Consider the following 46,660-nt stretch of genomic DNA (forward strand, 5'->3'; position numbering starts at 1 on the left):
TGCACACCTTCGCAGCGATCGCGGGGGCTGAACACACGGCGCCGTCGACGCCTGGTGACGTCCTGTTCCACATCGGGTCGCAGCGCACCGACGTTTGCTTCGAACTCGGCTACCGGCTGATCGAGCAGCTGCGCGACCACGTCGATGTCGTGGACGAGGTGCACGGCTTCAAGTTCTTCGACGAGCGGGATCTGCTGGGGTTCGTGGACGGCACGGAGAACCCGGTCGGCGACGAGGCGGCAGGGACAGTGCTGATCGCCGAGGGAGACCACGCAGGTGGTAGCTATGTGATCGTCCAGAAGTATCTCCACGACCTCGACGGGTGGAACGCGCTGACCGTCGAGCAGCAGGAGGCCGCGATTGGGCGGCACAAGTTGAGCGACATCGAGATCCCCGACGACGAGAAGGCCTCCAACTCGCACGTCACGCTCAACTCGATCACCGACGCCGCCGGCAACGACCGCAAGATCGTGCGCGAGAACATGCCGTTCGGGCAGATCGGCGCCGCCGAGTTCGGCACCTATTTCATCGGGTACGCCGCAGATCCGGACGTGACCGAGACGATGCTGCGGCGGATGTTCATCGGCGAGCCGGCGGGCAACCACGACCGGGTGCTGGACTTCTCGACGCCGCACACGGGGTGCCTGTTCTTCGTGCCGCCGGTCGGCTTCCTGGAGGACCCGTAGACCTGATCAGCCCCGTGGCGGGGGTGTTCGGAGCCCGGCGGCGAACAGCGCGGTGAGATCGTCGGCGAGGTACGTGGGGCGCTCGTGCTCCTGCGCGGAGCTCAGGTCTTCCAGCGTGGCGGCACCGGACAGGACCAGCAGGGAGTCGAGCCCCGCCGCGTTGGCGCCGGCGATGTCGGTGTCCAGGCGATCGCCGATGACCAGGGTGTCCTGAGCGCGGGTCCCGAGCCGTGTCCGGGCCAGGTCGAAGAGGTCGGATCCCGGTTTGCCGGTCACGTGGGGCTCCGCGGTGGTGGCGGCACGGACGACCCGGACCAGAGCGCCGTTGCCCGGCGCAGAGCCGCGTGCTGTCGGCAGGCTGAGGTCGAGGTTGGTCGCGACCCACGGCACGCCCTGGCGTGCCTGGTGGGCGATCTCGTCGAGCTCGCGCCAGCAGACGTCAACGCCGAGCCCTTGGACCACCGCCTGCACCGGGCGCTCGTCGAGATCCGCCAACCGGACGGGTGTGAGACCGGTGGCACGCAGCGCCGCGCTGACGCCCGGGCCACCGACGGCCAGCACCCGCGCCCCGGGGGAGAGCAGGGCGGCCAGATGTGCCCCGGCCGCCTCGGAGCTGGTGACCACGGACCACTCGCCCGGTGGCAGGCCCAGGTCGACCAGGTGGGCAGTCACGTCCTCCGGCGGGCGGGAGGCGTTGTTGGTGGCGAACGCGATCCCGACACCCGCGGCGGCGAGCACGTCGAGGGTCGCGATTGCTCCGGGTACCGCCTCCGGGCCGCGGTAGACGACGCCGTCGAGGTCACAGATGACTCCGCGGTAGCGGGTGGCCAGTGAGCCGATGGGTAGGTCCGTATGGCGTTCCGGGGACGTGCTGGTCACGGGGGGCTCCTCGGGCAGGTGGTGGACGCGACGCTAACCACCTCGCGGGTCGGCGGGACTCACCCGCAGGGTGGGAGCAGCGGGTGAGTGGCGGCGTACCCACAGCCGGCCCACCCCTCCTGTCACCCCTCGGGTGGATGCCCGGCAGGGGGCGCGCTGGTCTGCTCGATGCAGGCCCCGCACACCGCCGGCCGGCCACCGTCCCCTGAGGAGGACATGATGCTGACCGAACGCACCACGCTGACCCAGTTCCTCATCGAGGAGCGCCGCCGCCACCCGGGGTCGAGCGGCGACCTGAACTCCCTCATCCTCGACGTCGCCCTGGCGTGCAAGGCGATCTCGAAGCGCATCGCCACGGGCGCGCTCACCGGTGTCATCGGCAAGGCCGGTGCCGTCAACGTCCAGGGCGAGCAGCAGCAGAAGCTCGACGTTGTCGCCAACGACATCTTCCTGTCCGCCAACGAGTGGACCGGGAACGTGGCCGGGATGGCGTCCGAGGAGCTCGACGATCCCTACCAGATTCCGGGGGAGTACCCGCGCGGCAAGTACCTCCTCACCTTCGACCCGCTCGACGGATCGTCGAACATCGACGTCAACGTGTCGGTGGGCAGCATCTTCTCGATCCTGCGCGCGCCCGTCGCCGGCGAGGACCCGGCGGTGGAGGACTTCCTGCAGCACGGCACGGAGCAGATCGCCGCCGGGTACGCCGTCTACGGGCCGGCCACAGTTCTCGTCATCACCGTCGGGAGGGGCGTGCACGCCTTCACCCTGGACCCGGTGCTCGGCGAGTTCTTCCTCACCGAGCAGGGCGTCACCGTGCCGCAGTCGACGTCGGAGTATGCCGTCAACAGCTCCAACCGGCGCTTCTGGGAGCCGGCGGTGCTGCGCTACGTCGACGAGTGCCTGCAGGGGGTCAACGGCCCGCGTGGACGGGACTTCAACATGCGTTGGGTCGCGTCCCTGGTCGCCGAGACACATCGGATCCTCACCCGCGGCGGCGTCTTCCTGTATCCCCGCGACTCGAAGGACCCCAGCAAGGCGGGGCGGCTGCGCCTTCTCTACGAGGCCAACCCGATCGCCATGTTGATCGAGCAGGCCGGTGGCCGCGCCACGACCGGCTACGACCGGGTCCTGGACGTCCAGCCGACGGACCTGCACCAGCGCATCGGCTTCATCTTCGGCAGCTGCGAGGAGGTGGAGCGCATCGAGCGCTACCACGCCGAGCCCACCGAGGAACCGGTCGAAGCCCACCCGTTCTACGGCATCCGCGGCCTGTTCCGCGCCAACACCTGAGGAGGGCCCCGTGTCCGCCAAGCACCCAGTCGTTGCCATCACCGGTTCGTCCGGCGCTGGCACCACCTCCGTCATGCGCATCTTCGAGCAGATATTCCGCCGTGAGCAGCTCACTGCCGCCTTCATCGAGGGCGACAGCTTCCACCGGTTCGACCGGATGGCGATGAAGGGGGAGATGACGCGCGCCGTGGCCGACGGCGACCACTCCTTCAGCCACTTCGGGCCCGAGGCCAACCTCTTCGACGAGCTCGAGGACCTGTTTCGCGTGTACGGCGAAACGGGCACCGGCAAGGTGCGCAAGTACCTCCACGACGACGAGGAGGCGGCGCCGTACCAGCAGGAGCCCGGCACGTTCACGCCCTGGGAGGAGCTCCCCGTCGGCACCGACCTGCTCTTCTACGAGGGCCTGCACGGCGCGGTGGCCACCGAGACCGTCAACGTCGCGCAGTACGCCGACCTGCTGATCGGCGTGGTCCCGGTCATCAACCTCGAGTGGACCCAGAAGCTGCACCGTGACAAGGCCAAGCGCGGCTACTCCACGGAGGCGGTCACCGAGACGATCCTGCGCCGGATGGAGGACTACGTGAACTACATGTGCCCGCAGTTCTCCCGCACGCACGTGAACTTCCAGCGCGTCCCGATCGTGGACACGTCCAACCCCTTCATCGCCCGGACCATCCCGAGCCAGGACGAGTCGATGCTCGTGATCAGGTTCGCCAACCCGAAGGGGATCGACTTCCCCTACCTGCTGTCCATGCTGCACGACTCGTTCATGTCGCGGCCCAACACCATCGTGTGCCCCGGCGGAAAGATGGACCTGGCGATGCAGCTGATCTTCACGCCCATGCTCTGGCGGCTCATCGAGCGCCGGGACAAGGCACGCTGAGCCAGTGCACTCCATCGTCCCCAGGAGGACCTCGTGACCATTCGTGTCGGTATCAACGGCTTCGGCCGCATCGGCCGCAACTTCTTCCGTGCAGTCCGCGCGCTCGACGCGTCGGGGCAGGCCGACATCGAGATCGTCGGCGTCAACGACCTGACCGACAACGCCGTGCTTGCGCACCTGCTCAAGTACGACTCGATCCTGGGTCGCCTCGATGTGGATGTCTCGGCGGAGGCAATGTCGATCAAGGTGGGCGACCGGACCATCGCGGCGTTCGCGGAACGGGATCCGGCCAACCTGCCGTGGGGTGAATTGGGAGTCGACATCGTCATCGAGTCGACCGGCTTCTTCACCGATGCCACCAAGGCGAGGGCGCACCTCGAGGCGGGAGCCAGGAAGGTGATCATCTCCGCGCCCGCCACCCACGAGGACATCACCATCGTGATGGGCGTCAACGACGGCCTCTACGACCCGGCGAAGCACGACGTCATCTCCAACGCGTCGTGCACGACGAACTGCCTGGCGCCGATGGCCAAGGCGCTCAACGACGAGTTCACCATCGTCAAGGGCTTGATGACCACGATCCACGCCTACACCGCCGACCAGAACCTCCAGGACAACATCCACAAGGACGTACGCCGGGCGCGCGCGGCGGCGTTGAACATCGTGCCGACCTCGACGGGGGCGGCGAAGGCGATCGGCCTGGTGCTGCCGGAGCTCAAGGGCAGGCTGGACGGTTTCGCGTTGCGGGTGCCGGTGCCTACCGGCTCGGCCACCGACCTCACCTTCGAAGCCGGCCGCGAGACGTCGATCGAGGAGGTCAACGCCGCGATCGAGAAGGCAGCGGACGGCAAGTACCTGAGGTACTCCACGGATCCGATCGTCTCCTCCGACATCGTCACCGATCCGGCGTCCTGCATCTTCGACTCGCCCCTGACCAAGGTGATCGGCAACCAGGTCAAGGTCATCGGCTGGTACGACAACGAGTGGGGCTACTCCAACCGGCTGGCGGACCTCGTGTCCCTGGTGGGTGACGCGCTGTGAGCAGTGCCGGCGTCGAAAGACTGGCGCGTGAGCTCGGGGGGCTCCGCGGCCGGACGGTGCTGGTGCGCTCGGACCTCAACGTGCCGCTCGACGGCACGGTCATCACCGACGACGGCCGCGTCCGCGCGAGCGTCCCGACCATCAAGCAGTTGTCCGAGGCCGGGGCCCGCGTGGTCGTGATGGCCCACCTCGGCCGCCCGACTGGCGCGCCGGACCCGGCATTCACCCTGGCCCACGTCGCCAAGCGGCTTAGCGACCTGCTCGGTAGGTACGTCGCCTTCGCGACCGACACGGTCGGTGACTCGGCTCGAGCGACCGTGGAGGTGTTGGGGGACGGCGACGTCGCACTGCTGGAGAACGTGCGCTTCAACGCAGGCGAGACCAGCAAGGTCGATGCCGAGCGGGCGGACTTCGCCCGGATGTTGGCGCTTCTGGGCGACGGGTTCGTCTCGGACGGGTTCGGTGTCGTGCACCGCAAGCAGGCAAGTGTCTACGACCTGGCACAGCGACTGCCGTCCGTCATGGGTGGCCTGGTCGCGGGCGAGGTCGAGGTCCTGCAGCGGCTGACCCAGTCCCCGGAGCGTCCCTACGTGGTCGTGCTCGGCGGATCCAAGGTCTCCGACAAACTCGCCGTCATCGACAACCTGCTTGAGAAGGCCGACAAGCTGCTCATCGGCGGTGGCATGGTGTTCACCTTCCTGGTCGCTCAGGGCCACGAGGTGGGGTCCTCCCTGCTGGAACCCGACCAGATCGCGACCTGCCTGGCCTACCTCGAACGGGCCGCTGCCGCCGGCGTGGAGATCCTGCTGCCCACCGACATCGTGGTCGCACCCACTTTCGCCGCGGATGCGCCGGGCACCGTTGCCGCGGCGGACGCCATGCCGTCCGACCAGATGGGCCTGGACATCGGCCCCGCCTCGGCAGCTGTCTTCGCAGACGCGATCAGGAGTGCGCGGACGGTGTTCTGGAACGGCCCGATGGGCGTCTTCGAGTTCCCTGCCTTCGCCGACGGCACCCGGGCGGTCGCCCAGGCCCTCACGGAGGTCGACGGACTCTCGGTCGTCGGCGGAGGCGACTCGGCCGCCGCCGTACGAGCACTCGGCTTCGCCGACGACGCCTTCGGCCACATCTCCACCGGGGGCGGTGCGAGCCTGGAGTTCCTCGAGGGCAAGGTGCTCCCCGGCCTCGACGTCCTCAGTTGAGCCGTCCTGCTAGCGGGCCAGTACTTCCGCCAGCGCACCGAGCACCAGGGTGACCGCGTCCGGACGGGCATTCGGGCCCATCAGGCCGATCCGCCACACGGATCCGGCGAACTCGCCGACGCCGGCGCCGATCTCGATGTCGTAGCGCTCCAGCATCGTACGGCGCACCGCTGCCGAGTCGACCCCGTCGGGCACCTTCACGGTGGTCAGGTCGGGGAGCCGGGAGCCCTTCTCCGCAAAGAGCTCGAGGCCCATCGCCTCCAGCCCGTCCTGGAGCGCCTGGCCGGCGGCGGCGTGCCGGGCCCACACGTTGTCCAGCCCCTCGTCGAGGACTCGGCCGAGGCCGGCGTGCAGGGAGCTGATCATGGCGACCGGCGCGGTGTGGTGATAGGTCCGGCCGCCGCCCTTGGCACCGGCCTCGCCGACGTACCCGCCGAGGAGGCCGAGATCGAGGTACCAGGACTGCGGACGCTCGACGCGACGGGCGAACGCTCGGTCGTTGATGGTGAACGGAGCCAGGCCGGGCGCGACGCCCAGGCACTTCTGGGTGCCGGCGTAGCCCACGTCGATGCCCCAGTCGTCGGCCCGCAGCTCGAGGCCGCCGATCGATGTCACTGCGTCGACGACCAGAAGCGCGTCACCGGCCGCGTGCACGGCTGCACCCAGCGCCGCAATGTCGGAGCGGACGCCGGTCGACGTCTCGGCGTGTACGGCGGCGACGACCCTCGGCGAGGGGTGCGCGGCCACCACCCGCTCGGGATCGACGGGGGTGCCCCACCGGTGCTCGACCGGGATCACCTCTGCGCCGCAACGGCGCGCGACCTCGCACATCCGCTGACCGAACAAGCCGTTGACGGCGACGACCACCACGTCTCCGGGAGTCACGGTGTTGACGAAGGCCGCCTCCATGCCCGCCGACCCGGTCGCCGACAACGGCAGGGTCCGTGCGTTGGTGGTGCCCCACGCCTCGCGGAGGCGATCACAGGTCTCGTCCATGATCGCGATGAAGGCCGGATCGAGGTGACCGAGCAGCGGTCGCGCCAGGCCCTCCGTCGCCTCGGGGTAGGGGTTGGTCGGGCCGGGGCCGAACAGGTGGCGTCGGACGATGGGTGTCATGTCTCTCCTCGTTGGGACTACAGGACCGCGCCCGGGTTGAGGATGCCGTCGGGATCGAGGGCGTCCTTGATGCATTGCGTCAGTGCCATCACATCGGCACCGAGCTGTTCGGGCAGTGCGGACTTCTTCGCGCGTCCGACACCGTGCTCTCCGTTGATGGTGCCGCCGAGCGCGATCGCCAGCGCCATCACCTCGTCGAACGCCTGACGCGCCCGCTCCGCTGCGCCGGGATCGGCGGCGTCATACACGATGATCGGATGGGTGTTGCCGTCGCCGGCGTGGGCCACCACGGCGATCTCAACGGCACAGCGCTTCGCGATGCCGGCCACTCCGCCGACGAGGTCGGGCAGTAGCGGCACCGGGACGCCGACGTCCTCGAAGAGGACACTGCCGCGCTGCTCGAGGGCCAGGAACGCGTTGCGACGGGCCGCGACGAACAGCTGGGCCTCGTCGGCGTCGGTGGTCGTGAAGACGTCGGACGCACCTTCATGCTCGCAGCACTCGCGGATCAGATCGATCTCCGCCTCGCACGACCTTCCGGACGCATCCGACTGCGCGAGCAGCAGGGCGCCGGTCGATCGGTCGAGCCCGTGGGAGCGCCAGTCCTCGACGGCGTTGATGGTCGTGTTGTCCATCAGCTCCAGCATCGAACAGCGCACGCGACTGCGGATGGCCACCACCGCACGCGACGCGGAGGTCATGGTCGGGAAGGCGCTGACCAGGGTCGCACCCGCGGTCTGGGCGGGGATCAACCGCAGCGTCGCCCGGCTGATGACTCCGAGGGTGCCCTCGCTGCCGACGAAGAGCTTCAGCAGCGACAGCCCGGCGACATCCTTGATCTGCTTGCCGCCCAGCGTGACGAGCGTGCCGTCGGCCAGCACGACGTCCATCCCGAGGACGTAGTCGGTCGTCACGCCGTACTTCACGCAGCACAGGCCGCCGGCGTTGGTGGCGAGGTTGCCGCCGATCGAGCAGATCTCGTACGACGACGGGTCGGGCGGGTACCACAGGCCGTGCTCGGCGGCGGCCCGTTTGACGTCGGCGTTCAACGCGCCCGGCTCTACGATCGCGACCTGGCAGGCAGGATCGATCTCGATCAGTCGCATCCGGTCCAGCGAGATCGTGGTCCCGCCGTCGACGGCCGAGGACCCGCCCGACAGGCCCGTGCCCGCGCCACGCGGGACAACGGGCACCCGGTGCGCGGCCGCCCAGCGCACTGCCTGCTGCACCTGGCCGGCATTGTCGGCGCGCACGACGGCGATCGGCATCCCGGCCGACCCGTCCCGCGCGAAGTCTTCGCGGTACTTGTCCATCTCGTCGGCGCCGGTCACCACCACCCCGTCGGGGAGCGAGCCGACCAGCTCGGCGACTGCGTCGGCGACAACACTGTCCACCTGCATGGTCATGAGTGTGCCAGCCATCACGCCGGGCGGACGGTCGCCCGAAGCCGGTCGCGGAACCACGCCGTGAACGCCGGGTCCGCGGCGTCGGGTGTCACCAGCGTCGCTGCGGACAGGTCGTCGTCACGGGTGTAGGTGTTGTAGGTGGCCACGCAGACCAGGCCTGCGGCAGTGGCCGCCCGCACGCCGTTCGCGGAGTCCTCGACTGCCACGACACCCTCGGGTCCGGTTCCGAGCCGGTGCAGGACCTCGAGGTACACCGCGGGGCTGGGCTTCAGGTCTGGCACCTCGGTCCCGGTCACGACGACGCCGAAGCGGTCGCCGAAGACCCGGTCGAGCAACGGCTCCACCCAGGCCCGGGTGCCGGTGGTGGCGACGTGCATCGGCACCCCGTGGTTATCGAGCTCGTCGATCAGCCGGTGGATGCCCGGCCGGGCCCGGATGTGCCCCTCCTCGACGAGCACTCGCATGATCGCGGTCTTGCGCTCGTGGAGCACGGCGGCCAGCTCGCGCGCCTCGTCAGCGGGGCGGCCTGCGCGCTCCAGCCAGCGCGCCAGCCGCTTGCCGCCGCCGGCGGTGCTGAGCAGTCCGCCGTAGGTCGTGACGTCCCACCGGTCGGGCAGCCCCGCCTCCTCGAAGGCCGCGTTGAACGCCACCCGGTGACCGTCGCGCTCGCTGTCCACGAGCGTGCCGTCGACGTCGAAGATGACGGCCTCCAGCCCGGTCATCGCCTCGTGGCGAGGTGTTCGCGGATCTTCGCCACCACGTTGTCGACGGTGAAGCCGTGGAAGGCGAGGACGTCCTCGCCCGGACCGCTGGCACCGAAGTCGTCGATGCCGATGGCGACGTCGGCGATGCCGGACCACGCCGACGTGCTGCCGGCCTCGATGCTGACCCGGGTCGCCGAGGGGTCCGGGGTGTACCGGGAGCGGTCGAACGGGGACACCACGCGGACGCCGTACCCCTCCCCGCGGAAGACCTCGGCCACCGCCGCGGCCAGGGCCACCTCCGAACCGGTGGCGACGATCTCCAGGGTGACTGGGCTGTCGCTCTCGAACGTCGCGCGGTCCAGCTGGGGCAGCGACTGGCGCGAGAGCACCAGTGCGGTGGGCCCGTCGGTGCGCTCGAGGGCCAGCTGCCAGGCCCTCGCGGTCTCCGCGTCGTCGGCCGGGCGGAGGACCTGGAGGCCGGGGATGATCCGCAGGGACTCGATGTGCGTGATCGGCTGGTGCGTCGGGCCGTCCTCGCCGACCGCGATCGAGTCGTGCGTGAACACGTAGACGACCGGCTGCTTCATCAGCGCCGAGAGACGCAGGGCCGGGCGCAGGTAGTCGGCGAACACCAGGAAAGTGCTGCCGAAGACCCGGAAGCCGCCGTGCAGGCTGATGCCGTTCATGAACGTCGCCATGCCGAACTCACGGATGCCGAAGCCGATCGCCCTCCGCCCGAAGTCGTCGCGGGTGATCACGTCGCCGAACGACGTGCCGGTCGAGCCGGCGAGGTCTGCGGAGCCGCCGACCAGCTCGGGCAGCGCGTCCCGCAGGGCGTTGAGGCACGCCTGCGACGACTGCCGGGTGGCCCGCGGAGCGTCGCCGACAGCACCGCCCAGGACCTCCTCGAGGTCAGCGGGCAGCGCGCGCCCGAGGGCCCGGGTGAACTGCGCGGCCACCTCGGGCTCTGCGTCGGCGAAGGCCGCGAACGTCTTGTCCCACTCGGCGTGTGCGCGGGCGCCATCGGCCGCGAGTGCCGCGCAGGCGGCCCGGACCGGCTCCGGCACCGTGAAGGCTTCGTGGTCCCAGCCGGCCAGCCGCTTCGTCTCGGCCAGCAGCTCCTCCCCGAGTGGCGAGCCGTGCGCCTTCGACGTCCCCTCGACCCCGGGGGCGCCCTGGCCGATCACCGTGCGGACCGCGATGAAGCTCGGGCGCGGGTCTGCCTCGGCGCGCGTGATCGCCTCGTGGATCGCCTCGACGTCGGTGCCGTCCAGCACCTGCTCGGTGTGCCAGCCGTAGGCCGCGAAGCGGGCCAGCTGGTCGTCGCTGCAGGATCGATCGACGGCACCGTCGATGGTGATCGAGTTGTCGTCCCAGAGCACGACGAGTCCGCCCAGCCCGAGGTGTCCGGCGAAGGAGCCGGCCTCGTGGCTGACGCCCTCCATCAGGCAGCCGTCGCCGACGATCGCGTAGGTGCGGTGGTCGGTGACCCGGGGGAAACGCGCCGCGCTCATGCGCTCGGCCAGCGCCATGCCGACGGCCATGGCCAACCCCTGGCCGAGCGGCCCGGTGGTGCACTCGACCCCGGGGGTGTGTCCGAACTCCGGGTGCCCCGGTGTGCGTGAGCCGAGCTGGCGGAATGCCCGCAGCTCCTCGGTCGGCAGGTCGTAACCGAAGATGTGCAGGAGGCCGTAGAGCAGTGCCGAGCCGTGGCCGGCCGAGAGCACGAAACGGTCGCGGTCGGCCCACGCCGGGTCGGCCGGGTCGTGGCGCAGGTGGCGGCTCCAGAGCGCCCAGGCCATCGGTGCCGCTCCCATGGGCATGCCGGGGTGCCCGCTGTTGGCGGCCTGGACCATGTCGGCGGCGAGGAAGCGCAGCGTGTCGACGGCGAGTCGGTCGGTCTCGACGGTCGTGTGCTCGGTCTGCAGGACGTCGGTCATGACGGACCTCCTTGGGTCATGTTCTCGGCCGCGATCTCGCGGAGCCGGGTGACGGCGGCTGCCTTGCCGGCCGGGTAGGCGTACATCCAGGAACCCGAGATGAACACGTCCGCACCGGCCGCGGCCGCCTCGCTGACGGTCGCCTCGGTGATGCCGCCGTCGACCTCGAGCTCGATGTCGAGGCCGGACTCGTCGATCATCCGGCGCAGCCGGGCGACCTTGGGCTCGACCGCGGAGATGTAGGCCTGCCCGCCGAAGCCCGGGTTGACGGTCATGGCGAGGACCAGGTCGGTCTCCTCCATCACGTGGCCGAAGACCTCGGCCGGCGTGTGCGGGTTGAGCGCGACCCCGCTGCGGGCGCCGAGCTCGCGGATGCGGGCCAGGGTGCGGTGCAGGTGGGTGCAGGCCTCGGCGTGCACGATGACGAGCTCACAGCCCGCGTCGACGTACCTCCCCAGGAGCTCGTCGGGATTGACGACCATGAGGTGGGCCTCGAAGCCGACCGTGCTGTGCGGACGCGCTGCCGCGATCACGTCGGGACCGAAGGTGAGGTTGGGGACGAACACGCCGTCCATCACGTCCCACTGGATGCGGTCGACGCCAGCCTCGCAGAGCTCGCGGACCTCGTCACCGATGCGGGCGAAGTCGGCGGGCAGCACCGACGGCACGATGAGGGGCTCGCGGGTGCGGGTGGCGGCGGACGGAGCCATGGTCTGCGTCATCGGGATCGCCCCTTCCTGGTCTGGTGCCTCCATGGGACCGCGCACGGCGCCGTACGGCACTCACCCACGTGGGTGGAGGTGAGGGTGAGATGCCCGGAGAGGGACCTGTCGGACCGGTGTGGGTGGCTAGCCTTGGGCCATGCCGGAGACCGCCACGACCCCACTGCGCCTCGTGCTCGTGGACGACCACGAGATGGTGCTGCAGGGGCTCGGCGCGATGTTGGGCCACTTCCCGGACGAGGTGCAGATCGTCGGCCAGTCGACCACCGCAGCCGGCGCCCTCGCGCTGATCGCCGAGCTGAACCCGGACGTGGCCTTGTGCGACGTGCGCATTGGCAGGGAGAGCGGCCTGGACCTGTGCCGGCAGGTCACCTCCCAGCACCCGGGGACCAAGGTCGTGCTGCTGACGGTGTACGACGACGAGCACTACCTCTACCAGGCGCTGCGTGTCGGTGCCTCGGGCTACATCCTCAAGCGCATCGACGGTCAGGAGCTGGTCCACCACCTGCGCCTGGTTCGCGAGGGCGAGATCGTCGTGGACCCCGCCCTGGCCGGACGGGTGGCGCTGTCGGCCGCGAGGCTCAGTGCAGGGGAGTTCTGGTCGGGGGCCCACCTCGGTCTCACCCAGCGCGAGTCCGAGGTCCTCGAGCTGCTCGTCTCCGGTCACTCGAACAAGGGTGTCGCCGGCAAGCTCGTGGTCAGCGAGGACACCGTCAAGACCCACATCCGTGGCCTCTACCGCAAGCTCGGGGTCTCCGACCGCAGCGGAGCGATCTCCGTCGCGCTCCGGGAAGGCCTGTTCCATTGAAGCCCGCAGGTGACGAGGTGCCCGACGCCCGACAGCTCGCGGACCTGCTGGATGCCGAGGGCGTGCTCGTCTACGCGATCGACGGCCAGGACCTCAGCATCGTCGACATGCATCCGACGCACCCTTCGGCGGCGGCGCTCAAGCTCCAGGTCGGCTTCGGCGTCACCGGGCTGGTGGCACGCACCCGGAAGGCGGTGCTGCTGGAGGCCGACTCCCCGCGCAACGCCCTCCACCGGCAGCTGCTCGGCCTCGCCCCCCACCAGACCGTGGCCCGGATGTGCCTGCCGCTCCCCGGCGTCGACGGCAGGGTGATCGGTGTGCTCGCCGTGCACCGCAGCCCGCGCAGGCCCTTCGGTGACGCGGACCTTGCGGCCGCGGAGTCGGTGGTTTCGCTGCTCGGGTTGCACGTCCATGCCGAGCAGCTCTTCCGTGCCGCCAGCCGTCATCGCACCGAACGGGACCAGTTGATCAAGCAGGCGGTCCAGGCCCAGGAGGCTGAGCGCCGCCGACTGGCGTTCGACCTGCACGACGGCGTGACCACAGCCCTGGCCTCGATGTCGTTCCACCTCTCGGCCGCAGACCTCACCGTCTCCCAGCTCGCCGCGAGCGACGAGTCGGACCTGCCGACCCGGGTCAAGGAGCTCTACCGCGCGCGAGACGAGATCTCCAACGCCCGCGCGCTCGCGGACATGGCCTACAACCAGACCCGCGCGGCGATCACCGGCCTGCACAGTCTGGTCCTGGACGACCTCGGGCTGGTCGCGGCGATCGAGTCGCTGGTGCAGACGGCGCGACGAGACGACGGGCCGGAGATCCGTCTCGTCGTTGACCCCGAGGCGGGCGTCGACACGATTCCGGACCACGCGGCCGCATCGCTCTACCGGATCGCCCAGGAGGCGCTCGCCAACGCGGTCAAGCACGCTGATGCCGAGCAGATCACGCTCTCGCTGCGTCGCGTCGGCGACTCCATGGTGCTGGGCTGCACCGACGACGGCCTGGGCTTCGACGTTGCGGAGACCCGGACGTCCCGGGCGGGGGACGCTGATGGCAGCCAGCACTTCGGGCTGAGCTCCGTCGCCGAGCGATGCGCCGTGATCGAGGCGTCGTTGCGGGTCGAGTCGGTGCCTGGTCGCGGGACCACGGTGCTGGTCGAGCTGCCCCTGTAGGTCGGGCACTCGTCCGTGCGGTGAGGTCAGGCAGTGGCGTCGGCGGCCTGGCGGCAGTTGTCGAGAAGCCGTTCCTGCGCGGCGTCGACGTTGGCCGGGGCTCCGCCCCAGGTGCTCAGTGCCGCGCTCACCAGGGCTCGCCCGAAGGAGAACGTCACGTCCCAGGGTCGCTCCGGGATCGCGCTGAGCTCCTTGAGGAAGGCGCACACGTCGTCGGTCGGGTGCCCGCCGGAGAGGAACGCGATGCCGGGGACCGCTGCGGGCACGGTGGAACGAAGGATCTCGAACGTCGCAGCGGCCACCGCGGCCGCACTGACCTTCGGCGCCTCCAGGCCGGGCGTGACGAAGTTGGGCTTGAGCACGATGCCCCTCAGATCGACGCCCGCATCCTCGAGCTCGTTGAACACCACAGCGAGCGCGAGTCGGGTGGTGTCGGCGCACGCGACGATGTCGTGGTCACCGGAGCAGAGCACCTCGGGTTCCACGATGGGAACGATGCCGTGCTCCTGGCACAGGGCCGCATACCGGGCCAGGGCGTGCCCGTTGGCGCGCGCCGTCTGCTCGGTGGTCGTGGCGATGTCGATGACCGCGCGCCACTTGGCGAAGGCGGCTCCGCGTTCGGCGTACGACGACAGGCGCGCGCCGAGGCCGTCGAGCCCCTCGGTGATCAGGGCGCCGCCAGCACCGGGAAGTGGGGTGGTGCCGGTGTCGACCTTGATGCCGGGCAGGACTCCGAGCTCGCGGGCCGCAACCGGAAAGGGGCGCCCGTCGCTGAGCTCCTGGCCGAACGTCTCGTCGGCCAGGATGATGCCACTGACGGTCGCGGAGAGTCCGGGCGCAGTGAGCAGGAGCTCGCGGTAGTCCCGACGCGCGGTTTCGCCGGCAGTGATGCCCTCCGCCTCGAGGCGGGCGGACATCGTCTTGATGGATTCGTCGGCGGCCAGGATGCCGCGGCCGCCGTGGGTCAGCTCACGGGCTGTGCTGTGGAGGATGCTCATCCCCGCAGCATGCGCAGGCTGCCGCGACGAAGGACTCACCCCTTCGGGCGATCCCGGGTGTGAAACCCGGCTTCCCCCACGCTCTCCTGGTTGCTGACGTGCCGTACGAACAACCGCGTCGCCGACGTCGGCTCGGCGCTGGTGCAGAGGTGCCAGGGGCGGTCCAGGGGCGTGCCGGCGAGCGGGTAGGTGGTGAGCTCCCCGCTGGCGACCTGGCCACGCACGGCCTCCTCGTGCACGAGGGTCACTCCCAGCCCCTGCCGCGCAGCGGCCACGACCGCTCCGGAGGTGCCCAGCGTGAGGAGCGGGGGCGCCGCCTGGAGCCGGTTGAGGAGGGACAGCGTCGTGTCCCGGGTGCCGGAGCCGACCGCCGTGAGCAGCCACGGAGTGGTCAACGGGTCGCCCTCGAGTCCGGGGCGTCCGACCAGCAGGAGCCTGTTGGGGCGGCGGGCTCGGGTGATCAGCCCCGACCCTCGTGGGGGGCGGCCGGCCAGCACCACGTCGACGTGGTGATCGGCGGCCAGTGCGAAAAGCTCGTCTCGTGGCAGCACCGACAGCGACAGCTCGACGTGGGGGTGCTCACGGGCGAAGGACGCGATCAGGGGAGGAAGGACGTATTCGCTCGCGGTCGCGACGGCCCCGATGCGGACGCGGCCGCGATCGGCGTCGTGCACGGCTCCGGAGGCCTCGACCAGCAGGCCCAGCAGCTTGTGGACGTAGGACGCGAAGATGTCGCCCGCGTCGGTGGGCACGATGCCGCGACCCGCCTTGGTGAAGAGGGGTACGCCGAGCGCCGACTCCAGCGCCGAGATGGCGGCGGAGACGGCAGGCGGCGTCACGTGGAGCGACTCGGCGGCGACCCGGACGCTGCCGCCGTCGTAGACGGCGATGAAGGTCTGCAGGCGAGCCCAGGTGGCGGCTGCCGGCAGGTCCGTGGGGTTGGCCATGGATAACTCATCCCTTAATGATCAGCGGTGAAGAGTCAATTGTAGTTGATCAGTTGCCCCCACAGACTGGTGCTCCCGCAGGCAACCGGAAAGGAAACCGCGATGACAACCATCGAAGAGAGCACGGAGATCAAGGAGCGTTGGGACCCAGGCGTCCAGAGCTATGCAGGCATGGGCTACTGGAACCCCGACTACGAACCGAAGGAGACCGACATCCTCGCGGTCTTCCGGATGACTCCACAGGACGGTGTGGACAAGATCGAGGCCGCCGCGGCCGTGGCGGGCGAGTCGTCGACCGCGACCTGGACGGTGGTCTGGACGGACCGGCTGACCGCCAACTCGCACTACCAGGCCAAGGCCTACAAGGTCGATGACGTGCCGGGCCGACCCGGGGAGTACTTCGCCTATATCGCCTACGACATCGACCTCTTCGAGGAGGGATCGATCGCCAACCTGACCTCCTCGATCATCGGCAACGTCTTCGGGTTCAAGCCGCTGAAGGCGCTGCGCCTGGAGGACATGCGGATCCCGGTCGCCTACAAGAAGACCTTCCAGGGGCCCGCGCACGGCATCGTCATGGAGCGGGAGTTCCTCAACAAGTACGGTCGCCCACTGCTCGGCGCCACGATCAAGCCGAAGCTCGGCCTGTCGGCTCGCAACTACGGCCGTGTCGTCTACGAGGCCTGCAAGGGTGGCCTCGACTTCACCAAGGACGACGAGAACATCAACTCCCAGCCGTTCATGCGGTGGCGCGACCGGTTCCTCTTCGGCATGGAGGGTGTCAACAAGGCGATGGCCGAGACCGGTGAGCTGAAGGGTCACTACTTCAACATCACCGCCGGCACCATGGAGGAGATGTATCGCCGGGCGGAGTTCGCCAAGGAGATCGGCAGCGTCATCGTGATGATCGACCTCACCATCGGCTACACGGCGATCCAGTCGATGGCGAACTGGTGCCGCGAGAACGGCCTGCTGCTCCACCTGCACCGCGCCGGCCACTCGACGTACACCCGACAGAAGACGCACGGCGTCAGCTTCCGGGTGATCTCCCAGTGGTGTCGCCTGATGGGTGTCGACCACCTGCACGCCGGCACGGTCGTCGGCAAGCTCGAGGGCGACCCGGCCACCACGCGCGGCTTCTACGACACGCTGCGCGAGGACAAGGTCGCGACCAACCTGGAGAACGGCATCTTCTTCGACCAGGACTGGGCCTCGATGCCGGGCGTCATGCCCGTCGCCTCGGGAGGCATCCACGCCGGGCAGATGCACCAGCTGCTGGACCTCTTCCAGGACGACGTGATCCTGCAGTTCGGTGGCGGCACGATCGGGCACCCCTACGGCATCGCCGCGGGCGCCGAGGCCAACCGGGTCGCGCTCGAGGCGATGGTCAAGGCCCGCAACGAGGGCAAGGACCTGCTGCGCGAGGGTGCTGACGTGCTCCGCAACGCGGCCAAGACCTGCCAGCCGCTGGAGGCAGCACTGTCCACCTGGGGTGACGTCACCTTCGACTACACCAGCACCGACGCTCCGGACTTCGTCCCCACCGCGACGCCGTCCTGACGACAACCCACCGAGAGGAGCACACCATGAGCAAGATCCACTACGGCACCTTCTCCTACCTGCCAGATCTCACCGACGAGGAGATCGCGGCCCAGGTGAAGTACGCGCTCGACCACGAGTGGCCGGTGTCCATCGAGTACACCGACGACCCGCACCCACGCAACATCTACTGGGAGATGTGGGGCCTGCCGATGTTCGACCTGGTCGAGCCCGACGGCGTCATCAGGCAGATCAACGAGTGTCGAGCGGCCCAGCCGGAGCACTACATCCGCGTGCTCGCCTACGACGCCAGGCTCGGCAAGCAGACGACCGCCATGTCGTTCCTGGTCCAACGGCCGACCAACGAGCCCGGCCTGCTGCTCGAGCGCCAGGACGCCCATGACCGGGTCCAGCGGTACTCGGTGAGGTCGTATGCCACCGATCGCCCGGCCGGAACGCGCTACGCGAGGGAGTGAACATCATGGCGTCCCAGGGATTCGGGTATCCACCACCGGCCGCCGCCGGCGGGGGAGCGACCGACACGACCGGCGAGGACACGGCCCAGGCCGTCATCCTCGCGGACGACGCCGAGCTGGACCTCTCCGCGGACGAGGCCGCAGCCAGGGTCGAGGAGACCCTGGCTGCACTCGACGCGGAGCTGGTCGGGCTGGCATCGGTCAAGCGCAGGGTCCGGGAGATCGCCTCGCTGCTCCAGGTCGACCGGGCCCGCAGCCAGTTCGGCCTGTCATCGTCGAAGCCCACCCTCCACATGAGCTTCACGGGAGGACCGGGCACCGGCAAGACCACCGTGGCCATGCGGATGGCGGCGATCCTGCACGCGCTCGGCTACATCCGGGCGCCGCGGGTCCACGTCGTCACTCGCGACGACCTCGTCGGTCAGTTCATCGGCCACACCGCGCCGAAGACGAAGGAGGCGATCGCCAAGGCAGCAGGGGGGATCCTCTTCATCGACGAGGCCTACTACCTGTTCCGCCCCGAGAACGAGAGGGACTACGGACAGGAGGTCATCGAGATCCTGCTCACCGAGATGGAGAACGACCGAGGAAACCTCGTGGTCATCTTCGCCGGCTATCCCGACCGGATGGCGACGTTCTTCTCGGCGAACCCCGGGCTCAGCTCCCGGGTCCCGCACCACATCGAGTTCGAGGACTACGACCACGGCGAGCTGATGCAGATCGCCGAGCTGATGGTCGCGGAGGAGAACTTCCGGTTCGACGAGCAGGCACGCGAGGTCTTCTCGGACTACCTCACTCTTCGGATGCCACGGCCGAACTTCTCCAACGCACGCAGTGTCCGCAACGCGATCGAGCGTTGTCGGCTGCGTCAGGCACGGCGACTGGTCGGGCTCGACCGTCCCTTGGGGAAGCAGGACCTGATCCTGCTCACCGCAGAGGACATCCGTGGCAGCAGCCTCTTCAGCGACCAGCCCGAAGACGAGACCGCCGGTTGAGAGCCGAATCGGGTCGGCGCCGTGCTCACCAGGAGCGCGGCGCCGACCCGATTTCGTCGAGCCTGCCCGGTCGGGTCAGGCGTCGTCGGTCCGTCCTGCGAGGCGGCCGGCCAGCTCGGTGACCGTGCGGTTGGCCGCGGCCACCGACACGGCACCTCCGCCACGCTGAGCGGCGGCGTAGCCGACCAGGAAGGCGGTCAGAGGAGCAGCAGGGCGGGCGATGTCGTGGGCGACCACGCGCGTCATCTCGAGCAGCCCGTCGACGTCGATGTCGAGGTCCACCCCCAACGCGACCTTCGCCTCGTCCAGCCAGTCGTGCATCGAGCTCATCCGGCTCTCCTCTCGGGTGCTACTCAGCCGCCGATGGCGGACATCGGGCGCTCGGGCTGACGGAAGTCGATGCTGTTGATCAGATGGCCGGGGCCCTTGGCCGCCACGCTGGCCCGCCACGCGGTCTCGATGTCGGCGTCGTCGGCGCCAGTGCGGAGGAGTCCGCGCAGATCCGTCTCCTGGCTGGCGAACAGGCAGTTGCGCAACTGCCCGTCCGCAGTCAACCGAACTCGGTCGCACCCTCCGCAGAACGACCGGGTGACGCTGGCGATCACGCCTACGACGGCGTCGGTCCCGGCGATCCGCCACTCCTCGGCGGGCGCGTTGCCGTCGCGGGGCACCGGGGTGAGCTCGAAACGCTGCTCCAGCCGCTCCAGGATCTCCGCGGCCGGGATCATGCTGGCCCGGTCCCAGGCCCCCTGAGCGTCCAGTGGCATCGACTCGATGAACCTCATCCGGTAGCCCTGCTCAACCGCGAACTGGGCGAGGTCGGCGATCTCGTCGTCGTTGACACCGCGGACCGGGACGGCGTTGACCTTGACCGGAGCCAGACCCGCTTCCTGGGCGGCACGCAGGCCGTCGAACACGTCGGTGATCCGGTCCCGGCGGGTGATCGCCAGGTAGCGCTCCGGGCGGAGGGTGTCGAGGCTGACGTTGACCCGGCGCAGGCCCGCCGCGTGCAGTGCGGCAGCCTGTCTGGCCAGGCCGACCCCGTTGGTGGTCATGCTCAGCTCGAGTCCCGGGGTCTCCGCTGCCAGGAGGCCGACGAGCCCCGGCAGACCGCGGCGCAGCAGTGGCTCGCCACCGGTGAGGCGTACGGTCCGGATGCCCAGTCGGGTGGTGGCGATGCGCACCAGCCGAGCCACCTCGTCGTCGGTGAGGTGATCCTGCCGGGGGAGCCAGGCCAGGCCCTCCTCGGGCATGCAGTAGGTGCACCGCAGGTTGCAGCGGTCGGTCAGCGACACACGCAGGTCCGTGTGCACCCGGCCGAACGTGTCGACCAGGGCGTCAGGGACTGCGGGGTTTGCTGTGGCCACAGGCCCCACGGTCGTGGCTCCCTGCGACCACGTCAACGTGCTGTTCGCGATCGGTCGATCACTCCTTGTAATAAGAGGTGGTGGCTATCGACCCATCCAAATGATCGCTTTGACTTATCATGACGTCCGGCTGAATTCTGGATGTCATGGACATCACCACGGACCCCGATGACCACTTGAAGGTCACACCTCCGAAGTCGTACGCCGCCGGCGTACCGGCCGTGGTCCATGCGCTGGAGTACTCCCTCTCGCAGAACTCGGTGCGGCGTACCGCCCTGACGTTGCTCAACATCAACCAGGTCAAGGGCTTCGACTGCCCGGGATGTGCCTGGCCGGAGGGCAAGCACCGCCCGAAGAACGAGTATTGCGAGAACGGCGCCAAGCACATCAACGACGAGGCGACGACCAAGCGCGTCACCGAGGAGCTCTTCGCCGAGAACTCGATCACGGAGCTGGACGGCAAGTCGGACTGGTGGCTCAACCAGCAGGGCCGGCTGACCGCACCCATGGTGAAGCGACCCGGTGCGGACCACTACGAGCGCATCGAGTGGGACGAGGCGTTCGACCTGATCGCCGGTGAGCTGAACGCGCTGGGGTCGCCGGACGAGGCCATGTTCTACACCTCCGGGCGGCTCAACAACGAGGCTGCCTTCCTGCTCCAGCTGTTCTCCCGCGCCTACGGGACCAACAACCTGCCGGACTGCTCCAACATGTGTCATGAGTCGAGCGGCTCGGCTCTGGGGGAGACGCTCGGCATCGGCAAGGGCAGTGTGAGCCTGGACGACATCTACGAGTCGGATCTGATCTTCGTCGTGGGCCAGAACCCGGGCACCAACCACCCGCGCATGCTCTCGGCTCTCGAGGAGACGAAGCGCAACGGCGGGAAGATCGTCGCGGTCAACACGCTGCCCGAAGCCGGTCTCATCCGATTCAAGAACCCGCAGAAGGCGCGCGGTGTCATCGGCCGGGGCACGACCATCGCCGACCAGTTCGTGCTGATACGCCCTGGTGGCGACCTCGCGCTGTTCCAGATGCTCAACCGGCTCCTGCTGGAGGCCGAGGACGCCGCTCCCGGAACGGTGCTCGACCACGAGTTCATCCGGCGCCACACCACTGGGTTCGAGGCGTTCTCCGAGCACGCACGAACGGTCTCGTGGGACGACGTTCTGCTCGCCACCGGACTGGCGCGAACAGAGATCGAGGAGCTGTTCGCCCGCGTCCTCGAGAGCAACAAGACCATCGTGTGCTGGGCCATGGGTCTCACGCAGCAGAAGCACGGCGTGCCGACCATCCGCGAGGTGGTCAACTTCCTGCTCCTGCGCGGCAACCTCGGCAAGCCCGGCGCGGGCGTGTGCCCCGTCCGTGGCCACAGCAACGTCCAGGGCGACCGGACCATGGGCATCTGGGAGCAGATGCCCCAGTCGTTCCTCGACGCACTCGAGGCCGAGTTCGGTTTCGCTCCGCCGACAAGGCACGGCTACGACTCGGTCGATGGGGTCCGGGCGATGCGCGACGGCGCGGCGAGCGTCTTCATCGGCGTGGCCGGAAACTTCGTCCGCGCGATGTCGGACAGCGATGTCACGGAGGCGGCACTGCGCAACTGTCGCCTCACCGTGCAGATCTCCACCAAGCTGAACCGCTCGCACACCGTGTGCGGCGAGACCGCGCTGATCCTGCCGACCCTCGGGCGTAGCGACCGCGACATCCAGGCCACCGGGGAGCAATTCGTCACCGTCGAGGACTCGATGAGCGAGGTGCACTCCTCACGTGGGCGCCTCGAGCCCGCCTCGCCACACCTGCTGAGCGAGGTCGCGATCCTGGCGCAGCTCGCCCGACGCACCCTGGGCGACGGGTTCGACATCCCGTGGGAGGAGTTCGAGGCCGACTACGGCACCATCCGCGACCGGATCGCCCGGGTCGTGCCCGACTTCGAGAACTTCAACGAGCGAGTCGCCCAGCCCGGCGGCTTCCGGCTGCCCAACCCGGTCAACGAGCACGTCTACCCGACGCCGAGTGGCAAGGCCGTCTTCTCCTGCAACGAGTTCACGTGGCTCGAGGCGCCTCCCGGTCACCTGGTGCTGCAGTCGCTGCGGTCCCACGACCAGTGGAACACCATCCCCTACGCGATGAATGACCGCTACCGCGGCATCCACGACGCCCGCCGGGTGGTGATGGTCAACCCGGACGACGTCGCGGGCCTTGGCCTCGTCGACGGTCAGCTCGTGGATCTCGTGAGCGTATGGCGCGACGGCACCGAGCGCCGGGCGCCGGCGTTCCGGGTGGTGGCCTACCCCGCCTCGCGCGGCTCCGCGGCGGCGTACTACCCGGAGACAAACGTGCTGGTGCCGCTGGACAGCGTCGCCGACGTCAGCAACACCCCGACGTCCAAGGGCATCATCGTGCGTCTGGAACCCGCACCCGCATCGGCAGGCTGACGTGTTCGGGCCAGCGCGCGCCTGGACGCCGGTGGCCGCGACGCTGGTGCTCGGCGGCTGGGGCGCCAACCAGTTCACCCCGCTCTCGGTCGTCTATCGCAGTGCCGAGGGGTGGACCACCCTGACGGTGATCGCGATGTTCACCGTCTACCTCATCGGCCTGGTGCCCGGACTGTTGCTGGGTGATCGGGCCGCGGACCGGTTCGGTCGGCGCCGGGTCGTTCGACTCGCACTGGCCCTCACCGTCGTGTCCAGCCTGCTCCTCGCAGCCGCGGTTGTGTCGCCCGGAGCCGTCTACATGAGTCGATTGCTGACGGGCGTCGGCGTCGGCATCATCGTCTCCGCTGGCGGAGTTTGGTTGCAGGGCGTCGCCGGCGGGATCGGGGTCGATCGCGCGGTCCGGCTGGCCGTGTACGCCGTCGGCGCGGGCTTCGCCTTCGGTCCGCTCGCCGCCGGTGCGATGGCCGAGTGGCTGCCCGCCCCGATGGTGCTGCCCTGCCTGGTGCACGGCGGGCTGTCCCTGCTCGTGCTCGTCGCCACCCGCGGCGTCCCCGACATCGCGCCACGGCGTGGGCCGATCGGGTCGGCGACGGGTGGCAGGCGCGACGCCGATCGCTGGTCGGTGGTGCGGCATCCGCGGTTCGTCGGAGTGGTCCTGCCCGCGAGTCCGGCGATCTTCGCGGCCGTCACAGTCTCCTACGTCGTGCTGCCGCCGCTGGTGATCGATCGGGTGCACGGCTACGAGCCATTGTTCAGCGGACTGGTCGCCGCGGTGACGCTCAGCGTCGGCCTCGCGGTGCAACCGCTGGCCGTGCGGATCGACCGCCCCGGCACCGCCCGGGCCACCCTGCTCGCGATGTCGACGGTTGTGGTCGGTCTCCTGGTGGGGGCGATCGCCGTCGAGCTGGTCTCGCCGCTGCTCGTTCTGGCGGCGGCGGTCGTCCTGGGTGCCGGCTACGGGCTCACGCTCGAGTCCGGGTTGACCGAGATCGAGCGGCTGGCGAGCCCCGGCGCACGGCCCACGGCATCGGCGCTCTTCCAGGGGGTCGCACACAGTGGCTTCCTGGCGCCCCTGCTGCTGGCGATCAGCGCCACCTCGCTGTCCTACCCGACGCTCCTCGCCGGCCTGGCCGCTGTGGGCCTGGTCTGCCTGGCGATCGCGGCCACGTTCAGCTACCGACACGACACTGCGATGAGAGGAGCCCAGCCATGGGCCGAGTGACAGTACGCCGACGGGTGCTCCGACTACGTGACGGTGTGGCCAGTCATCGACCGGACACTCTGGCGGCCGAGGAGCCGATGGAGATCCGCGTGAACGGCCGGGCCCTGACGGTCACCATGCGCACGCCCGGCAACGACTTCGACCTCGCCGTGGGCTTCCTGGTCAGCGAGGGTGTCATCCACCACGCCGAGGAGGTCGCCGCCGTGCGCTACTGCGCCGGGGCGACGGCCGACGGGAGCAACACCTACAACGTGGTCGACGTCCGTCTCGCGCCCGGTGTCGCCGCGCCCGATCCCTCGCTGGAGCGGAACTTCTACACGACCTCCTCGTGCGGACTCTGCGGCAAGGCCAGCCTCGACGCGGTCCGCACCCAGGCGGCCTGGTCCGTTGCGGACGACCCGCTCGTCGTCGAACCGGCGGTCCTCGCAGTCCTTCCCGACAGGCTCCGTGAAGCCCAGCGCGTGTTCGACACCACGGGTGGCTTGCATGCCGCCGGGCTGTTCTCCGCCGATGGGGACATGGTGGTGATGCGAGAGGACGTCGGGCGGCACAACGCGGTCGACAAGGTGATCGGACATGCGCTCCTGCAGGGCATGGTGCCTCTGCGTGGGACGGTCTTGATGGTGAGCGGGCGCGCCTCCTTCGAGCTGGTCCAGAAGGCGGTGATGGGAGGCATCCCGGCGCTCGCGGCGGTGTCGGCCCCCTCCTCGCTGGCAGTCGAGCTCGCCGAGGAGAGCGGACTGACGCTCGTCGGCTTCCTTCGGGGAACGTCGATGAACGTCTATTCCGGCGCCGACCGCCTCAGCCCGGTGTCCGTGTCCTAGTCCCCGAGGGATGTCACGACCCGGCTCACCAGCGGGTCGCAGTCCGCGCCGGCCGAGGTGGCGAGCTCGAGCAGCTGGGCGCGCATGCGCGGGTCCCAGAACATCCGGATGTGGTTGGCGACGGTGTCGACCGCCTGGTCGTCGGGCAGGTGCCGGAACTGGGCCAGGATGTCGCCGGCCAGCCGGAGCGCCGGGGCGGTGATCATCGCGCCGCCCGTGCGGCGAGCTCGACGTCGGTGTCGTGCAGGCCGGTGCCCACCGTGACCTGGACGGCGGTCACCTTGTACTCAGGGCAGTTCGTCGCCCAGTCGGAGTTGTCCGTGGTGACGACGTTGGCGCCGCTGAGCGGGTAGTGGAAGGTCGTGTAGACCACCCCGGGCGGCATTCGATCCGAGATCACCGCGCGCAGCACGGTCTCGCCCGTCCTGCTGGTGATGGTCACCTCGTCGCCGTCGTGGATGCCCCGCATCTCGGCGTCGCTGGCATGGATCTCCAAGATGTCCTCGGCGTGCCACATCACGTTCGGCGTCCGCCGGGTCTGGGCGCCGACGTTGTACTGGCTCAGGATCCGGCCGGTGGTCAGGATCAGCGGGAACTTGCGGGTGGCCCGCTCCGTGGTCGGTACGAACGTCGTCACCATGAAGCGGCCCTTGCCCCGGGTGAAGTCCTCGACGTGCATCGTGGGGGTGCCCTCGGGTGCCTCGTCGTTGCACGGCCACTGGACGCTGCCGAGGGCGTCGAGCCGGGCGAAGGAGACCCCCTTGAACGTCGGCGTCAGGGTCGCGATCTCATCCATGATCTGGCTGGGGTCGTCGTACGACATGTCATAGCCCATCGCCTGCGCGATGTCGCACGGGATCTGCCACTCGTGCTTTCCAGTGGCGGGCGCCATCACGGGACGGACCCGGTTGATGCGGCGCTCGGCGTTGGTGAAGGTGCCGTCCTTCTCCAGGAAGGATGTGCCGGGCAGGAAGACGTGCGCCAGCTGCGCGGTCTCGTTGAGGAAGAGGTCCTGGACCACCAGCAGGTCCAGCGACTTCAACGAGGCGTAGACGTGGCTGGTGTTCGGGTCGGACTGGGCAATGTCCTCGCCCTGTACGTAGAGCCCGCGGAACGAGCCGTCCAGCGCGGAGTCGAACATGTTGGGGATCCGCAACCCCGGGGTGGGTGTGATGCGGGTGCCCCAAAGCTTCTCGAACACCTCCCGCACGGCGTCGTCGGAGACGTGCCGGTAGCCGGGCAGCTCGTGCGGGAAGGAACCCATGTCGCAGGAGCCCTGCACGTTGTTCTGGCCGCGCAGTGGATTGACTCCCACTCCCTCGCGACCGATGTTGCCGGTCGCCATGGCGAGGTTGGCCATGCCCATCACCATCGTCGAACCCTGGCTGTGCTCGGTGACACCGAGGCCGTAGTAGATGGCTCCGTTCTCCGCAGTGGCGTACAGACGGGCGGCAGCGCGGATGTCCTCGGCCGGGACGCCGGTGACCTCCTGGGCGACTTCGGGGCTGTGCTCCGGGCTCGAGATGAACTCGGCCCAACCATCGAAGTCCTCGCAGCGCGCGTCCACGAAGGCCCGGTCGACGAGACCCTCGGTGACCACCACGTGGGCCAGCGCGTTGACCATCGCGACGTTGGTGCCCGGGGCAAGCGGCAAGTGGTAGGCGGCCTCGATGTGCGGCGACCGGACCAGGTCGATCCGGCGGGGGTCGATCACGACCAGCTGTGCGCCCTCGCGCAGCCGACGCTTCATCCGGGACGCGAACACCGGATGCCCGTCGGTGGGGTTGGCGCCGATGACGACGATGGCGTCCGCCTTGGCGACCGAGCGGAAGTCCTGGGTGCCGGCCGATTCCCCGAAGGTCTGCTTGAGTCCGTAACCGGTGGGGGAGTGGCACACGCGGGCGCAGGTGTCGACGTTGTTGTTCCCGAACGCGGCTCGCACCATCTTCTGGACGACGTACACCTCCTCGTTTGTCGTTCGCGACGAGGTGATGCCCCCGATCGCGCCGACGCCGTGCTCGGTCTGAATGGTCTTCATCTTCTGGGCGACATAGTTGATCGCGGTGTCCCAGTCGACGACCTGCCAGTCGTCGGTGATCCTCTCGCGGATCATCGGGTTCAGCTGGCGGTCCTCGTGGCTGGCGTAGCCGTACGCGAAGCGGCCCTTGACGCAGGCGTGGCCCTCGTTGGCCCCACCGGTCTTGTCCGGAACCATCCGGATGAGCTCGTCACCCTGGAGCTCGGCGTTGAACGAGCAGCCCACGCCGCAGTAGGCGCAGGTGGTCTTGACGGTGCGCGTCGGCAGGCCCAGCTCGATCACCGAGTTCTCCTGCAGTGCCGACGTGGGGCAGGCCGCGACGCAGGCGCCGCACGAGACACACTCCGACTCCAGGAAGGTCTCCCCGGCGCTGGCGGACACCTTCGAGTCGAAGCCACGGCCCTCGATCGTGAGCGCGAAAGTGCCCTGGATCTCGCCGCACGCCCTGACGCAACGCGAGCAGGAGATGCACGACGTCGGGTCGAAGGTGAAGTAGGGGTTGCTGTCGTCCACCGGCAGATTGAGGTGGTTGATGCCCTCGAGGCCGTAGCGCATGTCGGGCAGACCCACGGTGGTGGCGAGATCCTGGAGCTCGCAACCACCCGTCGGTGAACAGGTCTGACAGTCGGTGGGGTGGTCGGAGAGATACAGCTCCATGACGCTTTGACGGAGCTTGTCGACCTTGTCGGTGCGCGTGTTCACCTTCATGCCGTCAGCGCACGGAGTGGTGCATGACGCCGGAGTGCCCCGACCGCCTTCGACCTCCACGAGGCACAGGCGACATGAGCCGAACGCGTCGAGGCTGTCGGTCGCGCACAACTTGGGGACGTCGATGCCGGCGAGCGCCGCGGCGCGCATCACCGACGTTCCCTGGGGCACCGTGACCGACACCCCGTCGATCTCGAGGGTCAGCGGCGGTGCGTCCTGCGCAGGTGCCGGCGTGCCGAGGTCGTGGTCGGCGTACAGGGTCATTGTCCTGCCTCCAAGGTCGAGAAGTCCTCCGGGAAGTGCTGAAGCGCGCTCCTGACGGGGTTGGGGGTCAGCCCGCCCATCGCACACAGGGATCCGTCGACCATCAGGTCGCACAGATCGTTGAGCAGCGTGAGGTTCCGGTCGCGGTCCACCCCGGCGACGATCTTGTCGATGGTCTCCACCCCGCGCACCGAGCCGACACGGCAGGGCGTGCATTTGCCGCACGACTCCGCGACGCAGAACTCCATCGCGAAGCGCGCCATCGAGGCCATGTTGACGGTGTCGTCGAACACCACGATCCCGCCATGTCCGAGCATCGCTCCGGCCGCGGCGAATGCCTCGTAATCGGTGGGGATGTCGAGGCCGTCAGCGGGGATGTACTGACCCAGGGGACCGCCGACCTGGACCGTGCGGAGGGGGCGTCCACTGAGGGTCCCGCCGCCGTACTCGTTCACGAGCTTCTCGAGCGAGATGCCGAAGGCCGACTCGAAGACGCCACCGTGCTTGATGTTGCCGGCCAGTTGGAACACCTGGGTGCCCCGGGAGCGGTCGAGGCCGAGGGCGGCGTAGCCCTGACCACCGTCGGCGAGGATCGCCCCGACGCTGGTCAGGGTGAGGACGTTGTTGACCACGGTCGGTCTGCCGAAGAGGCCGGTGATGGCGGGGATCGGCGGCTTGGCCCTGACCATGCCGCGCTTGCCCTCGAGGGACTCGAGCATCGAGGTCTCCTCGCCGCAGATGTAGGCGCCGCCACCGAGCCGGAGGTGGATGTCAAACTTGAACCCGGAGCCGAGGACATCGTCACCGAGCCAGCCCTGCTCGCGGGCCGTCTCGATCGCCTGCCCGGTGGTGGCAGCGGCGTCGGGATACTCCGAACGCAGGTAGATGTAGCCCTCGGAGGCGCCCACGGCGTAGCCGGCGATGGTCATGCCCTCGAGCAGGCTGAACGGATCGCCCTCCATGACGATCCGGTCGGCGAAGGTGCCGCTGTCGCCCTCGTCGGCGTTGCAGCAGACGAACTTCAGGTCGTCCTCTGTGTCGGCAACCGTCTTCCACTTGATGCCGGCCGGGAACCCGGCGCCGCCCCGGCCACGCAGGCCGGACTCGGTGACCTCGGCGATGACGTCGGCGGGTGGCATGGACAGCGCCCGCCGGAGCCCTGCGTTGCCGCCGTTGGCGACGTAGTCCTCGGGCGAGAGCGGGTCGGTGATGCCGACCCGGGCCAGGCAGAGCCGCTGCTGGTCGCGCATCCACGGCAGCTCGTCGACCACACCGAGGTTGAGCTCGTGGTCGGCTCCGTCGAGCAGCCCGGCCGCGATCAGGTCCGCGACGGCCTCGGGCCGGACCGGGCCGTAGCCGATGCGGCCGGCGGGAGTCGCCACCTCCACCAGGGGCTCCAGCCACAGCATGCCGCGGGTGCCGTTGCGGACCAGGTCGATCTCGAGACCGAGCAGGGCAGCCTCGCACTCGATCGCCATCGCGACCTCATCCGCGCCGATCGAGAGGGCAGCGGAGTCGCAGGGAACGTAGACGGTGATCACGGCGCCTCACTCAGGGTCTCGCCCTGCAGATCACTCCGCAGAACGTCGAGGATGGTGTCCCGGTCGACCCGTCCGTACAGGCGACCGTTGATCTGGGCGGCGGGTCCCAGGGCGCAGTTGCCCAGGCAGAAGACCTGGTCGAGGCTCACCGAGCCGTCGGCCGCGGTCTCCGCGATCCCGATGCCGAGGAGGTCCTTGACTTCGGCGACGACGGCCTCCGCTCCCATCGACTGGCAGGCCTCGGCCCGGCACAGCTTGATGGTCACGGCGCCCCGAGGCGCTTCGTGGAAGTCGTGGTAAAAGGTCACGACTCCGTGCACGTCGGCCCGAGAGAGGTTGAGGGCGGATGCCACGAGCGGCACGACGTCAGGATCGAGATGCCCCATCCGCCGCTGGATGTCCTGGAGGACGACCAGGAGCGGACCTCGTTCGTCGCGATGCTCCCGGACGACCGCTTCGACGACTTCCTGGAGATCCGTGGTTGTCTGGATGGTCATGCGCTGCTCCTCGTCGGATCGAGGCGGTTGGTCGGCGGCGGCGGGTCAGGCGAAGAGCTGCGCGGCCGCCTTGATCGCGTTGAAGAGGCCGTAGCCGAGCGGGATCCCGACGAGGGCCCACGAGGCCGTGATCCGCGCGGTGTGGTCGACGTGGTGCTCTGCGTTCATGATGTGTGTTCCTCCTGGATGCGAGGGTTTTCAGTTGGGTCGCAGGTCGGGGTCGGTCTCAAGGCGGCGCTGCGCGATCAGCTCCTCCTCGATGATCGGGATGTCCTCCGGCTCAACGCCGGTGTCCTGCTTGTGGTGGCGGTCGACGGCGTCGACTACGGCTCCCTTCTCGTGGAAGCCGTCGGAGACCGGAGTGATGAGCAGGTTGGCGACGAAGCCGACCGCAAGGATGCCGACCATGATGAGGATCGGGCTGCGATAGTCGCCCGCGATCAGGGTGCCAGGCTCCTTGCCCTGGGCATCGAGGATCGCGTTGATGATCAGCGGTCCGGCGATGCCCGCTGCCGACCAGGCAGTGAGGAGCCTGCCGTGGATCGCGCCAACCTGGAAGGTGCCGAACAGGTCTCGCAGGTAGGCCGGCACGGTGGCGAAGCCACCGCCGTAATAGGAGATGATGAGCACCATCAGTAGAACGAAGAGGCCGGTCGAGGTTTCGCCGATCGTGGCAACACCGAAGAACAGCAGCATCCCACCGCCGAGGTACATCACGTAGGTCATCTTCCGGCCGAGGTAGTCCGAGGTCGTGGACCAGGCGAACCGGCCGGTCATGTTGCCCAGTGAGAGCAGGCCGACGAATCCGGCCGCAGTGGCGGCCGCCACCGTCGAGTTGCCGCTGTCATCTCGGAAGAAGTCCTCCAGCATCGGCTTGGCGTTTTCCAGGATTCCGATTCCCGCGGTGACGTTGCAGAACAGCACGGTCCACAGCAGCCAGAACTGCGGCGTCTTGATCGCATTGGCCGCCGAGACGTGGTTCGAGGTCACCATCTTCTTGGACTTGATCGTGCTCGGGTCGAAGCCCGCCGGAGCCCAGCCCGGGGGCGGGACCTTGACGGTGAAGACGCCGAACATCATGAAGACGAAGTAGATGACGGCGAGGGTGAGGAAAAGCTTCATGACGGCGTCCCCGCCGAAGGTGTCACCGCCGTACGCCACGAGCAGCTTCTGCGACAACGGGGAGGCAACCATCGCGCCACCACCGAAGCCCATGATTGCCATGCCGGTGGCCAGCCCGGGCCGATCGGGGAACCACTTGATCAGCGTGGACACTGGTGAGATGTAGCCGAGACCCAGTCCGATTCCACCGATGAAGCCGTAGCCGAGATAGACCAGCCACAGCTGACCGGATTGGATGCCGAGCGCAGCGACCAGGAAGCCGGAGGCCCAGCAGCAGGCCGCGGTGAACATCGTCTTCCGAGGGCCCACCCGGTCGACCCAGGTGCCGAAGAGCGCCGCTGAGACACCGAGCATCACGATCGCTACGGAGAAGATGTAGCCGACGGAGGTCAAGCTCGCGCCGAAGTGCTCGACCAGCGCGATCTTGTACACGCTGGTGGCGTAGGCCTGGCCGATGCAGAGGTGGATGGCCAGGGCTGCCGGCGGGATCAGCCAACGGCTGTAGCCGGGTGGAGCAATGGTGTGTTCGCGATCCAGGAACGACAGGGCGGACAAGGCGCACCTCCAGAGATGAGGTCAGACGGTGAACTGCGGGCCAGATGTGATCGGCTGAGCACATCAGGGAGCGATGGCGTGGACATCCCCCCGTGGGGTGAACCGGCGTGTGATCGTGACCTTGTGAGGCCGCTGCGGGGGACAGGTTGATGGGCGGCTGACTCCCCCTCGTGCCAAGAACCTAGGGTCGGGTGTGACGAAGGTCAAAGTCCCAACTTGGATCCGTTGATAACCGAATTCTATGAAGGAAGCGACTTCTTCAGGTCTTCCAGCACCCGGGCGAAGTCCACCTGACGGGCCGTCTTGACCAGCGCGCGAGCGAGCAGGGGCTCGGGACCGCTGCCGGCCAGCACGAGTCCGACGTGAAGGGGACGCTTGGGCTGGGGCAGGGGCAGTACTCGGGTGCCCTCGGGAACGTTGAAGCTGTGCAGCCAGGTGTGGGGGATGACGCTGGACAGTCGCATCGCGGCCACGTGCGCATAGACGGCCGAGATGTTGTCGGTCTCGACAATGGGCTTGGCCTCCGCGTCGGCCTCGGCGAAGTAGCCGTCGAGGATGCGCCGGTTCTGCATCACGGGCGCGAGCAGGCAGAGTCGCGCCGCGGCTGCCTGGGCCCACGTGATCGATTTCCGGTCCGCATACTCGCCCTCGGCCGGGGTGAGGAACAGGTAGGTCTCGCGATAGAGCGGGACCACCCGTACGCGGCCGAGCGGTTCACCGTCGACATAGGTCATGCCCACGTCGATGTCGAAGTCGTTGAGCCGGCTGGCGATCTCGCGTGAGGACAGCGATTCGAGCGAGAAGGTCACCAAGGGATGGAGTTCGGCGAGCGGTGCGATGAGCAGCGGGGAGACGCTCATCGCCGTCGGGATTGCGCCGATGCGGAGAACCCCGGACGCGCCTTCGCGCATGCTCGATAGCGTCTGACCGAGCGAGGCCCGCTCGGCGAGGACGCGCTGCCCCCAACGCAGGATCTCCTCGCCCTCGGGGGTCAATCCCTCGAAGCGTTGGCCACGTTGGACTATTTGCACCCCTAGCTCGGCCTCGAGCTTGCGAATGCCGGCCGAGAGCCCCGGTTGCGACACATGGCACGCCTCCGCCGCGCGTCCGAAGTGTCCTTCGCGCGCCAGGGCGACGAGATATTCCATCTGGCGCAGCAGCATGCGGTCATGGATACCAGACGCGAGGCACGTCCAGCCGTCTTGGCGTCGCCTGAGATCGCAAGCGGCCAGACACGCAGTACACCCGGCTCTCGGACGGGGGTGGGTCTGCTGCACGGATCGGTGACATCTTGATCTGCGTCGATGTGAACCGCGCCCAAGTTTGAAGAGGTTGATTTTTGGCTGGTCCGATGGGCAGGCGCTTGCAGGTGGTGAGTCCGAAGCTGTCGCGTGGCGGCAGTGCGTCGGGTAGCGCCGGGAGCAGCAGAAAAGCAGCACTTTGGAGTCGCAGATGGCCCGATTCGGGACAAAATGGCCCGAGACCGCGCGGTATCGTGAGTCGACAACGAACACGATTCAGAGCGTCGTCGCAGGTCAGGCGGTGTGTGGCCGAGTGGGGCCGAGTTTCCTCGAGATGAGGGGACTCGGCGGACCGCACCAGAGGGTCAGGGGTTCGAGTCCCCTCACCTCCACCATCACAGAAACGCCGGCCCCGGGCCGGCGTTTTTGCTGTGTCAGAGTCCCTGCCACGCCGGCTTGGCGGCGTACGTCTCCTTGAAGTAGTCGCCGAGCTGCAGGCGCGAGGCGGCGCCCGGGTCGAGGACGACCGTCACGTGCGGGTGCAGCTGCAGGGCGCTCGCCGGCCACATCGCCGTGACCGGGCCCTCGACGAGGTGGTGCACGGCCTCCGCCTTGTGCCGGCCGGTGGCCACCAGCAGCAGGTGTCGCGCGACGAGGATGGTGCCGATGCCCTGGGTGAGGCAGTGCTGGGGGACGTCGTCGAGCCGGTCGCCGAAGAAGCGGGCGTTGTCGGCGCGGGTCTGCCGGGTCAGGGTCTTGATCCTGGTCCGCGAGGCGAGCGAGGAGCCGGGCTCGTTGAAGGCGACGTGTCCGTCCGTGCCGATCCCCAGGAGCTGCAGGTCGACGCCGCCCGCGTCCACGATCGCCTGCTCGTACGCCGCGCACGCAGCGGCCAGGTCGTCGGCACCTCCGTCGGGGCCGGCGATGGCGTCGGCCTCGATGTCCACCTTGTCGGCGAAGTCGCGCTGGATGACGTTGCGGTAGAGCTCGGGGTGCGTCGCGGGGAGCCCGACGTACTCGTCGAGCATGAACGCCCGCGCCTGCGCGAGCGACAGCTCGCCCGCGGCGACGCGGCGGCCCAGCTCGTCGTAGACGCCGACCGGGCTCGAACCGGTGGCCACGCCCAGGACGGCTCGGGGGTTCCTCTCGCAGAGCTCGCTGATGCCGTCGGCTGCGACCCGCGCGACCTCCTCGACGGTCTCCACGATGATGACTTCCACAGCACGTCCTTCCGCGTCGGCGTTCCTCTGCGACGGTAGTGGTACGTACCACCTGAGTCAATCGACAGTGTCGAGCGGGTGGCGAGGCGATCACGAGCGCCGCACTGGACCGGACCAGTGGTGGTATCTTGCCGTGCGTGACGCACGACTCCGCCCCCCTCCTCGCCGCCGGCGACCCCGAGCCCAAGCACCGCGCCCTGCAGCGCACGCTGGCTGCGCTCGCCGGCTCGCTGGAGCCGGGGAGCCCGATGCCCTCCGAGCGATCGCTGACCGAGCGTTACGACATCAGCCGCACCACCGTGCGCACGGCGATCGACTCCCTGGTCAACGACGGGGTGCTGGAGCGCGCGCAGGGCAAGGGCACCTTCGTCGCCCGAGACCGGGTCCGCAGCAACCTGCACATGGCGTCGTTCAGCGACGACATGCGCCGGCGTGGACTGGCGCCGTCCTCGACGCTCGTCGGGGTCTCGCGGCAGCCGACGACGGGAGCGGTCGCCGCCTTCTTCGGCGGCTGCGCCGGCTGGCGGCTCGAGCGCGTCCGACTGGCCGACGGTGCTCCGATGGCGCTCGAGGTCGACTGGGTCAACGCCGACCTCGTGACCGACCTCGACGCCCACGACCTGACCGGGTCGCTCTACGCCCTGCTCTCGACCGCCTACGACACCCCGGTCGACGCGGCGGACCAGACGGTGTGGGCGAGCGCAGCGGACGCCCGGCAGGCGGAGCTGCTCCAGGTGCCCGTGGGCGCGCCGCTGCTGGCCTTCGAGCGCCGCTCACGCAGCGGCGGGAGACCGGTCGAGCACGTCACGAGCTGGTACCGAGGCGACCGCTACGCCCTGCACATGAGCCTCGACCCGTCCATGCGCACCGGACCCACGGAGGCACTGTGAACAACGAGCCCGCACTGCTGCTGCGGGCCGACCGCGTGCTGACCCCCGAGACCGTCCACGCCCCGGGCTGGGTGCACGTCGAGGGCGGCCGCATCACCGACGTGACCGGTGGCGAGCCGAGCACGCCCGCCCTGGACCTCGGAGCCGTCGCGCTGGCACCGGGCTTCGTCGACCTGCACTGCCACGGGGGTGGTGGGGAGTCGTTCTCCGAGGGGGCCGACGCCGCCCGCGTCGTCCTGGACGCCCACCGACGCCACGGCACGACCTCGTCGGTCGCCAGTCTCGTCACCGGGACCCTCGACTCGCTCGAGCAGCAGATCAGGGCGCTGGCGCCGCTCGTGGCCACCGGCGACCTGCTCGGCGTGCACCTCGAGGGCCCGTGGCTCTCGGCCGAGCACTGCGGGGCGCACGACCCGGAGCTGTTCCGCGACCCGGCGCTCGACGAGGTCGACCGGCTCCTCGACGCGGTTCCCGGCGCCGTACGCATGGTGACGCTGGCCGCCGAGCGCCCCGGCGGCCTGGCGGCGGTGAAGCACCTCTTCGACCTCGGTGTGATCGCCGCGCTCGGTCACAGCGATGCGACCTACGCGCTCGCCCAGGAGGCCGTCGACGCGGGCGTTCGGGTGGCGACCCACCTGTTCAACGGCGCGCGCGCCCCGCACCACCGTGAGCCCGGCCTGGTCCTCGCCCTGCTGGAGCGGCCCGAGGTCGTCGTGGAGCTGATCGCGGACGGAGTCCACCTCCATCCGTCGGTGCTCAACGCGACGGCCCGGGCAGCAGCGGGCCGGTTCGCCCTCGTCAGCGACGCCATGGCCGCCGCCGCGGGCACCGACGGTCGCTACCGCCTCGGCGACCTCGTCGTGGACGTCGCGGACGGCGTGGCCAGGGCCCAGCCCTCCGGCGCCATCGCGGGCAGCGCGATCACCCTCGCGCAGGCGCTGCGGCACGCCGTGCACGTCGCCGGTGTCGACCTCGTGGAGGCCGTCAACGCCGTCACCCTCACCCCGGCCGGGGTGCTCGGGTGCGACGCCATCGGGCGCATCGAGCCCGGCGCGCACGCCGACCTCGTCGTCCTCGACGAGTCCACCCGGGTCCGCCGGGTCATGCGCCGGGGTCGCTGGCTCGGGACCGACGGGTCCGCGTGAGCGCGCAGCGGCTCCGCGCCGACTTCGCGGCCCACCTCGACGCCCGGCCCGACGCAGTCGCGTCCGCCCCGGGCCGGGTCAACCTGATCGGCGAGCACGTCGACTACAACGGCGGACGCTGCCTGCCGATGGCGCTCGCGCTGTCGACGTACGCCGCTGTCCGCCTGCGCGCCGACGGCCTCGTGACCGTCCGGAGCAGGCAGGAGCCGGCGCCCTGGACAGGTGACGTGGGGACGCTGGGCCCGGGTCACGCCGCCGGCTGGGCGGCCTACGTCACGGGGGTGCTGTGGGCGATGCGCGAGCGCGGCGTGGAGCTGCCGGGCCTCGACGTGCTGGTGGACGGACACGTGCCGGTGGGCGCAGGGCTGTCCAGCTCGGCGGCCCTCGAGTGCTCGGTCGCGCTGGCCGTGGGCGAGGCGTTGGGGCAGCGCGACAGCGAGGCGCACCGGCGCCAGCTGATCGAGGACTGCATCCGCGCGGAGCGCGAGGTCGCGGGCGCACCCACGGGCGGCATGGACCAGACCGTGTCGCTGCTCGCCCGCGCCGGCCACGCGCTCCTGCTCGACACGGCGACGGGGTCCACCACGCACGTCCGCTGGCAGCCGGAGGTCCACGGCCTGGCGCTGCTCGTCGTCGACACCCGCGCCTCGCACGCCTTGACCGACGGTGGGTACGCCGATCGGCGGGCCTCCTGCGAGGAGGCCGCTCGCCGACTCGGGGTCGGCCTGCTCAGCGAGGTCACCGACCCGTCGGCGGCCCTGGAGGCCCTGGCTGACGACGAGGTCGTCGCGCGCCGGGCCCGGCACGTCCTCACCGAGATCGAGCGCGTCACGTCGTGCGTCACGGCCCTCTCGTCTGGCGATGTGGAGGCGTTCGGAGCCCGGCTCACGGAGTCCCACGCCTCGCTGCGCGAGGACTTCGAGGTGTCCTGCGCCGAGCTCGACGTGGCCGTGGAGACCTGCCTGGCCCAGGGCGCCCTCGGCGCCCGGATGACCGGGGGTGGCTTCGGCGGCTCGGCGATCGCGCTGCTGCCCGACGAGGCGGTGGCTCCCGCGACCGAGGCGGTGGTGCGGGAGTTCGCGGAGCGCGGCTGGGCGGAGCCGCGGGCGTGGCGCGCCACCGCGGGCGGTGGCGCGGGCGTCGTCACCGACTGACGAGCGTCAGGCGATCGTCATACCGCCGTCGACAGGCAGGGTCTGGCCGGTGATGTAGCCGGCGGCGGGGGAGGCGAGGAAGACGACGGTCGCGGCGAGCTCGGCGGGGTCGCCCTTGCGGCGGGCGGGCACACGCTGCATGGCGAGGTCGAGGTAGCCGTCGGGGTAGGTGTCGGTCATCTCGGAGGCGAAGAAGCCCGGCGCGATCGAGTTCACCCGGATGCCCTTGCGCTCCATCCACTGCTGGGCCAGGTCGCGGGTCAGGCCGTTGAGACCTGCCTTGGACGCGCTGTAGGCCGCCTGGGGGAGACCGCCGGTGGTGATGCCGAGCACCGACGAGATGTTGATGATCGACGACCCGGGCTGCATGACCCGGCCGCAGGCCTGCGCCATCCAGTAGCACCCGTTGAGGTTGACGTCGATGACGGAGCGGAACTGCTCGGGCGTCTCGTGGGTCGCGGGGATGGCGGTGCCGACGCCGGCGTTGTTGACGAGCACGTCGACGCGACCGAACTCCGCCATCGCGGCGTCGACGAGGGCCTGGCACTGCTCGGGGTCGGCCACGTCGGTAGCGACCGTGAGGGCACGACGGCCGGTGGACTCGACGAGCTTGGCGGTGTCGGCGAGCTTCTCGACGCGGCGGGCGCCGAGGACGAGGTCGGCGCCGGCCTCGGCGAGGGCCTGGGCGAAGGCGACGCCGATGCCACTGGAGGCGCCGGTGACGATGGCGATCTTGCCGTCGAGGCGGAACATGTCAGGAGTGGTCATGGCCAGACCCTAGCCACCCTCCCGAGCGGTGGATCAGCAACGCCTCGGGTCGATGAAGACGGTTGGTCAGCCACCGCCCGTGGCGACCTCGAGGGCGTCGTCCGTGGCGGCCCGCCGTGGCAGGTCGCGGACCGAGCGCGAGGTGAGGACGAGCAGGCAGATGGCGGCGTACGCAATGCCCGAGACGACCAGGACGCGCGAGTTGCCGAAGGCGGCACCGAGCGGACCCCAGGCGAGCTGGCCGACGGGCATCGCGACGAAGGAGCCGAGGGCGTCGTAGGAGTAGGCGCGCGAGAGCATCCGGTCGTCGATGTTCTCCTGCATGGCGAGGTTCCAGCCCATCGAGAACACCTCGATGCCGGCGCCCGCGACGAACGCGGCGCAGACGAGGGCCACGAGGTGGGGGTCGACGCCGAGCACGATCATCGGCACCGACGCGAACGCGATGGCGAGCATGCCCCAGAAGAGCGGGCGCCGCAGCGGCACGCGCAGCAGGACGACCGCCATGGCGAGCAGGCCGAGGGCCTCCGCGGAGAGGACGTAGCCCCAGCCCTGGCGACCGATGGTGTCCTCGGCGACGACAGGACCGAGGACGAAGAGCGCCCCGTTGTGGATCATGTTGAGGAACCCGAAGCCGAGGACGACCGCCCACAGCCAGGTGGTGCCGATGAAGAAGCTCCAGCCCTCGCGCAGCTCGGCGATGGTGCTCTTCTGCTCGGCCGACTTCTCGGCCCGCGGGACCTTCACCGGGATGAGCAGCAGGGCCGCGATCAGCCAGGTCGCGGCATCGATGGCGAGCGCCCAGCCGGCACCGACGGTCACGACGAGCAGCGCGCCGAGGGTCGGGCCGAGGACCGTGAGCCCGTTGCGGGTCAGCGACATCAGCGCGTTGGCCGGCTGCAGCTGGTCGCGGGGGACGAGCTGGGGGAGCAGGCTCGCCATCGCGGGGAAGGAGATGGCCGAGACCGCGCCGTGCACGACCGACAGCGCGATCAGCATCCACAGCTCGGCGGTGCCGGTGAGCACGAGGAACGCGATCAGGCCCTGGGTGAGCGCGGACGCGACGTTGGAGACCTGGATGACGAGCTCGCGCGGGAAGCGGTCGGAGATCACGCCGCCCCACAGCAGGAGCAGCACCATCGGGATCGTGTGGGCGGCCAGCACCTGCCCGAGCGCGGCGGCCGAGTCGGTGATGTCGAGGACGGCGAAGGTCAACGCGATGTTGGCCATCATGTTGCCGAGGGTGTTGACGAAGCGGGAGCCGAAGTACCACGCGAAGTTGCGCTGGCGCAGGGGTTGTACGGCGTCGGCCCACGTCATGACGGGTCGTCCATCACGAAGGCCTGCGACGAGGCGCTGACGTGGATCGTGCCCTCGGTCCGGGGCGGCCGGGCCTCCTCGTGCAGCAGGATCATCGCCTCCCGGATCGAGTCGACCGCGCGCTGCCAGACCTCGGGGGTCACCCACGTCTCGATGTCGGAGGAGCTGGTCGGGCCTGCCACGCGCTGGGCCAGGCGCCGGACGACCTCCGCGTTGGTGGCGACCTGCCAGGCGATGAGGTCCTCGACGTCGGGCGGGCCGGCCGGTCGCTCGGGGTTGCCGCCGACGACGTAGCGGTAACGCTTCGCCGTACCGCCCCGGATCTTCTCCTCGCTCTCGACGACCAGCTCGCCGGCGTCGTGCAGCACGCGGAGGTGGTACGACGCGTTGGCATGGGTCAGGTCGAGCTCGCGGGCCACCTCGGCGGCGCTCATCGGCTGGGCGGTGAGCATCGAGAGGATGCGCAGCCGGACCGGGTGCGCGACCGAGCGCAGGGCCGAGATCTCGTCGTCCACGGTGAACCCTCCACGAGTTGTTGGGCGGTCAGGATGCACGAGGAGGACGACCACTGTCAAAGGGTTCTTGGAGGGTCGACCCGAATTCCTCCCTGAGGCGACCCTGACGCACCCCCGAAGCGGGATGGAAAACGGCGGGCGCCGTGGTTGAGTTGGCCACAGACCACAAGGAGGTCCAGATGAGTCAACCCAATCCCTATGCCCAGCAGCCGCAGTCGATCTCGCCCGGTCAGGAGCGGACGATGGGCGCGATCGCGCACGGCGTCCCGCTGGTCGCGATGGTGCTCTCGGCCGGTCTCCTCGGCTTCGTCGGGTCGCTGGTGATCTACCTGATCTACAAGGACCGCGGCCCGTTCGTGCGTGCGCACGCCGCCAACTCGCTCAACGTCCAGATCATCACCGGCATCGTGCTGCTGATCTCGATCCCGCTGATGTTCGTGCTGATCGGCTTCGTCACCTTCGCGGTGGCGCTGGTGTTCGCCTTCGTGCTGCACCTCCTCGGTGCGATCAAGGCCAACAACGGCGAGTGGTGGAGCCCGCCGCTCACGCCGAGCTTCGTGCACTGATCCAGTCCTCGAACGTCCACGGCGGCGACCCGGCTCCAACCGGGTCGTCGTCGGCGTCCTTTCGGGGCTAACATGGCCCCATGAGCACGCAGGTCCTGCTTCTTGGCCAGCCGCGCTGACTCCCTGTCACCCAGGAACGTCACGCGGCTACCCCTCCATGCGAGGGGTTTTTTCATGTCACGAGCAGCAACCGGAACACACGAGGGCGGTAGGCACATGAGCGAGACACACGACGACCAGGCGGCGACGTACGACGTCGAGGCGGTCCAGGCGAAGTGGCAGCCGGTCTGGGACAAGCTCGAGCCCTTCCGTGCCGACGACGACGTCGTCCGCTCCGGCCAGCGCGAGAAGCGCTACGCCCTGACGATGTTCCCCTACCCGAGCGGTGACCTGCACATGGGTCACGCCGAGGTCACGGCCCTGCACGACGTGCTGGCGCGCTACTGGTGGCAGAAGGGCTACGAGGTCCTCAACCCCATGGGCTGGGACTCCTTCGGCCTGCCCGCGGAGAACGCCGCGATCAGGAACGACGCCCACCCGGCCGACTACACCTACGGCAACATCGACACCCAGCTGGAGTCGTTCAAGAAGTACGCCGTCAGCTTCGACTGGTCGCGCCGGTTCAACACCTCCGACCCGGAGTACTACCGCTGGACGCAGTGGCTGTTCCTGCGTCTGAAGGAGCAGGGCCTGGCCTACCGGAAGAACTCGCCGGTGAACTGGTGCCCCAACGACCAGACCGTGCTGGCCAACGAGCAGGTCGTCGACGGCGCCTGCGAGCGCTGTGGCGCCGAGGTCACCAAGCGCGAGCTGACGCAGTGGTACTTCCGCACCACGGCCTACGCCCAGGAGCTGCTGGACTCGCTGGACGACCTGCAGGAGACCTGGTCGGACAAGGTCGTCAACGCCCAGCGCAACTGGATCGGCCGCTCCGAGGGCGCGCACGTCGACTTCCGGATCGCCGGTCGCGAGGAGCCCGTCACGGTCTACACGACGAGACCCGACACGATCTTCGGGACCACGTTCATGGTGGTGGCCGTGGACGCCCCGCTGGCCGCCGAGCTGGTGATCGACGACAACCGGGCCGCCTTCGAGGCCTACCGCGAGGAGATCCGCAAGGAGACGGAGATCGAGCGGCTCTCGACCGACCGTCCCAAGACCGGCGTCGACCTGGGCGTCACCGCGACCAACCCGGTCACCGGCGAGCAGATCCCCGTGTGGGCCACCGACTACGTGCTGGCCGACTACGGCACCGGCGCGGTCATGGGCGTACCGGGCGGCGACCAGCGTGACTTCGAGTTCGCCACGGTCATGGGCCTGCCGATCATCCGCACCACCGAGCCGCCGGCCGACTTCGAGGGCGACGCGTTCCACGGCGAGGGTCCGGCGATCAACTCGCCCGCCCCCGGCACGGACGCCCCGCTCGACATCAACGGGCTGCCGGTCGCCGAGGCCAAGGCCACGACGATCGCCTTCCTGGAGGAGCAGGGGCTGGGTCGCGGGACCGTGAACTTCCGCCTGCGCGACTGGCTGCTGTCGCGCCAGCGCTATTGGGGTGCGCCGATCCCGATCATCCACTGCCCGGTCGACGGCGAGGTCGCCGTACCGGACGACCAGCTGCCCGTCGAGCTGCCCGCGCTGCGCGGTGCCGACTTGAAGCCCAAGGGCGTCTCGCCGCTGGGCGGGGCCGACGAGTGGGTCAACGTCGCCTGCCCGACGTGCGGTGGGCCGGCCAAGCGGGACACCGACACGATGGACACGTTCGTCGACTCGTCGTGGTACTTCCTGCGCTACTGCTCGCCGCACGACCACACCCAGGCGTTCGACTCCGACCTGGTCAACCTGTGGGGCCCGTGCGACATCTACATCGGCGGCGACGAGCACGCGGTGCTGCACCTGCTGTACGCCCGCTTCTTCACCAAGGCCCTGCGCGACATGGGGCTGCTGAGCTTCGGCGAGCCCTTCTCGGCCTACCTCTCCCAGGGCAAGGTCATCAACAACGGCCGCAAGATGAGCAAGTCGCTGGGCAACGGCGTCAACCTGGGAGGGCAGCTGGAGGAGTTCGGCGTCGACGCGGTGCGCCTGACGCTGGTCTTCGCGAGCCCGCCCGAGGACAACATCGACTGGGCCGATGTCTCGCCGAGCGGTGCGCTGAAGTTCCTGCAGCGCGCCTGGCGACTGAGCGGCGACGTGACGTCTGCGCCGGGGACGTCCCCGGCGGACGGCGACACCACCCTGCGCAAGCTGACCCACAAGACGGTGCACGAGGCCGCCAACCTGGTCGAGGTCCACCGCTTCAACGTGATGGTCGCGCGCACCATGGAGCTGGTCAACGCCACCCGCAAGGCGATCGACTCCGGCTGCGGTCCTGCCGACCCGGCCGTGCGTGAGGCCGTCGAGGCGGTCGCGATCCTGCTGTCGCTGGTGGCGCCGTACGTCGCCGAGGAGATGTGGGAACGCCTGGGTCACGAGCCGACGGTGGCCCGTGCCGGGTGGCCCGTCGTCGACGAGGCGCTGCTGGTCGAGGACTCGGTGACGGCGGTGGTCCAGATCCAGGGCAAGGTCCGCGGCCGCCTGGAGGTCTCGCCCGACATCTCCGAGGCCGACCTGGAGGCCGCTGCGCTGGCCGACGAGGCAGTCGTGCGCGCGATCGACGGCCGCCCCATCCGCAAGGTCGTCGTCCGCGCGCCCAAGCTGGTCAACATCGTCGTCTGAGCCCACGCACACAAAACCGCTCCGTCGGACGTCACGCGGACGTCCGACGAAGCGGTTGCGGGGGCTACCGGGTGATCAGGGGCGGTCGAGCCCGAACGTGTAGCTGCCGGAGCCCGAGTAGGACTCAACGCGCCACGAGTAGTAGCCCGCGGTGGCGTTGTAGGTGATCTTCTCCTCGGACGTCGAGCTGATGCTCTGCGCGACCGTCACCCACGACGAACCGTTCCAGCGCTCCAGGTAGAGGTCGAAGTCAGCGCTGGCCGGACCGGACAGGCAGCCCACGTGGGTGCCCGCCGCCGAGTAGTAGTAGTCGTTCGCACCGGGGTGGTAGGCGACGCCGCCGCTGGTCAGCGAGCCGGTCTCCTTCTCGGGCATGGCGTCACAGCCGGTCGGCTGCGGGTCCGGAGTCGGCGTCGGGGTCGTGCCGGTGCCCATGTAGAGCAGGCGGTTGGGGGAACCCGTGCCGGCGTTGGTGACCTTGTTGGGCGTCGAGGCGGAGATCAGCGCGTTGCTCACCGTGGCCGGCGTTGCCGACGGGTTGGCCTGCAGGTAGAGCGCTGCCGCGCCCGCGACGTGCGGGGTGGCCATCGAGGTGCCGCTGATCGTGTTGGTCGAGGTGTCGTTGGTGATCCACGCCGAGGTGATGCTCGAACCGGGCGCGAACATGTCGAGGCAGGAGCCGATGTTGCTGAAGCTCGAGCGGGCGTCGGTGTTCGTCGTCGAACCGATGGTCAGGCCCGCCGCGACGCGTCCCGGGGAGCCGTTGCACGCGTTGGCGCCGGAGTCGTTGCCCGCCGCCAGCGCGTAGCTCACGCCGTCCGAGATCGAGTTGGAGACCGCGGTGTCGAGGGCCGAGGAGACGCCGCCGCCGAGGCTCATGTTGGCCACGGCCGGGGCGCCGGCCGCGTGGTTCTGCGTCACCCAGTCCACGCCGGCGATGACGCCGGAGTTGGAGCCCGAGCCGTTGCAGTCGAGGACGCGGACCGCGACCAGGCGCACGTCCTGCGCGACGCCGTACGTCTCACCGCCGACCGTGCCGGCGACGTGCGTGCCGTGGCCGTTGCAGTCGTCGGTGCCGCGACCGTCCGCGATCGCGCTGTAGCCCGAGACCGCCCGGCCGCTGAACTCGGCGTGGGTGGTGCGGATGCCGGTGTCGATGACGTACGCCGTGACGCCGGCGCCGGACTGGGTGTAGGTGTAGGAGTTGTTCAGCGGGAGGTCGCGCTGGTCGATCCGGTCGAGACCCCAGGTCGCGGGTGACTGGGTGTCGCTCAGCTGCACCGGGGCGTCGGCCTCGACGTAGGCGACGTGGGGGTTGTTGCGGATCCCGCGCAGGGCCCGGGGGGAGAGCTTGGCGGCGAAGCCGTCGAGCACGGTGCTGTAGGTGTGGGTCACCTGGGCGCCGTTCGCGCGGGCATCGGACTTCACTGCCGACAGGCTGCGGGGGCCGGCGCCCTTGTCGAGGACGACGATGTAGCGACCGTCGACGGCGTTGCCGATCACCGGCGCGCGGCCGTCGTCGGACTGGGTGGCGGAGGGCGCCTGCTGCGGTGCGGGCTCGTCGGTCGCGCCGGCGGTGCCGGGGGCGAAGACGAGGGCGGTGCCGAGGAGGGCGGCGACGGCGGAGGTGCCGAGCCTGGGGGGTGTGGGGATGAGCATTGGGTTTCCTTCCGAGACAGATGGACGTCGCTGACCTTGCGCAACAACCACCCGTCCCGGCAAGGGCAGAGCGTTCGTTAACAGTTAACTCAGCCGTTGTTGACGTCGTCCCAGGTCCACCTGATGCCGGTCGTTCCGGGGGTGGCATCGGTGTGGGCGAGGTGTCCTCGGTGCGAGGGATCGAGGTCGATCACCGACTCGTGGTCGTCGGTGAAGGCGATCGTCGTCGCGGGGAGCGCATCGGGGTGGAACTCGACCTGGAGGAGGTATTCGCGCATCGGCATCCGCAGCCGGCGGGTGTACTCCGACTCCAGCGGGCCGACGTCGTGCGCGACGAACTCGTACTCCACGACGACCGTCTCGCCGCGCGCCAGCGGCCGGTGGAAGAGCAGCTCGGCGCCGGCGACGCCGTGCTCGACGCTGCGCTCGACCCGCCCGAGCTCGCACCCCTGGATCGCCCGGAACTCGGGCAGCCCGACCGAGGTGTCGTCCTGGCAGTGCATCACCACGCGCCGGTCGGGGCCGTCGGACCGGGCCCGCATCACCTGTCGGACGGTCAGGCTGTGCTGGCGCCGGTCTGCGCCGAGGCGGAGCACGTCGTGCAGGGTCACCCGGTCCAGCTCGGCGTCCCACCGGGTGTCGAGGCGGTGCAGCACCTCCGCATGGCCCGGGTCCGGCCACAGGTCGTCGAGGTCGCGCACGACGCAACGCCGGGGTCGTTCGCGCGTGAGCGGGAGCGTACGGCGCAGGTGGCCGCGCTCGAGGGCGAGCACGTCCTCGAGCTGCGAGATGGCGGCGATCGAGGCCTTGCGTCCCGGAAGGCTGCGACCCGACTGCCAATAGCTCAAGGTGGCGACGCTCACCGACACGCCGCGTTGGTCGAGGTGGTCGCGGATCCGCTCGAGCCCCAGGCCACGGCGGTCGATGGCAAGGCGCAGTTCGTCAGCGAAGCTCCCGATAGCATCGGACATCCCCCACATCAAACCGGCTGTCGGTGCACACGGCAACCATCTCGGACCCACTAGCCTCTGCGTTGTGTCCGGCACCGTGATCGTCACCGACTCCACCGCGAGCATCCCGCCCGAGCTGGCGGCCGCGCGGGGGATCGTCGTGGTGCCCCTGCAGGTCGTGATCGGCGCCCAGGTCCTCGACGAGGGCGCCGACGGTGCGACCCCGGACGTCGTGGCGCAGGCGCTCGCCGACTTCGTGCCCGTCAGCACGTCGCGGCCCAACCCGGCCTCGATGGCCGAGGTCTACGAGCGACTGGCGCGGGAGGGCGCGGACGAGATCGTCTCGGTCCACATCTCCGGCGACATGAGCGGCACCTTCGAGTCGGCCCAGCTGGCGTCCGCCCAGGTCTCGGTGCCCGTGACGTGCGTGGACAGCCGCCAGGTCGGAGCCGCCACCGGCTACGCCGCCCTGTCCGCTGCGGACACCGTCGACGCCGGTGGGTCCGCGTCCGAGGCGGCACAGGCGGCTCGCGAGCGCGCAGCCTCGGCGACCTCGTTGTTCTACGTCGACACCCTCGAGTACCTCCGCCGGGGCGGCCGGATCGGGGCCGCCGCGGCGATCCTCGGTGGCGCGCTGTCGGTCAAGCCGCTGCTGAGCATCACCGACGGCAAGGTCGCCAACCTGGAGCGCGTGCGCACCGGCGCCCGTGCGCTCGCGCGCTTGGAGGACCTCGCGGTCGAGGCAGCGGGGGAGGAGCCGGTGGACGTCTACGTCGCCCACCTCGCGAACGCCGAGCGTGCCGAGCAGCTGGCCTCGAAGCTGGCCGACCGGCTGGTCGACAACCTCGAGGGCCGCGAGATCTGGTGCGGCGAGCTCGGCGCCGTGCTCGGTGCGCACGTCGGCCCCGGCATGGTCGCGGTGTGCGTGGCCCCGCGACTGGGTTGAGACGGGCCACTCATGCGGCTGGACCTGTGGATGACGGGTCCTGAGCCGGGGTTGTCCACAGGCTGACGTCGGGCAGGTGGCGAGCAGCGGCGCTGCTTCCTAGGTTCGTCGCATGCGCCCACTCCACCCGCGGAGCACCACCAGCGACGAGCACGCCGAGGCCGTGTCGCGCCGCCTCGCCACGCTCAGTGCCG

Annotated in this window: 42 protein-coding genes (1 of these 42 only partly in view); 19 read left to right on the plus strand and 23 right to left on the minus strand. The window is 69.6% G+C overall.

Annotated elements, in window-relative coordinates; translation table 11 throughout:
- A protein-coding gene (locus tag CF8_RS07200) for a Dyp-type peroxidase (protein WP_036490470.1) crosses the window boundary here: on the plus strand, positions 1–686 show its 3' portion. It extends 235 nt beyond the left edge of the window; the window shows 686 of its 921 coding nt (coding positions 236–921); the start codon falls outside the window, past its left edge; it ends in the stop codon at positions 684–686.
- Positions 687–692: 6 nt separating this feature from the next.
- Here the strand turns inward: CF8_RS07200 and CF8_RS07205 are convergent, their stop codons facing one another.
- Positions 693–1,565, minus strand: a complete 873-nt coding sequence (locus CF8_RS07205; protein ID WP_010832469.1) for an HAD-IIA family hydrolase — start codon at positions 1,563–1,565, stop codon at positions 693–695.
- Positions 1,566–1,784: 219 nt separating this feature from the next.
- Here CF8_RS07205 and CF8_RS07210 point away from each other — a divergent pair, with 219 nt between their 5' ends.
- Genes CF8_RS07210 through CF8_RS07225 form a run of 4 tightly spaced genes read left to right on the plus strand, consistent with a single transcriptional unit; the run spans position 1,785 to position 5,987 of the window.
- Complete coding sequence (locus CF8_RS07210) at positions 1,785–2,858, plus strand: class 1 fructose-bisphosphatase (protein ID WP_198652410.1); 1,074 nt, start codon at positions 1,785–1,787, stop codon at positions 2,856–2,858.
- A 10-nt stretch (positions 2,859–2,868) separates the two neighbouring features.
- Positions 2,869–3,744, plus strand: coding sequence for a phosphoribulokinase (locus tag CF8_RS07215; RefSeq protein WP_036490474.1), 876 nt, complete (start codon positions 2,869–2,871; stop codon positions 3,742–3,744).
- Positions 3,745–3,777: 33 nt separating this feature from the next.
- Positions 3,778–4,785 (plus strand): type I glyceraldehyde-3-phosphate dehydrogenase, encoded by a 1,008-nt coding sequence (gap, locus tag CF8_RS07220; RefSeq protein ID WP_010832472.1) that lies wholly within the window; start codon positions 3,778–3,780, stop codon positions 4,783–4,785.
- A complete protein-coding gene (locus tag CF8_RS07225; protein WP_232211591.1) occupies positions 4,782–5,987 on the plus strand; it encodes a phosphoglycerate kinase in 1,206 nt (401 codons plus the stop codon). The genes gap and CF8_RS07225 overlap by 4 nt, the downstream gene beginning before the upstream one ends.
- A 9-nt stretch (positions 5,988–5,996) precedes the next feature.
- On the opposite strand, the gene CF8_RS07230 is transcribed toward CF8_RS07225, so the two are convergent.
- The 5 genes from CF8_RS07230 to rpe are packed head-to-tail and all read right to left on the minus strand — an operon-like array spanning position 5,997 to position 11,875.
- A complete protein-coding gene (locus CF8_RS07230; protein ID WP_010832474.1) occupies positions 5,997–7,103 on the minus strand; it encodes a pyridoxal-phosphate-dependent aminotransferase family protein in 1,107 nt (368 codons plus the stop codon).
- 17 nt (positions 7,104–7,120) lie between these two features.
- Positions 7,121–8,503 carry an FAD-binding oxidoreductase gene (locus CF8_RS07235; RefSeq protein ID WP_198016962.1) on the minus strand — a complete coding sequence of 461 codons (1,383 nt, stop codon included), beginning with the start codon at positions 8,501–8,503 and terminating at the stop codon, positions 7,121–7,123.
- 20 nt (positions 8,504–8,523) lie between these two features.
- Positions 8,524–9,231: an HAD-IA family hydrolase gene (locus tag CF8_RS07240; RefSeq protein WP_010832476.1), complete on the minus strand. Its 708-nt coding sequence runs from the start codon at positions 9,229–9,231 to the stop codon at positions 8,524–8,526.
- Complete coding sequence (tkt, locus tag CF8_RS07245) at positions 9,228–11,153, minus strand: transketolase (protein WP_010832477.1); 1,926 nt, start codon at positions 11,151–11,153, stop codon at positions 9,228–9,230. Before tkt ends, CF8_RS07240 begins: the two co-directional genes overlap by 4 nt.
- Positions 11,150–11,875 (minus strand): ribulose-phosphate 3-epimerase, encoded by a 726-nt coding sequence (gene rpe, locus CF8_RS07250; protein WP_232211592.1) that lies wholly within the window; start codon positions 11,873–11,875, stop codon positions 11,150–11,152. The genes tkt and rpe overlap by 4 nt, the downstream gene beginning before the upstream one ends.
- A 139-nt stretch (positions 11,876–12,014) precedes the next feature.
- Here rpe and CF8_RS07255 point away from each other — a divergent pair, with 139 nt between their 5' ends.
- A complete protein-coding gene (locus tag CF8_RS07255) occupies positions 12,015–12,683 on the plus strand; it encodes a response regulator (RefSeq protein ID WP_010832479.1) in 669 nt (222 codons plus the stop codon).
- On the plus strand, positions 12,680–13,849 hold the full coding sequence (locus CF8_RS07260; RefSeq protein WP_010832480.1) for a GAF domain-containing sensor histidine kinase: 1,170 nt from the start codon (positions 12,680–12,682) through the stop codon (positions 13,847–13,849). The genes CF8_RS07255 and CF8_RS07260 overlap by 4 nt, the downstream gene beginning before the upstream one ends.
- A 26-nt stretch (positions 13,850–13,875) precedes the next feature.
- On the opposite strand, the gene CF8_RS07265 is transcribed toward CF8_RS07260, so the two are convergent.
- Both CF8_RS07265 and CF8_RS07270 read right to left on the minus strand, forming a co-directional pair.
- Positions 13,876–14,847, minus strand: a complete 972-nt coding sequence (locus CF8_RS07265; RefSeq protein WP_010832481.1) for a class I fructose-bisphosphate aldolase — start codon at positions 14,845–14,847, stop codon at positions 13,876–13,878.
- Between the two features lie 35 nt (positions 14,848–14,882).
- Complete coding sequence (locus tag CF8_RS07270; RefSeq protein ID WP_010832482.1) at positions 14,883–15,794, minus strand: LysR family transcriptional regulator; 912 nt, start codon at positions 15,792–15,794, stop codon at positions 14,883–14,885.
- Between the two features lie 102 nt (positions 15,795–15,896).
- Between CF8_RS07270 and CF8_RS07275 the strand changes: the two genes are divergently transcribed.
- Genes CF8_RS07275 through CF8_RS07285 form a run of 3 tightly spaced genes read left to right on the plus strand, consistent with a single transcriptional unit; the run spans position 15,897 to position 18,804 of the window.
- Positions 15,897–17,354: a form I ribulose bisphosphate carboxylase large subunit gene (locus tag CF8_RS07275; RefSeq protein ID WP_010832483.1), complete on the plus strand. Its 1,458-nt coding sequence runs from the start codon at positions 15,897–15,899 to the stop codon at positions 17,352–17,354.
- A 26-nt stretch (positions 17,355–17,380) separates the two neighbouring features.
- Positions 17,381–17,809: a ribulose bisphosphate carboxylase small subunit gene (locus CF8_RS07280; RefSeq protein WP_010832484.1), complete on the plus strand. Its 429-nt coding sequence runs from the start codon at positions 17,381–17,383 to the stop codon at positions 17,807–17,809.
- Positions 17,810–17,814: 5 nt separating this feature from the next.
- Complete coding sequence (locus tag CF8_RS07285; RefSeq protein ID WP_084623036.1) at positions 17,815–18,804, plus strand: AAA family ATPase; 990 nt, start codon at positions 17,815–17,817, stop codon at positions 18,802–18,804.
- 75 nt (positions 18,805–18,879) lie between these two features.
- Here the strand turns inward: CF8_RS07285 and CF8_RS07290 are convergent, their stop codons facing one another.
- Both CF8_RS07290 and moaA read right to left on the minus strand, forming a co-directional pair.
- The gene (locus CF8_RS07290) at positions 18,880–19,134 is read right to left on the minus strand and encodes a DUF6457 domain-containing protein (protein ID WP_010832486.1); all 255 of its coding nucleotides are present in this window, start codon (positions 19,132–19,134) and stop codon (positions 18,880–18,882) included.
- Positions 19,135–19,157: 23 nt separating this feature from the next.
- A complete protein-coding gene (gene moaA / locus CF8_RS07295; protein WP_010832487.1) occupies positions 19,158–20,171 on the minus strand; it encodes a GTP 3',8-cyclase MoaA in 1,014 nt (337 codons plus the stop codon).
- Between the two features lie 146 nt (positions 20,172–20,317).
- Between moaA and CF8_RS07300 the strand changes: the two genes are divergently transcribed.
- Genes CF8_RS07300 through fdhD form a run of 3 tightly spaced genes read left to right on the plus strand, consistent with a single transcriptional unit; the run spans position 20,318 to position 24,652 of the window.
- The gene (locus CF8_RS07300) at positions 20,318–22,606 is read left to right on the plus strand and encodes an FdhF/YdeP family oxidoreductase (protein ID WP_010832488.1); all 2,289 of its coding nucleotides are present in this window, start codon (positions 20,318–20,320) and stop codon (positions 22,604–22,606) included.
- Between the two features lies 1 nt (position 22,607).
- Complete coding sequence (locus tag CF8_RS07305) at positions 22,608–23,828, plus strand: MFS transporter (RefSeq protein WP_084622812.1); 1,221 nt, start codon at positions 22,608–22,610, stop codon at positions 23,826–23,828.
- Positions 23,816–24,652, plus strand: a complete 837-nt coding sequence (gene fdhD, locus CF8_RS07310) for a formate dehydrogenase accessory sulfurtransferase FdhD (protein ID WP_010832490.1) — start codon at positions 23,816–23,818, stop codon at positions 24,650–24,652. Before CF8_RS07305 ends, fdhD begins: the two co-directional genes overlap by 13 nt.
- Here the strand turns inward: fdhD and CF8_RS07315 are convergent.
- The 8 genes from CF8_RS07315 to nagB all read right to left on the minus strand — a co-directional run bounded on the left by CF8_RS07315 (position 24,649) and on the right by nagB (position 33,838).
- Positions 24,649–24,858, minus strand: coding sequence for a formate dehydrogenase subunit delta (locus CF8_RS07315; protein WP_036490479.1), 210 nt, complete (start codon positions 24,856–24,858; stop codon positions 24,649–24,651). The two genes, fdhD and CF8_RS07315, sit on opposite strands and share 4 nt — an antisense overlap.
- Complete coding sequence (gene fdhF, locus CF8_RS07320; protein WP_010832491.1) at positions 24,855–27,662, minus strand: formate dehydrogenase subunit alpha; 2,808 nt, start codon at positions 27,660–27,662, stop codon at positions 24,855–24,857. The genes CF8_RS07315 and fdhF overlap by 4 nt, the downstream gene beginning before the upstream one ends.
- Positions 27,659–29,203 (minus strand): formate dehydrogenase beta subunit, encoded by a 1,545-nt coding sequence (locus tag CF8_RS07325; RefSeq protein WP_010832492.1) that lies wholly within the window; start codon positions 29,201–29,203, stop codon positions 27,659–27,661. The genes fdhF and CF8_RS07325 overlap by 4 nt, the downstream gene beginning before the upstream one ends.
- Complete coding sequence (locus CF8_RS07330) at positions 29,200–29,700, minus strand: NADH-quinone oxidoreductase subunit NuoE family protein (protein WP_010832493.1); 501 nt, start codon at positions 29,698–29,700, stop codon at positions 29,200–29,202. Before CF8_RS07330 ends, CF8_RS07325 begins: the two co-directional genes overlap by 4 nt.
- Positions 29,701–29,745: 45 nt before the next feature.
- Positions 29,746–29,868: an MFS transporter small subunit gene (locus CF8_RS23445; protein ID WP_269634809.1), complete on the minus strand. Its 123-nt coding sequence runs from the start codon at positions 29,866–29,868 to the stop codon at positions 29,746–29,748.
- A 30-nt stretch (positions 29,869–29,898) separates the two neighbouring features.
- Complete coding sequence (locus tag CF8_RS07335; RefSeq protein ID WP_010832494.1) at positions 29,899–31,377, minus strand: OFA family MFS transporter; 1,479 nt, start codon at positions 31,375–31,377, stop codon at positions 29,899–29,901.
- A 239-nt stretch (positions 31,378–31,616) separates the two neighbouring features.
- A complete protein-coding gene (locus CF8_RS07340; protein WP_010832495.1) occupies positions 31,617–32,540 on the minus strand; it encodes a LysR family transcriptional regulator in 924 nt (307 codons plus the stop codon).
- Between the two features lie 512 nt (positions 32,541–33,052).
- Complete coding sequence (nagB, locus tag CF8_RS07345) at positions 33,053–33,838, minus strand: glucosamine-6-phosphate deaminase (RefSeq protein ID WP_010832496.1); 786 nt, start codon at positions 33,836–33,838, stop codon at positions 33,053–33,055.
- 137 nt (positions 33,839–33,975) lie between these two features.
- Between nagB and CF8_RS21915 the strand changes: the two genes are divergently transcribed.
- The 3 genes from CF8_RS21915 to galK are packed head-to-tail and all read left to right on the plus strand — an operon-like array spanning position 33,976 to position 37,027.
- Positions 33,976–34,728, plus strand: coding sequence for a GntR family transcriptional regulator (locus CF8_RS21915; protein WP_010832497.1), 753 nt, complete (start codon positions 33,976–33,978; stop codon positions 34,726–34,728).
- Positions 34,725–35,873 (plus strand): N-acetylglucosamine-6-phosphate deacetylase, encoded by a 1,149-nt coding sequence (gene nagA, locus CF8_RS21920; protein WP_010832498.1) that lies wholly within the window; start codon positions 34,725–34,727, stop codon positions 35,871–35,873. Before CF8_RS21915 ends, nagA begins: the two co-directional genes overlap by 4 nt.
- Positions 35,870–37,027 carry a galactokinase gene (galK, locus tag CF8_RS07360; RefSeq protein ID WP_010832499.1) on the plus strand — a complete coding sequence of 386 codons (1,158 nt, stop codon included), beginning with the start codon at positions 35,870–35,872 and terminating at the stop codon, positions 37,025–37,027. Before nagA ends, galK begins: the two co-directional genes overlap by 4 nt.
- 6 nt (positions 37,028–37,033) lie before the next feature.
- Here the strand turns inward: galK and CF8_RS07365 are convergent, their stop codons facing one another.
- The 3 genes from CF8_RS07365 to CF8_RS07375 all read right to left on the minus strand — a co-directional run bounded on the left by CF8_RS07365 (position 37,034) and on the right by CF8_RS07375 (position 39,630).
- Positions 37,034–37,795 (minus strand): SDR family NAD(P)-dependent oxidoreductase, encoded by a 762-nt coding sequence (locus CF8_RS07365; protein ID WP_010832500.1) that lies wholly within the window; start codon positions 37,793–37,795, stop codon positions 37,034–37,036.
- 66 nt (positions 37,796–37,861) lie between these two features.
- On the minus strand, positions 37,862–39,115 hold the full coding sequence (locus tag CF8_RS07370; RefSeq protein ID WP_010832501.1) for an MFS transporter: 1,254 nt from the start codon (positions 39,113–39,115) through the stop codon (positions 37,862–37,864).
- Complete coding sequence (locus CF8_RS07375; protein ID WP_051204146.1) at positions 39,112–39,630, minus strand: ArsR/SmtB family transcription factor; 519 nt, start codon at positions 39,628–39,630, stop codon at positions 39,112–39,114. Before CF8_RS07375 ends, CF8_RS07370 begins: the two co-directional genes overlap by 4 nt.
- Positions 39,631–39,809: 179 nt before the next feature.
- On the opposite strand from CF8_RS07375, the gene CF8_RS07380 reads away from it, so the two are divergent.
- Together CF8_RS07380 and leuS are read left to right on the plus strand one after the other, a co-directional pair.
- Positions 39,810–40,196, plus strand: a complete 387-nt coding sequence (locus tag CF8_RS07380; protein ID WP_010832503.1) for a DUF4870 domain-containing protein — start codon at positions 39,810–39,812, stop codon at positions 40,194–40,196.
- A gap of 216 nt (positions 40,197–40,412) precedes the next feature.
- Complete coding sequence (gene leuS / locus CF8_RS07385; protein ID WP_010832504.1) at positions 40,413–42,911, plus strand: leucine--tRNA ligase; 2,499 nt, start codon at positions 40,413–40,415, stop codon at positions 42,909–42,911.
- Between the two features lie 75 nt (positions 42,912–42,986).
- Here leuS and CF8_RS07390 read toward each other — a convergent pair whose 3' ends face one another.
- Both CF8_RS07390 and CF8_RS07395 read right to left on the minus strand, forming a co-directional pair.
- Positions 42,987–44,570 (minus strand): S8 family peptidase, encoded by a 1,584-nt coding sequence (locus CF8_RS07390; protein ID WP_010832505.1) that lies wholly within the window; start codon positions 44,568–44,570, stop codon positions 42,987–42,989.
- 89 nt (positions 44,571–44,659) lie between these two features.
- Positions 44,660–45,541, minus strand: coding sequence for a hypothetical protein (locus CF8_RS07395; RefSeq protein WP_010832506.1), 882 nt, complete (start codon positions 45,539–45,541; stop codon positions 44,660–44,662).
- A 64-nt stretch (positions 45,542–45,605) separates the two neighbouring features.
- On the opposite strand from CF8_RS07395, the gene CF8_RS07400 reads away from it, so the two are divergent.
- Entirely contained in the window at positions 45,606–46,466 is an 861-nt protein-coding gene (locus CF8_RS07400; protein WP_010832507.1) for a DegV family protein, read from the plus strand.
- Positions 46,467–46,660: the final 194 nt, after the last annotated feature.

The sequence above is a fragment of the Nocardioides sp. CF8 genome, from assembly GCF_000389985.1.
Taxonomy (GTDB): domain Bacteria; phylum Actinomycetota; class Actinomycetes; order Propionibacteriales; family Nocardioidaceae; genus Nocardioides; species Nocardioides allogilvus.

Excerpts from the sequence above, each read along its gene's own strand:
- CF8_RS07210 (WP_198652410.1), top strand. The coding sequence starts at position 1,785 with ATGCTGACCGAACGCACCACGCTGACCCAGTTCCTCATCGAGGAGCGC.
- CF8_RS07230 (WP_010832474.1), bottom strand. The coding sequence starts at position 7,103 with ATGACACCCATCGTCCGACGCCACCTGTTCGGCCCCGGCCCGACCAAC.
- CF8_RS07235 (WP_198016962.1), bottom strand. The coding sequence starts at position 8,503 with ATGCAGGTGGACAGTGTTGTCGCCGACGCAGTCGCCGAGCTGGTCGGC.
- CF8_RS07240 (WP_010832476.1), bottom strand. The coding sequence starts at position 9,231 with ATGACCGGGCTGGAGGCCGTCATCTTCGACGTCGACGGCACGCTCGTG.
- tkt (WP_010832477.1), bottom strand. The coding sequence starts at position 11,153 with ATGACCGACGTCCTGCAGACCGAGCACACGACCGTCGAGACCGACCGA.
- rpe (WP_232211592.1), bottom strand. The coding sequence starts at position 11,875 with ATGACGCAGACCATGGCTCCGTCCGCCGCCACCCGCACCCGCGAGCCC.
- CF8_RS07255 (WP_010832479.1), top strand. The coding sequence starts at position 12,015 with ATGCCGGAGACCGCCACGACCCCACTGCGCCTCGTGCTCGTGGACGAC.
- CF8_RS07265 (WP_010832481.1), bottom strand. The coding sequence starts at position 14,847 with ATGAGCATCCTCCACAGCACAGCCCGTGAGCTGACCCACGGCGGCCGC.
- CF8_RS07270 (WP_010832482.1), bottom strand. The coding sequence starts at position 15,794 with ATGGCCAACCCCACGGACCTGCCGGCAGCCGCCACCTGGGCTCGCCTG.
- CF8_RS07275 (WP_010832483.1), top strand. The coding sequence starts at position 15,897 with ATGACAACCATCGAAGAGAGCACGGAGATCAAGGAGCGTTGGGACCCA.
- CF8_RS07280 (WP_010832484.1), top strand. The coding sequence starts at position 17,381 with ATGAGCAAGATCCACTACGGCACCTTCTCCTACCTGCCAGATCTCACC.
- CF8_RS07285 (WP_084623036.1), top strand. The coding sequence starts at position 17,815 with ATGGCGTCCCAGGGATTCGGGTATCCACCACCGGCCGCCGCCGGCGGG.
- CF8_RS07290 (WP_010832486.1), bottom strand. The coding sequence starts at position 19,134 with ATGAGCTCGATGCACGACTGGCTGGACGAGGCGAAGGTCGCGTTGGGG.
- CF8_RS07300 (WP_010832488.1), top strand. The coding sequence starts at position 20,318 with ATGGACATCACCACGGACCCCGATGACCACTTGAAGGTCACACCTCCG.
- fdhD (WP_010832490.1), top strand. The coding sequence starts at position 23,816 with ATGGGCCGAGTGACAGTACGCCGACGGGTGCTCCGACTACGTGACGGT.
- CF8_RS07315 (WP_036490479.1), bottom strand. The coding sequence starts at position 24,858 with ATGATCACCGCCCCGGCGCTCCGGCTGGCCGGCGACATCCTGGCCCAG.
- fdhF (WP_010832491.1), bottom strand. The coding sequence starts at position 27,662 with ATGACCCTGTACGCCGACCACGACCTCGGCACGCCGGCACCTGCGCAG.
- CF8_RS07330 (WP_010832493.1), bottom strand. The coding sequence starts at position 29,700 with ATGACCATCCAGACAACCACGGATCTCCAGGAAGTCGTCGAAGCGGTC.
- CF8_RS23445 (WP_269634809.1), bottom strand. The coding sequence starts at position 29,868 with ATGAACGCAGAGCACCACGTCGACCACACCGCGCGGATCACGGCCTCG.
- CF8_RS07340 (WP_010832495.1), bottom strand. The coding sequence starts at position 32,540 with ATGCTGCTGCGCCAGATGGAATATCTCGTCGCCCTGGCGCGCGAAGGA.
- CF8_RS07365 (WP_010832500.1), bottom strand. The coding sequence starts at position 37,795 with ATGACCACTCCTGACATGTTCCGCCTCGACGGCAAGATCGCCATCGTC.
- CF8_RS07370 (WP_010832501.1), bottom strand. The coding sequence starts at position 39,115 with ATGACGTGGGCCGACGCCGTACAACCCCTGCGCCAGCGCAACTTCGCG.
- CF8_RS07380 (WP_010832503.1), top strand. The coding sequence starts at position 39,810 with ATGAGTCAACCCAATCCCTATGCCCAGCAGCCGCAGTCGATCTCGCCC.
- leuS (WP_010832504.1), top strand. The coding sequence starts at position 40,413 with ATGAGCGAGACACACGACGACCAGGCGGCGACGTACGACGTCGAGGCG.
- CF8_RS07390 (WP_010832505.1), bottom strand. The coding sequence starts at position 44,570 with ATGCTCATCCCCACACCCCCCAGGCTCGGCACCTCCGCCGTCGCCGCC.
- CF8_RS07395 (WP_010832506.1), bottom strand. The coding sequence starts at position 45,541 with ATGTCCGATGCTATCGGGAGCTTCGCTGACGAACTGCGCCTTGCCATC.